The following is a 57,424-nucleotide window of genomic DNA, read 5'->3' on the forward strand; positions in this document are numbered from 1 at the left end:
GGCGTGAACAAGGACGGCAGATTCGCCTGCATACAATTGCACATTTAGACTACTACCTGTCGCTGTTCGTAAATAATGTGCGAGCGTCAGGTGGGCATGTACATTTCGCCTCTGATGCCAAAGAAGCTATAGAAATCACAATGAAAATCGTAAAAGAAAAACATACTCGATCCATTGTCAAATCAAAATCGATGCTTTCTGAAGAAGTGCATATTAATCAAGTGTTTGAACAACATGGAATCGAAGTGGTGGAAACGGACTTGGGAGAATATATTATTCAACTCGCCGGTGAGACTCCCTCCCATATAATCATTCCTGCTATTCACAAAAACAAAGAGCAAGTAGCAGAGCTATTTTCAAACGTGGCTGGAAAGCGCTTACCAGCAGATACTGCTGTTCTGGCAGGCTTTGCCCGATCCAAGCTGCGGGAGAAATTCCTTGAGGCCGAGATTGGGATGACCGGATGCAACTTTGCTATCGCGGAAACAGGCTCCATTGCATTGTTTTCCAATGAAGGAAATGCCCGCATGGTAAGCACGGTTCCTAAAACACAGATCACCTTCATGGGCATGGAAAGAATCATTCCTTCTTTGGAAGACCTTGAAGTAATGGCTACCTTGCTGCCGCGTGCCGCTACAGGGCAAAAGCTGACGGTATACATGTCGTTGATAAATGGGCCTCGCCGCTCAGATGACTCCGACGGACCAGAGGAGTTACACGTAGTAATTATCGACAACGGCCGTTCAAAGCAGCTGGGAGATCCCGAATTTCAGGAGGTTTTAAACTGCATCCGCTGCGGAGCATGTCTAAATGCTTGCCCTGTCTATCGACATGTAGGCGGCCATGCGTATGGTTGGGTGTACAGTGGTCCGATTGGCGCCGTACTGACTCCTCTCCTGCATGAAGACAAGGAATTGGCGAATGCATCCAGCCTATGCGGAGCCTGCTATGAGGCCTGTCCCGTTAAAATACCGCTGCATGATATGCTCGTCTACCAACGCAGACGAAATGTGGAAGAAGCTTTGACAAAGAAAGCGGAACAACTGGGAATGAAAGCCTTTAAATTTATTTCTTCCAACCACAGACTGTTCCGTCGAATTCTGCGAATCAGCCAACTGGGACAAAAGCCTTTTGTCAAAGGTGGAGTGATCACAGCCAAAATCGGACCTTTAAAAGGTTGGAATACCTATCGTTACGCACCAAAACTTGCCCAACACTCCTTCCGGGATACGTGGAAAGCGCTTGACACTGAACTTCAGTTTGAATTGCAGGAAATGGGTCCGGATATGAAAGATCGTCTAGCCGACATCCTGAAAAAACGGGGGAACACACATGAGTCACAGTGAAAAAGAAGCACAATTCTTCAACACGATCGCAAATCGGTTAGGCAGAAGCCGGATGACCTCTCCTCCCCCACAACCCGTTCGCGGTGTTCCGGACTTTTGGAAAATGTACAATCTCAGTTCTAATGAAAGAATAGACCTATTTATTAAAAATTGGGAGATGCTTGGTGGTGTCGCTAAACGCTTTTCTTCTCCAGAAGCTCTTTGCTCATATATCGCTGAAGTAGTCCAAACCTTTGAAGCAAAACGAATCATTCACGAAGACCACGCCCTTTTTCAAAGCATGTACCAGGACAGCTCGTTTAATGGTGTAGAGATGACGATATGGCGGAAACAGGAAGAATCTGATTTGCTGAGTAAAGCAGCGCATGCTGATATTGGGATTTCTATTGCAGATTTTGCTATTGCCCATACTGGCACAGTCGTGATGACTTCGGCAGCGTCAAAAGGTCGATCTCTCAGCCTGCTGCCCACCATTTTTATGGCTGTCATTCGAACTGAAAATATCAAAACACGTATGGGCGAAGCTCTACAGGATATCAACAAATGGAATAACGGCAAAATGCCTGCGGGCGTTCACTTTATTTCCGGTCCCAGCCGTTCAGCCGATATTGAGAACGACTTAACCATTGGCGTTCATGGTCCAGGAATTGTTCACGCACTTATCCTTGAAGAAGAGACCAAAGGATAAATGGAATCACAGATGAATGTCCGATAGAAGGGTACTTGTAACTACCAGAACGGGTATTACCAACATACCGGATCGAATGATCAGTAAAGCAGTGGTACGTCTAGGACTTTATTTTCTCGTCCAAGACTACCGCTGTTTTGATTTTACTGTTCAGTCTACATCGTTCTACCCCATTGAGACGAATAATTTATCTTCATTTTACTATCCTTTCATGCTTCGATTGTTTGAAGAAGATGTTTAAAGTGTTTGACCATTATCGATTGTAAAAACTTGGCCTGTAACAGATTCTTGAGTCAGTTGAAAAAGAATAGCCTCTGCAATATCATTAGGTGTTGAAATTCTCTTAAGTGGTAAATTGCCTGTAAGTTGATACATCTTTTCTTCATGACCAGACCACCACCTTGTATCAACTGCACCAGGAGATATACAATTCACTCTGATATAAGGCGCTAATGCAATAGCTAACGACCTTGTCATTGTGTGAATTGCTGATTTTGTTGCTGCATATGGGATAGATGAGCCTATTCCGGTCGTTCCTGCAACGCTTCCTATATTAACAATTACACCCGATTGTTGCTTTTTCATATAAGGGACAACAGCTTTTATGCAATGAAACATCCCTTTTACATTTACATTGAGAAGGGAATCCCACACTTCATCTGTTACGGTGTCTAAGTCATCCATGGCTATTTGAGCTGTAATACTCGCATTGTTTACTAAACCATCGACCTTCCCAAATGTTGAAACAGTTTGGGATACCATATTGATCACTTCGTTTTCAATCGCTACATTCGCTCTATAAGCAAATGCTGCTCCTCCTTTCTGTGTAATTTCATTGACGACTTCGGTAGCTTCTTTTCCCGATCGGCTATAATTAATAACAACTTTTGCACCAGCAGCTGCTAATTTCAAAGCTGTTGCTCTACCAATACCAGTACCACCGCCAGTTATAATAACTACTTTATCTTTTAATTCCATTCTAAATCATCCTTACTTTGTTTAATTGATATGTACTATTATGCTTTTATTAATATGAGGAGTATAATACTGAATAATGAAGAAGGTATCATTTTAAATGATACCTGTGAGAGGAATGTTATTCTTGGAAAGTCATGACTTGTGGATTTTTAAACATGTTGCAGAACTGCAATCAGTATCTAGAGCTGCAGAAAAATTGGGCTATGTACAACCTAATGTCAGTCAGCGAATTAAGAGTTTAGAAGATGAACTAGGTGCTAGATTATTTATGCGTAATAATAGAGGCGTAACATTGACCGAGGAAGGAAAAGTTTTATTCGATTATACAAATCAAATTATAAAATTAATGGATGAAGCCAAGTCATTAATTAACCCGAAAAAATGGAGGGAACCTTTAACAATTGGTGCATCCCAAACGATTTCCGCAGTTAGAATTCCTCAGCTATTTTCTTCTTTTTTAAGGGAACATAAAAATATTGATGTAAAAGTAAAAACGCATGATAAGAAAAAGTTACAGGAAATGCTTTCCTATGGAGAACTTGACGGTATTTTTATAAATGGTGCAAATAATTACCCACAGTTCGAAACCGTTTATAGTTATTTTGAGAAACTCGTACTCGTTTTCCCTCAACATAGTCAATTTGAAAAGAAGCATGAACAAACGTTAATTGTTAATAGTGATCCAAATTGCATATATAGAAACAAAACGTTGGAATTTTCCAAGGAGAATAACTTTTATGATCCGGCTATCATGGAGTTTGATTCACTTGAATCTATTCTGCAAGCAGTTCAAGATGGACTTGGTATCAGTATAATACCGGCAGACGTTGCAAAAAATCGAACAGAAGTACAATTAATTCAATGTAAAGAACTGTCTGAAACAATCAAGATTGATTTTCTAATCAAACATAGAAAACAGCAACCACAAGGTCTGAAAAAATTTATACAGTTTTTAAAGTTAAAGGACGCGATTATTGAAGATTAAGCAGATTCAATCGACTTTAGACACAGGTACGCTCCCCGTTAAAACCCCATTTACTAATATGATTAGTACGTTCCCATGTTTTTATTGATAAACTTGTGAACCAGCTGCTGTTTAGCCACCGCTCTACATTCTGCTGATTGATTCTAAGGAGCTGCAACATATACTTTTAGTATTAATCTCCCTCTCCCTTCGTGAAGCTTCTGTTTTAAATTCCATACACTCCTTTTCTAAAATTTCACAACAGTTTTCTTTCCGGCATACCGACTATTTAAATTTTGGAGAGGTGAACCCCTCTTTTTCCTCCATAAGCCCTTGACTTTCACATTAGCGTGAACGTTTAGACTACATTCAGAAAGCGATCTCATTCACTCAAGGAGGAACAAAATGAACAACTATACAGGGAAAAAAGCTGTCGTAACTGGAGGTACACATGGTATGGGCTTGGCTGTGGCAAAAGCATTGCTGGCGGGCGGTGCCGAGGTCATTGTCTCTGGTCGCAATCCGAAAAATGCCGAGGAAGCAAAACGTGAGCTGGGAGAACGGGCACATGTTGTAGTGTCTGATGTATCGAGCATGAAGGATGTGCAAGCATTCGGAGACTATGTTGAGAAGCATTTAGGCAAGATCGATTTGCTCCATGTGAATGCAGGCACTTCCATTCTGGAACCGTTTCTGGAAGTCACTGAAGAGACCTACGATCGGGTTTTTGGGGTAAATACGAAAGGGGCATTTTTCACCGTCCAGCGCTTGGCTCCACTTATTCATGAGGGAGGTTCGATTGTTTTTACATCTTCCGTAGCAGATGAAGGCGGCTACCCCGGCATGAGCGTATACAGCGCATCCAAAGCGGCATTGCGTTCCTTGGCCTCCGGGTTTGCGGTGGAGCTGCTAGACAAGGGTGTTCGCGTCAATGTCGTTAGTCCCGGTTTCATAGATACGCCATCTATGGGAGTTCCCGGTTTCACGGATGCAGAACGCGTTACCTTCCAGGAGGTTGGCGACAAGGTTACACCAATGAAACGTCATGGATCATCAGAAGAAGTGGCCAAAGCTGTTCTATTCCTCGCCTTTGACGCTACCTTTACGACTGGTGCGAGGCTAACTGTGGATGGTGGCATCGGTCAAAACCTGCATTCCTTGTAAAAAGACGGCCCCGGAGCAGCTGATTGCTTCGGGGCCGTGACTATGAACTAGCTCGTAGCCTTTTTTCCACGTGTAATGGATATTTGCCTCTCCAACGTTTTCTTCCACTCTTGGAGTGCCCCAATCTGTTCATTGACTTTGCTGAGTTTTTGTTCATAAATCGCCAGCATTTCCTCGCAATATTCGTAATCGTCGGGAGATTCCACTTCCCCTCTGAACACCGTTCTGATTTCATCTGCTGTTAAGCCCAGCTTCAAATACAGTTGAATCATCTTGACACGGTTGACTGCCGACTCATTGAAATAACGGTAATCATTTTCCAGTCGTTCTGCCTGTAGCAAGCCCTTTTCTTCATAATGGCGGATTGACCGGGTACTGACATTGGTTAATTGGGATAATTCGCTTATTTTCACGCAGAAAGGTCCTCCTCGTATGAGATTGCTATCCCAATTATATGCCAAAATGTCAGGGTATCCATATCGATTTGATTACGAATCGATCCTTGTATTTTCGCTGATTTTTGACCTGCTTTTGACGAAAAGCAATGTTGCTCCCATCAGCATCACAAATAATGCTACTACGGCAAAAGGCAGATACTTATTCAGTTGGTAAAGACTTGTGCTGAGAATCGGTGCGATGACAGCGGATATTCCTTGGACCGATGCCACAAGCCCCGCAACGCCTCCTTGCTGTTCACGATCAACAGCAAGGGAAGCCCCTGCCATAAAACCTGGCATCATGAGCCCAGCTCCTACACCAAACAAGAAAAAGGCCGCGTAATAGATGATCACATTGATGAAGAAAAGAAAGAGAGACAAGCTGATAATTAAGAGCACCGCCCCGAAAAGAATGAGCGATCTCGGTTGCCATTTTGGATTTTTCATTTGCAGTCCTTGTGTGACAATCATCGCTACACCAGAAATCATAAGACCTACTGATAACATTCTGGCGGTTTCCTTCGTTGTCAAAGACAACTGATCCTGAAAATAAAACCCTCCAACGACTTGTAAGGTGATAATGCTGAGCATCGTTGCCAAACCGGCAAACAAATATAAGGGGAGACCCTTTTGAAAAGGATTCACCTTGGGAGGTTTTTCGTGAATAATGGGTTTTTGAGCCGGAATCAAGAAGCATACGATGCCTAATGCGACAAGCGGCAACAGTGCACCAATGTATAACGGCCAAATCAGACCGATCAGCGCAAAGGCTGCAGCAATCGCTGGTCCCAGAACAAGACCCATCCCATTGGCTGCACCGATTAAGGCCATTCCTGCCGCTCTGCCATTTTCGCTCGTGATATCCGCTATATACGCCTGCGCGGCAGATGGAACCGCCGGGATAAACATACCGATCAATCCCCGTGCCACAATGAGCAATACAACGAGAAGCCCGCCACTTAGTACCTGCGATAATCCTGCATACATGGTCGCTGTGAACAAAACATAGCTCACAAACATTCCGAGGAAACCAATGACAATGACCGCTTTCCTTCCCTTTAGATCACTTAACCGCCCCCAGACAGGCGCCATCACAGCCATTGCAATTGAACCGAGTGAAATAATGATGCCAGAGTGAATTTCACTGAGGCCTAATTCACGGATAAGCGGCGGCATTACAGGGGCAATAATCATCAAGCCCACCATCGCGACAAATACACTCAAAAATATACTAAAACGGATTCGAAACATCGCACATCCTTCTCCTTCCATAGCGCACGCTTTTTATCAAAATCGTAAGAGAAATGCGTGATCGCTACTACCTAAGAACGGAGAGTTTATGCCCCGAAACGGATTTTGTTTGTCACTGTGCTTGATTAAATCTTTTCCGCATGCTATTACAGCGTATCCAAGTCCGTGAAAAGTTGCCGTCCGTGTTTCGTCTTTACCGCGTTTACGCGAAACCGATGACTTCCATATGAAAAAAAGAGACACCCAGTATCCCTGTAGTGTCTCATCCATGTTCTTTTTCGAACTACCATTTTTTCTTAGGTGGACATATCGGTGGCGGAAATGTCGGTTTTGGAGGTGGTGTCGGTGGAGGTGTCGTTGGAATAGGAACTTGTTGATCCTGCAAAACTTTTAGACCAAGACGCAGAACGATTTTTTCACGGACGGTCGAGAAAGTTTTGGTTGTGTCTTTGCACCGCTTACTTTCCAAACCGATGTCTAATTCGGTGAATTCCGTGAATACCAGCTCACAATACGGTCTCTCGTTGTAAAATTTTCGGTTGCCGAACAAACCTACGTTAATCTTTGCCGCATGACCTGATTTATTCAAATATTCTCCGTGTGACTCGAAATCTGGTGCCAGTTGCAAAGTCGGTCCCGTAGCCGGAAAGGTCAAATCCGTACAGAAATCAAATGGTATCAGCGCCGTTGTATGTCGTACATCACCGCATACAGCAGTTCCTGTGACTTGATCGACTGTGGTGTACTCGATATTTTTGCGAATAAAACCACTGACGAACAACTTTGCAGACAACGGGTTGAATGTGGGAACCAGCTCACATTGCTCCAGAATGACACTCTTCAATACCCGAATGATCTCAAGTGCAGGCCTCTCCAAATGAACATTAGCCTCCACACATACGACAACAGCCGTTTCTGCCAACGTTACAGGTACTTTAATCGTTTTAGGAAAAGTGGTTTCGGTTGAAGCCATTCCAAACACACGGGCGTTTTCCACCGTGCAGCTATTTTGCGTAACTTGAGTTTGGCCACAATTACAGCCTTCGCCATGTATACCCATCTTTACTCTCTCCTTTATCACCAACCTACTCTCTTTATATTATATGGACTAGACTCAATATGGATTTGGCTGATGCCAAGCGTTATTTGCCCTTTTTTCTAGAAAAGACTGTTTACCTTTTTCGCTATGTATGGAGGCGGAACGGGAACCAGCTGCTTCCGATACCACCATACACGACCGCTAATGGTTGCCAACCCACTGAACTCTTTCCATTCCGATTGGGAATGGGTGAGCGGATCTGCCATGATGTTGATTTGCCATTCTCCCGTCTCTACCCATCTATTCGTCGGACAAGCTGGTGCTGTGAGGGCAAGTGCACTTGTTCCTACATTTATCTGCGGTAAGGATGGTCGTAATACTGTCGAGGTAAATGGAATGCGAATCGTCTCATGCTCTAATTTTTCCGAATGAACAGTGACCCCCAAACCCTTGATTTCCAACTCACCTGACAGCCAGACGATCTTTTTGCTATCATCGTGCCGAACGTGCTGGACATCAATCTTACTTTGGCATTCCACCTCTTTCCACTCAAGCTTCCAGGGCACACGTAAGGAATGGACCCACTCTACGTCCCAAATTTCTTCTAGGAAAGCAACCTGCATGAACGATTGACTCGCCCGTTCCACGTAGACTACTTTTGCTTGAATGGGTTCATGCTGGGCACTGTTGTTATCTTGCGTATGTTCCTTGGCATCCATAGGGGTGGGGGTGGTAGTGGGATGCGGGGAGACTTGTTCGGTAGCTGTCTGATTGACCGGAGGTGGAGGTACGTCGTTTCGCTTGGCCTTAGGTTTCTTGGAGCGATACATTTTCTGCTTATCCATGGCACCTGTCTGAGGCTGCATCTGTTCCTTCGGTGCGACAAAGAGGAGCGGGAGAGATGCACTTGACTTTTTCAAGGAGCCTCGCTGGTTAAGGATTGGTCTTCTAGTCTTAGGATTTTTCTTGTCGTTTGGCATGTCCTCACTCCCTTCCATCAAAATACACCTCTCTTTATCCATACGTGATCGCCCGTCTGGTTGTATAGACACTTGCCCTTTCGGTAAACAATTCGTCTTCCGCAGTTGCCCCGCCTTGCCAAAATTATGCATTACAAAAAGACATCCGCCTATGTAACGGATGTCTCGCTCACTACGTTTCTTCATTGCTCAGCTTTTCTTTTATCAGGTAACGGCATTTCACTTGTCCTTCCGTCATACACGATGTACGCTCTACATGCGCGTCTACTAGCGACTCAAACAAGGAGAGCTCGCATTGACATGCTTGGCGAAAGCGAATGGCTACTTGTAGGAGAGGACAATTTGCTTCTTCAAGCGTATACAAACCATCCCTGATTTTTTCCAAATGAGGCATGTATCCTTCTTCATTTTGTATGCTCGCCAACGTTTTCACTCGCTGGTCAAAACCTTGTCCTCTCATTACCTCCCGATAGTTTTGTAACGACCGTGCCATCCGCTTCTCAAATAGTTGATCGACAAAAGCTTCCCCATACAACTCCTGAATGCTCGCCACCATCTCTGTAGCCAAATCGCTGTAGTGACGTGGAAATAAAAATTCCGCAGTATTCGTCAAATGATACACATAGGCTGGTCTGCCTGTTCGCTTACGAACGATTCGAGACTCGATATACCGCTCTTTATGCAAAACATCTAAATGCTTACGCACCGCGACTTTTGTTATGCCGAGATGCTTTGACAGCTCCTGAACATCGACCGAACGGCGCTTCTTAAGCAACATCAAAATTTCACGCCGTTTTTCCTGTTCCTGAAAATAGACCGCATGTCTGTTCATTGTTGGACCTGCCTCAACGGATTGCTTCGTTATACAAACGATTGACTTCCTCCCAATTGACCACATTCCACCACGACGAGACAAAATCAGGGCGTTTATTTTGGTACTGCAAGTAATATGCATGCTCCCACACATCTACGACCAATATGGGCGTTTTCTTTTCCATAAAAGGAGTATCCTGATTGGGCGTGCTCATCACTTCCAACTTGTCTCCGTTGACTACGAGCCATCCCCATCCTGATCCGAAACGACTGACAGCCGCTTTTGTCAATTCATCCTTCATTTGCTCAAAACTTCCGAAATACTTCTCGATCCCTTTCGCAATATCCCCTGTTGGTTTCCCGCCGCCAGTCGGACTCATGATCGACCAATACAAGCTGTGTCCATAATGCCCGCCTCCATGATTTCGAACAGCCATGCGGATGTCTTCCGGGATATCCTCCAAGTTATTGATTAGTTCTTCGACTGAAGCATTCCTGAACTGCGAGTAGTTTTCTAAAGCCTTGTTTAAGTTGGCTATATACGTAGCATGATGCTTTCCGTGATGAATTTCCATCGTTCTCGCATCCAGATAAGGTTCCAGCTCATCATAGCGATATGGCAGTTCCGGTAACGTAAAGGCTTCCATTTCCAATCTCCTCCAATCTTGATTGTCGGTTACAAGCCTAGTTTACAAGATGAAAAATATTTTGTACATATACAAATTTGTTTCCTTAATGCAAAATATAGTTATGTAGGAAACTTGCATTGCAAACCATACCGCTCTGTTGTAAAATATCGACAACTTATCTTTCCTAAAGGAAACAATTTTTCTTTAAGTCAAATCTTTGGTGTAGGAAGGAATATGATTCCATGAACGTCGTATTGCAAAAGGAACCTCCATATCCTGTTTTTCAGCCCCTGGTGCATTTGACGACAGGACAATTTTTCGGGTATGAAGCACTTCTTCGCTCAGCTGCACACCGTACACCAGAAGCCCTTTTTCGAAAGGCTCGTGCAGAAGGATACTTATATGAATTGGATACACTGTCGATGAAAAAAGCAATGGAATCATACTTTACGAGGGTGACTTTTTACGATCAAGCCCCGCTTTTGTTCATCAATGTGTTTCCTTCGACGTTGTTGAACCCTGCCTTCCTATCGTTTATTACGGAGGGCTTGTTTGGATCGTGGAACCGACGAATTGTCTTGGAAATTAACGAGGCCAATGAAGAAGACAAGATGTGGGAGATAAGATTGTTGGGGCAAAAAATACGTGAGCTGCGTCAGCATGGATTCCTGATTGCATTAGATGATGTCGGCTCTGGTGCCGCTTCTTTAAAAAAGATCGTGGAGTATGAACCAGATATCGTTAAGCTCGACAGGTACTTCGGCAAGCAATTGTCCTCCATACCGAATAAACAAAAGCTCGTCTCGCTTTTCGTCCAATACTGCCAAGATCATACGCAGCTTGTACTGGAAGGAATCGAAGAGCCAGAGGACTTAGCTGTCGCTTTGGCGCTTGGGGTACCTGTTGGTCAGGGATTTTTGCTGGGGCACCCGGAACCACTTCAAGCAACACAAAAAAGACGATGAAAACTTTCTCATCGTCTCTCGTGCATGAGCCACATATTGTTCCGAAATCCTCACAAGGAGGGATTACAGACGAAACATTTGCTGTTCAGCGTATTGTACCAAACGCTTCGTCATCTCTCCGCCGACAGAGCCATTTTGACGTGCCGACGTATCTGCGCCCAACTCGACTCCAAATTCAGCAGCGATCTCGTACTTTAATTGGTCTAATGCTGCACGAGCTTGTCCATACACCAAGGAATTCGAACGTGCCATTGCTGTTCACCTCTGGTTGTCATTGATTGAGTGATGGTAGTATGTGCAGATTATGGGAGTGTATTCAAACATGCTCCGACCGTAGTCTTTGTTCTTTGGAAACGACACCACTCACCACGTAAACTGGCGCGCCTTCCTCCGAATACACTTTTCTCGCAATGTTCGTTTGCTCCCATTTTTCTAATAACATTGCTGCCTCATCCATGGTGATCCTGGCATTGTAAGCCAACTCGTAAACAGCTAAAGCACCGCCCTTCTTCGTAGCTACTTGCAGTGCAATTCGCTCGATTCTCTCTAGCTCCGGTTTTTGTGAGAAGGCAAAATAACCGTAGATCCCCCCTATGATGGTACAAGCGAGAATGAAGATAAGGCTGTTCCAATGTACTAGGGCATAGCCGCCTACATAGCTGAAGACAAATGCTAAACAGCTAAACAGCAGAAATTTCGACCTTTTATCGATCCATGCAGGGATCGGATCATACTCTTCGTCATATTCGCACACTTCCGACTCATCCGTATAATTCGGAAAGAGATAGATGATTCCCCCGTCTTCTTGATGCGTAATCGAGCAGTAATTTCTTTTGTGCCATTTATCGATCATGGGCTCCATCGATTGATAGCTTTCATGCGTATAATAAGGAATCTCTTTCGGATTGAGTTCCCCTTCATTATCCATGACATACGTCAAAACATCGTGTTCCGAATGGCGTTGATCCGCCTTTCGATGGGAGGACAATAGGTAACGTCCGATAAAAACGAGAAAGATGAGTGCAGTAATTGCAGCATAGAGATACTCACTCTGGTTTAGTAAGATCTGTTCTTCGGAGATCATAATCAATGTGCCAATAACTGTAAGTAATACACCACGAACGATTCTTTTTTTGCGTATGCGCTGCGTTCGTTCGAGCTCTTGTGTTTCCTCATCATCAGCCTCCTCGTTGTCGTCACTTTCATAAGGCATTTGTCCGTATACGTGATCATCCAAATGATAGACGGCCATCTTGCCAGGTAAGGAGGACGTCCTCAGAACCTTTCGTTGTTCCATCTCTTTCAGAATTTGCTCACACTGCGTTAGCGGCAACTGTGACTCCAGAGCAAACGATGCAACAGTGACGACTCCAAGATTACGATTGGCGACCGTCATTGCAACGGCTTGCTGTGTTCGTTGCATTTGCCTTTTTGCCAGCCTTTTTCCTTCCATGTAAAAGAGCGCGTAGCCAATGGAAATGAGACTCATGAAAATTGCTAAGAAGATTGTGTTGTCTAAGATTTGATAAATGCCATCAATGATAAAATAACCGATAAACAAGCCAAGTATGAGAAAAACGCCAATAACAAAAAGAATCACCAAGCTACCTAAAAATTTATTCATTCGCCCCTCATTCCTCACCTTCAGTAAAGCCCGCGAAATAATAGAGAATGTCACCCTTCTCGGTTACACTTAGGTCAGCAAAACCGTCTTTTTGAAGCTTAATTAGAATATTTTGGGCTTTTTGTATCGTAAGAGCAGATTGGGACGCGATATCCGCTGCCGTCACATAGCCCTGCTGATCACGTGCAAGGGAAAGAATAAACAGGATGTTCTCGGACTCGAGGCTTTCAAAAAACTTGAGCTTTTTAAGCCCTTTTGATTTTGCTCTTTTGTATTTGATTTCAAGTGGCAGTCCAAGGATGAAACCAAGTGTCATGGCATTCACCACATAATGTAAGGCTGTCATTTCATAAGGAATGTACGCTTCATATCTCTCCCCATAAAAAAAGAGCAGAAAACCCTCCACATAAGGTTGTAGGATCGGCTGCAGCCAGAGAGATAACAACCAAATGCAAATTATCATCCCAAAAACAATCATGAAATCCCTTCTTTTCACTCTATTTTTCAGAAATATCATCCGACTAAATTTTACCTGAATAAATAAAAAAAGACACCAACAAATTACTAGTGTCTATGGACCCATTTTTCCATGTTTCTCGAACCCAACCCTGGAAGGGAGATTCTTTACATCCTCATTATGATAGGCATGAATGATATCCGGTACATACGCTTCCGTCAATCGAATGCCTTCAAGAATCATTTCCTTTTCTTCTTCTGACAAGCTGAAAAACAGGTCACCGCATTTTTCGCAAGCCATCACCCACCGATCCTCTAGCTTTTGCAGGCGTTTCATATCCCATTGCACGTCTTGCTCACATGTTAGGCAGGCAATGATTTTCATCGTCTTTCCCTCCTGTACACACAGCTTCCTTTTCTTGCATTTTACCTAGAATGCACAAAAAAAGACACTAACTCCGTGTTAGTGCCTTCTCATGTAATTGATGCAATGGGTAGATTCCTAAGGTGACGAGAATCCCCCCATATATGTAAAGCTTATCTCCCGAACCTGCACCTGTTGCCTGCCAACCGGACTTTCCAGCACAACAGAATCGTGTGGAGCCGCTAGCAGTAGCTGCCTGCCTATGGGCGATAAGAATGAAATTCTGTTGTTATCCGGGTCAATGTCTGTGGGATAAACCACCGTAAATGACTCCTCAAATTGATCTTCTTCAAATAGTACTTTTACACTGCTGCCTAATAACGTAATTGCTTTAAGCGATTGAAAGAGTGCACTGTCTTCTTTTGCCAGAAGGCTTTCAAGTGTTTGCTTGTAACGCTCGACAATCTCATCGATGGCTTGCTTTTCTTTCCCATAATTGCGTACATATTGATCGTAAAAGAGAGAATACTGCTCGTCAAAAAAGACTAGCTGGTTGATCAGATGATTTCTGGTGCCATTCAAAATACTAGGGTTCATAGTAGATTTCACCCCCCAGTTGCTTTTCATAAACATGTTTGATGAACGTAATGTTCTTCATCGGAAAAACCCTCCTTAAAAAAATAGCCCCCGAAGGGACTCTCATCATTGTATCAATAATTTCAAAATGATTCCATCTGCTGTTTAGAAATGGTTTTCAATTGCCTTTTCCTTTACCAGAGCTGCTACCACTTGCTGTTGTACCTCCGCTTCCACTTCTTTGAACGTCACTTTATAGCAGACATCTTCTTTTAACCAAAAATACGTATGGTTGAATTTCTCTTTTGGGCTACTCATTGTATCATCGATTTTATAGGGCGCTGTGCGGAATACTTCTTGGCCACTAATATTCAAAGAAGTGACAGGAACTTCAAATTTTACCCCGTCTATTCTCTCAAAAGGGACCTTTTTTGTTTTTCTCATGTTTTCCACAATGGATTTGTCCTTGATTTGGGCAAACAGCACAATCGTTTTTGGTTTTTCAGGATTTTCAAACGTGATATGAATGGTGCGCTTGTGTTTATCCTCTTCGTTTTCAGGGTAACTAAAATTGAGCTTTTTACTGACATAAGCATCTGTCACTTTATAACCGGATGGCAAATCCAAAGGAAAAACGGGAGCAAAGCCGATTATTTCTGAGAAATACTCCAGATCCTCTAAATCAAGGATATCGCTATTCATAAAGTTGTAATTGACGTACCTTTTTCTCAGTTCTTCATTTGGCGATTGAAACGATCCGATGATTTTTACGATCTCCTCATTTTCTAAGTGGCCATCTACTTCGATAGAATAATAGAGACCTTCATCACTCCAGAAATATAATACTTCTTGATCGATAGAACCTTCACCAGAAGTTGTCTTTCTTATGATAACTTTTACGGTTTTTCCATTCGCGGATAGGTCTTCTTCTGCTGAGAGTGTGGAGATGGTACTACCGTCTTCCGATCTTACTTGTAAAGATTCCTGGGTCCTTTCGACTGTGCTCGTTTCTATTTTGAGCCTGGTGTCGGGACTTTGAAAAAAATGGAGCACGCTGTTATCCGAAGGTCCAGATTCCTCCGAGCGATAGATAATGCTGTTTTGATAGGTAACTTCTGGTGGCAAATAAGACGGAACTTTGAAAGTAAAACCAGCAAGTTTTTCAGCTTTTTCCAGCCGATTCGTCCCCTTGACGGGTGTTTCCCCAAACAAGGGGCGCATTTTATCCTCTTGTTTTACAGGCATCTGAAGTGTTGACGGCTCTGCTGCGTTTGTAAGTGTGACTGCACTAATAACTAGCCCGCATGCAATGGCTACTGCTGATAACTTTGCGGAGCCTTTTTTGAACGTGGAAATCATTTGAATTCTCCTTTTCATTTGATTAGAATGATGGGAATGGTGAAAATAGAGTGGATACGGCATGGGTCTTTTCTCTGAAATTTGTCTCGCAAATGAAAGCAGTGTCATGCCATAGGGAATCGATTCTTTTTCCCCCAGAATTTCCAAAACATATTCATCACACGCAAGCTCCATATCTGCCTTCATTTTTCGAATCCATACCCATACTAGCGGATTCATCCAATGGATCGCGAGTGCTAGGGAACCGAGGAAGCTCCACAACAAATCTTTGCGCTTGTGGTGAGCGAGCTCATGAGCGAAGACGTGATACAACTCGCCATCTGACAACGATTGGTATACATCCCGCGGACAATAAACCCATGGTGAAAAGATCCCCGAGATTAGCGGTCCCTTCGCTAGTGCTCCTGTGTAGACGGGCATTTCCCTTTTTACACCAAACTTCTCTCTGCACGCATTCATGATGGTCGTTACTCTTTCATCTGTCACCCGTATCAAAAAGCGTTCTTTGGTGTGCATGTTATACAAGTAAATGAATAGTCTCGCCAACAAAATGACTACGCCGATAAGCCACACTCCCGCCAAAATGTGAATATAGGCAGCATGAGTGGATGCAGCACCCATTTTATTACCCTCGACAGCTCCGACTTGCATGACCCCGCCATTGTCACCTTGTAAAGCCAAGCCAGTGTTAGCTGGAATACCACGAGGTTCCGTTTGTGTCACTTCTGGTGCGATAGAGGCGGAGAGCGGCTGGGTGACCGATATCCCGTTACTTGCCAACCCGTTACTCGCCCAGGAAATCCAAGTGAAGAGGCTAAAGGAACTCTCCGGTAGCACGGGAATCATTAGGCGTGCCAAAACGATGAACCATAACAAATGATGCATGCGCCAGCTGATCGCTTGGCGAACTCCTTTTTTTATGGCTACCAGCAAAATAGCTACCAGGCTCGCCCCCAGCGAAGCGTAGCACATCCACAAAAAAACATTCCCTAGAATATCCATGTACTGCTCCCTCATCACGGCTTCTTCTTTTGTTTTTCCGTCAGTATTTTTTGCAGCTTGTCGATTTCTTCGTTGGATAGCTGCACATCTTCGAGAAAATTGGTCATCATCGTGCCTGCTGCGCCGTTAAATACTCGTTTCAAAAAGGATTCGCTTTCCGCACGTTTGCATTCATCTTCTTGGACGAGTGGGAAATATCGGTAGCTGCGGCCAGATTTTTCATAGCTGATTGCCTTCTTTTTGAGCAGCCTGTTCAAAAACGTGCGTACCGTTTGCTCTGTCCATTCGATATCGGCTGGTAAGCGCTCTATGATTTGCTCCGCTGTCGCTGGATGGTCTCGCCAAATCACCTTCATGATTTCCCACTCCGCCTCCGATATTTTCGGCATGTTGCTCATCACGTTGTCACCTCTTATATTTACAGTTGTAAATTCAACTTCTGATAAAATATTACAATTGTAAATTTAAACTGTCAACCATCTTTTTCCATCCATTCAAAAAACGGCAAAAAAGAAGCACAGTGGAAATGATTGCTCCACTGTGCCGTCTCTTCCCGTCTTTTATTGTCTGACCATACCTGGTTGAAGCTCAGCTTTTCCGTATGGATTCTCGCCAATCAATACGATCTTATCATCTTCGGTGACCAGCACATGATAATGCGAGCCTGGTCCTTCAATCGCATAGTTATACGAGGAGGAAATCAATTTAACGGGAGCCGCCACTTTTTGCTTTTGAAGTGGTTCCCATTCGTGTTCGAAGATTTGCCCATCCTTGGTAATCCGTAAACGTCCGCTTATCATGGCAATGCCTTCTTCCGTTTTAGGTTCCAGCTTCGCTTTGATGGCTCCAGCGTCATTTCCTTCGTTCTCAGGGTAAACCTGAATTTCCTGAACCTTGCCTGCATCATTGATTGCCCAAACGGATGCGATATCCTTTGTATGGCGGACAAAATATTCAGGCGCAAGCTCACGAATTCCTTCCAAACCAGCTATTGGCGCAAATGAAGTGAACGGTTCATCATTCTTCTGTTCTGCGTACAATACCTGACCATTTTTCGTCACAGCAAAAAACGTATAAAGATTGGCGTAAAGCTTGGTTACGTCAGCAGCCATTTTTGGATCGATCTTGAGGGTTTCCACTTTTTTGGGGCGCAAGTTCTTGATGACATATCCCCCTCCGCGTTCTGCGGAATCATAACGGAATTCCACAGTCAGGAATTGGTCATCTTCCGTACGCAACAAGAGATGCTTCTCTCCACCAACAAAATCCTTGATGCGAGAAGGCAACGCCAATGTTTCACAGCTGCTAAAATCACTTGTCCACAACTGGATTTGTCCGTTCTCATTCAAGGTAACCGGAGAATCCAGGATGCTATCCATTGTTTTTACTTTCGTAGGTCCTTTCACTTCATATGGCACACGATCCGCGCCAAAACCCCATACAGAACCATCCTTACGAACGAAGTACGGTCGATCCAGCTCAGTTACTACCTGTTTTACATCCCGTAATTCGCCCAATTCAGTCCATTTGTCAAAGGTAACAGGGATTCGCCCCAGTTGTCCTGTCATATTGCTGCCGAATGAATAGACGTTCCCTTTTTTATCGAGAGCAATCACATGGTCGGTACCCGCTTTTACGTCTGTAACATCAGCAAGACCTGCTATTTTGACAGGCTTCTCGATCTCATTTTCCAGATTCGCACCGAGCATTCCAAGTGTATTATGTCCCCAGCCCCAAACAGTTCCGTCCGCTTTTACGATAAAGTACAATCCTTCTCCGCCAACTGCCATATGCGTGGCACCATCAGCATCAGCAGCACGCACTACTTTTTCATTTTCTTTTGCATCGTAGCTGTACACTTCGCCCTTTTCTGTTTGGATCAAGGCGCGATCCGTGTAATCCACGGCTACCTGTTTGACTTTTCCGGGGATATCCATGACCTGCAGATTTTCAGTGTTCAGCTCTCCGGATTTGCCATCGAGATAAAGAAGCTTCCCTTGGTCATCTACCAGAAACAAGGAAAAGGCTGAGCTATGCATGTCATGGATTTTCGAGAGCTTCGTCACCTTTTCGGCTGCTTTCGTTCCTTTTTCCCATTTCAGTACAGTACCGTCTTCTTTCAGTAAAAAGAGTACGCCTTCATGAAGGTCGAGCTGTTGAATGTTCTTGATTTTATCCAGACCGGCCAGTTTTTCTGGTGCTTTCTTCTCATCGATCTGCCATACTTCACCGGCGCTCGTGAGGACATAATCCGTCATGACTTGCTTGGCATCTTTGATCCCGGCTAGCTTGTGCGGTTCATACTTCTTGTCAGATTGAAAGCCCCATTTCCACACTTGCCCATCCTCGGTGAAGGCATAAGAAATGCCTGGCCTCCATCCATAGCCCGCTTCATCAAAAATGACGCCTGTTGCAATCGAAGCAATCCCTTCCAGTACCGGCTTGTTTTCCAATGCCTTCCAGGACTTTGTCGTAATGTTCGAAAGATCCGCTTTCGCATTATTTTGACTGCAAGCCTGTAGCTTCACCTCGGTATTGCCCGTCACGCCAACCGATGCTTCTGCTTTTTGGGAAGCTACTTTTGCAGGGGATGCAGCAACGACCCCACCCGTCGTCAATAGGGAGAGTACCGCGGTATAGCTCAATAATGCTACCCATTTCTGTGTTCGTACCATCATGAATCTCCTCGCCATCGTCTAATGTAAACAATTGTAAGACGCTGGCAACTCGAATTGCGTCACTGTTTTTTTCGATTACTTTAGCACGCTTCTCACTGTTTCAGTCCAGATATCCCTTTGATCGAGCTCAATCCCCATCAGCATGTAATTACTGATGTTATCGACGACGAGTGCTAGAATATGAGCTTTTGCTACGACACGATCAGGCTTGACGACACCTAACTCTATCCCTCGCTCCAGTAAGGAGGTAAAGCCCTGCAAAAAATCTTCTTGCATCAGACGCAGCTTGTCACGGTACTTCTCTTTTTGACTGACAGACAGCAGAAATTGATTGAAGACACGTAAAACAGCATAATCCTCTTCCTCGCTCGGCAATAGCTTCAACCCATTTTCGATAAGGAGTTTCGCGAAATTATCAGCTGTAAAATCCGTTATCGTGAAAAAATGGGCAAATGTATAGTTCCCAAACAGTTGATCAAACAAATAATCGAGAAGCGCTTCCTTTGATGCAAAGTGGTAGTAGATCGCCGGCTTCGTGATCCCTACTTCTGTAGCAATCATCGTCAGACTCGTCTTTTCAATCCCATGCTCCGCAAACAATTGAAAGGCTGCATCTACAATATGTTGATGTGTTTTATTATCCTTTGACATGAATGACGTCTCCTTTGGTAAATCGATCCGATACGTTTTAGCCTACTGATTGTTAAGTAAAATTGCAACCAGATACAAAAAAGAGCTTTACCATAAATTCGGCAAAGCTCCGCTGTTCATTCAGTCCTGTTGTTCACTGGGTCATCAGTAAGGCTTGGACGGTCGAGACTTCTGTTCGGCTTCCTTGACAGCCGCTCCGGGATTCGTTGCGCCCATCGGTCCGCCCATCTCTTTGCCGTTTCCGCCATTGCCCTGTGCGATTCCAGCTTTCAAACGCTGACCGTACTCTTCGTCACATTGCGAAAAGTAGCCAAGCATTTTCTCTTGAATGCGAGGATCACAGGAGAGGAGTGCATCCGTCAGATTGGCAATGAGGTCTTCTCTTTCCCAGTCTTCCATGAGGCGATAACGTTCTCCCGCTTGTTTGAAATCGTTGGTGCGATCAATCTTTTGACGAACGACCTTCCCTTCCACTTCTGGCTGATGATCAGGAGCTGCTTGCTTGGCTTCCTGCAATCCGCCAATCGTTGATGGCTCGTAGTTAATATGCCGCTGGGTCCGATCGACTCGATACAGCATTTGACCGCCTTCCTGATTGGTAGCTACATGCTTTTTGGGAGCGTTGACCGGAAGCTGCAAATAGTTGGCGCCAACCCGATAACGTTGCGTATCGGAGTAGGAAAAGGTCCTTCCTTGCAGTAGCTTGTCATCAGAAAAATCAAGTCCATCCACTAAAACACCTGTCCCAAAAGCAGCTTGCTCGACCTCAGCAAAATAGTTATCCGGGTTTCTGTTCAAAACCATTTTGCCTACCGGAAGAAAAGGGAACTGATCTTCAGGCCATATTTTCGTAGGATCAAGTGGATCAAAATCGAGCTCAGGATGATCGTCATCACTCATGATCTGGACGCACATTTCCCACTCCGGATATTCTCCTCGTTCGATTGCTTCATACAAGTCCTGCGTGGCATGATTGAAGTTTTTCCCTTGTATCTCTTCCGCCTGTTTTTGTGTTAAATTCTTAATCCCTTGCGCTAACGGCTGCCAATGGTATTTGACCAGGACCGCTTTTCCTTCATGGTTTACCCACTTGTACGTGTTTACGCCAGAGCCTTGCATTTGCCGATAGTTCGCTGGAATTCCCCACGGGGAGAACAAAAACGTGATCATATGCATGGCCTCAGGCGTATTCGAGATGAAGTCAAAGATCCGTTCCACGTCTTGGATGTTTGTGACAGGGTCAGGCTTGAACGCATGTACAAGATCAGGAAACTTCATCGCATCCCGAATGAAAAAAACTTTGAGGTTATTGCCAACCAGATCCCAGTTCCCGTCCTCTGTATAAAACTTCACCGCGAACCCGCGTGGATCGCGCAATGTTTCGGGCGAATGTGTACCATGATTAACCGTAGAAAACCGCACAAACACAGGTGTTTTTTTCCCTCGCTCCGAAAACAGCTTTGCCCTCGTGTACGTAGAAATCGGCTCATTACCTACGGTTCCATACGCTTCGAAATAGCCATGTGCTCCTGCACCTCGACTATGCACGACACGCTCAGGTGTTTTCTCACGATCAAAATGCGTGATTTTTTCAAGGTAGTCGTAATTCTCCAGAACGGTTGGCCCGCGATTTCCAACGGTCCGCAAGTTCTGGTTGTCTGTGATCGGATGGCCTTGGCGATTCGTCAGGATATTTTCTTCTGACTGGTTAATGGACTTGCTGTTGTCATCCATATGAATCCTCCCTGTCCAGTTTTTCTCATGTGTGGTTCATAACCATGGTTACCGAATGAGGGATTCTTTATGCGAAAAGACTAAATCGCTTCGTAAGCAAAATCATTGTTAAGCACTGGAACCGTGCAGCTCTGATTCCATTGTGCTGCAAGTGCGACATCTTCGGGGTACCCCATGCTGATCAGTTCTTGGCCGGAAGCACATTTCTGCAAGTAAGCGGGAAGATGACCTTGAGCAGTTCGAAAGGCAGCCACCGCCATTTCAGCCTCTGGTGACAATCGATACCCCTCCAATTCGTGAAGCAGCGCACCTGCCGCAATCATATCTTCAATAGCAGGTCGCAATGCTCCATTCCCCCACCGCTCGCCACAAGCAATGACCGTTATTGTTCCTTTCTGCTGCTGTATGTATCTGGCGACGGATGGCGCGTTTCGCAAGCACGCGGCGATTACCTTTGCCCCTGTTTTCTTTGCCAATACGGTACAGGTCGACCCGTTTGGCGAGGGTAACACCATTCTACTTCCCCTGGGTATTGTTTTTAAACAAGCGGGTGAAAGAGAGATTGGTTCCCCGCGTTTTCCAGCGAGCAACGCTGCTTTTTGTTTGGCGAATGCAATGGCTGACTCATCCTTTACCTGATAAGGATAGACGATACCTCCACGTCCCGTTACAATATCGACACACGTACTGAAAGAGAGCACATCGATAATGACGATCATATCCGATGCTGCCCCGACCTGTTCCACCCCTTCGTACCCCCAATCAAATCGAGCCGTATAGTCTAGTTGTTTGCATACAGGCATTTCTCCCAAGCCCTCCACCGTCCTCTATCAAAAATAGTTACTCGTCCCCTTACGTTCGCCGTTACAAATCAAGACAAGAAACAATATCGTATTATTGTCCCACTAGATTACACAAGAATGGAGTGAACATGGATGTCTGAAATCGAACACGACGACGATCAAGGTAATACTGAAAGAAGAAGTCACAGACGCCCAAAAAGAAATACTGTGAGAACAACTGGTATTTTGCAAAACAACCTTGGAGTCGCTATCACAGCTCACCTCGACCTAGTAAATCTGAATACAGAAGATGTTGAAGTACGTGTGCAAGTATTGAACTGGGGTAACGCAGTTACGCAAACGAATCCAGTTAGCACCTTGCTTGACATCACGCAATTTATCCCAGCGAATACTCGCACTGCTTTCAATGCGCTGGTCCCCGCTTCTTTCCACTATGAAGTTCGCCTTACCGTAGCAGATAACAACGAAAATGTCCTTCTCACCACTTATGGCCGTACTTCCATCGGTGGCGGTCAAGTGGTCGGCCTTTCCGTTCTTGACAGTCAATTCCAAACTGTCGAAATCGATACTTGTATTTAACTATTTTGCAGGAAGAAAATGAGGAATTATGGCGGGACGCCATAGTTCCTTTTTTAATGATTGCATGCTGGAAAAGGCGCTGGGAACGATCCCAACGCCTTTTTACTTCAACGTCCTACGACAAAAAAGAAACTGCCCGTAAAAGGACAGTTTCTTTTAAAAGGAGACTTACAGTTTTACTACGTTCTCAGCTTGTGGGCCACGGTTGCCTTGAACGATGTTGAATTGAACTTTTTGACCTTCGTCCAAAGTTTTGAAACCGTCACCTTGAATTGCGCTGAAGTGTACGAATACATCGTCTCCGCCTTCTACTTGAATGAAACCGAAACCTTTTTCTGCGTTAAACCATTTTACTGTTCCGTTCGTTTGCATTTAAAAAAACCTCCAAAAATTCAATTTGAATATGCTAGTCATATTTACCGAAGCAAATAAAGCTCACATATCATGAAGAAATACCAGATCATGTGCTATGATACGCCTTCATGATATGTGAATTTTACCTACTCGGCAAATATGTGAATGTCATAGGACGGAACTGCAAAATAAAAAACTAAACCTTTTGAAAACCTAAAACAATGAAAGCCCTTCCTCTCTTCCATCCTTGCGGCTCCGATGACCGCGCCAGTGTGAATCGGGGATTCAAAAATGTTATCCATCAGCATACACCTCGATGAATGATAGGTATCAATTTTTCAAGTAGCAACCTCATTCTACCATGGTTGTCCAATAAAAGCAACCGTTCATCCTTATTCTGGACGAGGCGGTACTCTGTTACAATAGGATTGGGAGGGATTACATTGCAAAATTATACGTTAACAACCATTCAATTATCCGAGATGCTTGAAAAAAGAGTGCCTGTACTGTTATTGGACGTGCGTGACGCCGAAAAATTTCTTTCCGGCAGCCTTGTTCACGAAAACGTATCGGCACGAAACGTCCCTTATCTTCTAATGAAAGAACAGGACAAACCACTCGATGAAGAAACCGAAAAGCTCGCGCAAAATGTACAGATCGTTACCTTATGTACAACAGGTAACAAAGCTCAAAAAGCTGCCGCTCTGCTTCGTGAGCATGGTTTTCATGCAAATGCATTAGAAGGCGGCTTAACCGCCTGGAAGGAACAATCAAGCGAAACGAAATGAGCCTAATTTATCAACGATTCTAGCTGTTTGCCATATATTACTCCTTTATTTCGATTGGGATTGTCTGATATCGTTGTTCATGCCAAACGAAATAAGCCGAGACTTCCTGGTGAAAAGGAAGTGCGGGGGACTTTTTTGTGGATGAGCTATTCCACATTGGGGTGAATCGCCGACTGGCGTAGGGTTGTTTCCTCAATCCGAATCCGACAACTAACCTCGTAGGCAAAAAAAAGGAGAGATTTGTTTAATGAAACGTTTTGGTTCTGTTTCAATCGCGATGACTCTTGGTCTGGGCTTGGCTTTGACAGGGTTTGCTTCTTCTGCTTCGGCTGCTTCTAATTGCCCTGTTCCTAGCGGACAATTCCAATATTATATGCCACAATTCCAAAAAGCTCCAAATTCCCAACCATTTTGGAACTTCTATCAACAAAAACAAGGCTTTGCCCCTGGACAACCAATGCCAGTACAACAGCCAATGACACCGGTACAACCAACTCCGGTTCAACCAGCACCAGTTCAAGCTGCACCAGCGCAACCTAGCAATAACGTCACTCAGCCTGTTGCTCCAGTAAATCAAGCGGATCAAGCAAAAGCTGGTGATTTTGCGCAACAAGTCGCGGATTTGGTGAACCAAGAACGTGCAAAAGCAGGTCTCAAGCCTGTTCAAATGGATGCAGCACTGTCCAAAGTAGCGTTGGCAAAAGCACAAGACATGTCTGCTAACAACTATTTTGACCACAACAGCCCTACGTACGGTTCCCCATTTGACATGATGAAGCAGTATGGCATTCAGTACTCGACCGCAGGTGAGAATATCGCCATGGGTCAACAGAGTCCACAAGAAGTCATGCAACAATGGATGAACAGTGAAGGCCACCGCCAAAACATTATGAACCCTTCGTTCACAAAAATTGGTGTAGGCTTCACAAATGGCTACTGGGTACAAGAATTTATCGGGTAGAACATACCGCCTGATAAACGAAAAGCCGGTGTCTCGTAATTGAGACCCGGCTTTTTTCGTGTAGACGTTACTTCCGCTGCTCTTCTGCCGCCTGTTTTTTGGGGGTACAGCAGCTTTCCTGCTCATCCAGCAAAGCAACGCCCTTTTGATCCATTTCTTGCTTGGTTGGGTAAGCGGATACTTGCTGCAGCTCGGCATTGACATCAGACGATTGTTTCATCCGTATGGCCCCCTCGCCGTTTTTGGTGGTACATAACTAGTATGCACGCGGTTCTAAACGACTCATTCCTAAGGAACACTGGAAGCACATGCAAATGAACCTATCTGCTCATAATATGTTCAAGGTCTTTTAAGGCAGCCGCTGCTGCCGCGACAGGATCTGATTTTCCTCCAACGACTAATAAATCCCCCATGACATCTGTTTCTACTCGTATGGCTTTTGTCGTACCTGATACAGATGCAAACGGATGGGTAAAATCCACCGCACACAGCTCAACTGCTACAGTAAGCGTGCCATTCGCATCCTTTTGGATCGTTCCGATCAGCTTAGGAATCTTCGTATGCTTTTTCCATGTCTCGATTTGTAACGAGGTTATTTCGCGAATACTTGCACGTGCGACATCCTTTAGATTTACTTGCCCGCCAAAAGCAGCGTTTGCCAAGATCGTGAGCTTCGAAGCTGTATCCCACCCATCGATATCGTAAGAAGGGTCGGGTTCGGCAATCCCCATCTTCTGAGTGAGCTCGACTGCTTCTGCACAGGTGAGCCCCTCTTCCATCATTTTTGTGAGCACGAAGTTCGTCGTTCCCGTAAAAATACCTTCGACTCGCTTTACTTCACAGCCTGCCAAGTTATACTGCAAAAGATCAATCGTCGGCAGGGCTGCTGCTGTTGCTCCACTCACTTTCAACGCGACGCCATGTTTTTTGGCTAGAGCGGCTAAGCCAGCATAATCGACAACAAGCGCGCCTTTTGAAATTGCGATCGCATGCATAGCATTTTCCAATGCATAACGAATATAAGTCAGACCGGGTCCTCCCTCTTTTTCAGATGGACCTGCCTCGATGAGCACGTCTGCTTGAGCTGACTTGATAAATTCCAGCGCGTTCCAAGATGGATTCCCTGCTTGTTTTGTATGAGCATAGTCTTCCCATTTTCCTGAATCGATTCCATTCTCATCATAGAGGCCAGAAGCTGAACGAACGACTCCCACGAGTCTGACATCCGCTTGATATAGCTCGCGATACCGCTCCCGTCGCTGCTCCAGCAGTCTGGCTACCTGTTGCCCAACTGTTCCAAAGCCTGTTAACATAATATTCCAACGCTTCATGAGTCAATCTCCTTGTTGTTTATGCTCCGGTTATTCCCACCATTTTTTCCCACTCTTAGCTTGTAAGCGGTGCAAATCCTTACGATTCAGTTTCTTTCCTGTTTTTGCTGAGTAGAGCTCTTCCGTATGATCAATAAACAAAATTCCTTCCAAATGGTCCATCTCGTGCTGAATACACCGAGCAAGGAAATCTTCGGCTTCAATTGTCTTCGTTTCTCCTTGGCGGTTCAACGTCTGAACTTTGACATAACTCGCCCGACGAACGATTCCAAAAACACCTGGTATCGAAAGACAAGCTTCTTGCCCTACCTGCTCACCTGATTTTTCCATCAGCACCGGATTGATCAGTTCAATCAAGCCGCTGCCGCAATCCATCACGACTAAACGCTTGGGGATGCCAATCTGGATCGCAGACAAGCCTGCCCGACCTTTCGCAGCGTAAATCGTTTGGGTCATATCATTCAATATCTTTTCAACCTGCGGAGTAATGGATGGTACTCTTTTTGAAGTTTCACGCAAGATAGGGTCCCCCAGGCGAACGATCATGCGTTCAGCCATCTATTTCTCCCTCCCGCATTACTCAGTTTTCGATATCAAGGTAGCAAATACGATCCTCTCTGTCAAAAGGAACCTCGCAAAATCTGAAATATCCCCTGGGCAAGGGTGACAAATGCATGTAGATACGCTATCTTTATTGGTAAAGATAGATGTTTGTATATGAAAAGGGAGGCTACCATGCATTCATTGGCATCAACGCTGAACGAAACCATCCAACGAGAAAACCCACACGTATATGAAATGCTGTCCAATATCGCCAAGCTGATTTATTTCCCGAAAGAGGGGATTCTCAGCCAGTCGGCAGAAGCGAAAGCAAAAGCGAAAAAGTACAATGCAACCATAGGGATTGCACTGGAAAACGGTCAACCGATGCACCTTAAGGTCATCCAGGATAACCTGTCTGCTTACCAGCCAAAAGACATTTACGAATATGCTCCCCCAGCAGGAAAACCTGAGCTGCGTGCAGCATGGCGTAAAAAAATGATCGAGGAACAGCCTGCACTGGCTACTCATACGTTTAGTAACCCAATCGTTACAAACGCATTGACCCATGGTCTGAGCATCGTGTCGGACTTGTTCGCTGACAGTGGCGATAGTGTTATCATCCCGGATAAAAACTGGGAAAACTACGAGCTTACGTTTTCGATCCGCCGTGGTGCGGAGATGGTCTACTACCCATTGTATAACGACGAGATGAAATTTAATGCTGCTGCTTTGCGTGATGCCATTCTCGCTCAAAAAGACAAAGGCAAAGCCATCGTCGTACTCAACTTCCCGAATAACCCAACGGGCTATACACCAGGTCCAGAGGAAGGAAAACAAATCGTCGCTGCACTCAAAGAAGGCGCAGAGGCTGGAATCAACATTGTTGCGGTGACAGATGACGCATACTTCGGCTTGTTCTTCGAAGATTCGATGCACGAATCTCTCTTCGCTAGCCTGTGCGACGTTCACCCTCGCATTCTGCCTGTAAAAGTAGATGGGGCTACCAAAGAGGATTACGTATGGGGCTTCCGTGTTGGCTTCATTACGTATGCATCCCCATCCAGCGACTTGCTCAGCGCTTTGGAGCAGAAGACTATGGGAATCATCCGCGCGACACTTTCCAGCGGATCGCATCCTTCCCAAACATTCGTCCTGCAGGCAATCACTGCACCGGAGTACAAAGCACAGAAACAGGAGAAATTCGATATCATGAAAGGTCGCGCCAACCGCACCAAGGAAGTGCTCGACAGCGGTAAATACGATGACGTGTGGACCTACTATCCTTTCAACTCCGGCTACTTCATGTGCCTCAAGCTAAAGACTGTCGAAGCGGAAACATTGCGCCAGCACTTGCTGGAACAGTATGGCGTCGGTACGATCGCTCTCGGTCAAACCGATTTGCGCATTGCCTTCTCCTGCATTGAAGAAGAAAACATTGCGGACTTGTTCGACTTGGTCTACAGCGGTGTCAAAGATTTGGAAAATGCAGCGACCAAATAAATGTAACTTGCTCTATTACAAAAGCGTCTTGACCTCGTGTCAGGGCGCTTTTCGTTTTCTTTCAAAAAAAGCCCCGGTTACCCAAGACGTATAAAACGAGGGTTTCCGAGACCTTTCCATCATGCTATTTCTATTCGCTTTCAATCGACGAACGCATAAGCCGAGGCTGCTGTGTACCAATAAAAATGGAGGCGAGCACCAGAATCATTCCCACTCCGTGCATCCAAGTAAATGTTTCATTCAAGAAAAGGACAGCCACGAGAGCAGCACTTATCGGCATCATTCCGGTGAACAAGCCCGCTTTGGAAGCCTCCACCTTCTCCACTCCTTTGTACCAGAGAAAGAAGGATAAGACGCTGGCCGTAAACGCATAGTACACAAGAAGCCACCATACATTTGCTGGTACGGTACCCCAATCAAACCGCAAGCTTTCCCAGATCGCAAACGGAAGAAACAAGACAAAGCTGATGACATTAATCGCAGCCGTCATTTGAAAAGGGGTAATTTTCCCCGACAGTCTTTTGGCGAAAATCGTGAAAAGGGCTTCACTGACGACTGCAAAAAATACAAGCAAATTGCCAAGCATGCTTACCCAGTTTTGCTCCCCTCCGCTTCCTGTGAACGTAATGAATCCGATACCGCCCACTGAAAGACCAATTGCCACTAAGCTGTTAGCCTGTAATTTTTCCTTGAGAATCCAGAAAGAAAACAAAGCAATACAGGCAGGTACCGTACTCGTAATGATACCGGCTGCCGTAGCGGTCGTCGACTGAACGCCGTACAGCATGCAAATACTAAACAGAAACACGCCGAAAAACGACTGCCAGAATAACACCTTGCCTTCCTCACGGCTCCAAGATGTTTTCCATTCCCCACGCATAGCAAGCAGCGGCAATAGGATGACGATCACGAGTAAAAAGCGCAGCTCCGAAAACAAAAACACAGGAACATGGGAAACGATTTCTTTCCCGATGGAGATGTTGCTTCCGACCAAGGCCATAGCCAAGGCTAACTGAATGTAAGCTAACAGCATGACGGCTCGCTTCTCCCTTCAACCTCCTGCAAATTCTCTACATCTGGCCAAACTGCTTGCGATTAACCTGCGTTTTGCCATTCCTTTTGAGAGGACGGGATCTTTTTTGTCTTTTTCTCTGCTGCTCCCACCAACAAGGAACCAAACGGCAGTTTTCCCAGCCCATAGGATATGGCAAAAGAAAGAATGGAGCACAAGACGAATGCTACCATACTTCCCCACACGCCCGTGTGAAAAAGCTGAAGCTCGCGCAAAAGCTTCATCAAGTACGTCAAGATCAGCGCATGAATCAAATACGCTCCGTACGAATATTTCCCAAGGAGCCCTAGCCAATGTGTCCATTTGGACTGCTTTTTGCTCATCCATAGGCAGAGCGCGTACACAGCCAGTAAGCAAGCCATCGTATACAGGAACATGGACGGTTTCAAGGATGTCGCTACGTTTAAATTGATCTGGCCTTGCCCTGAATCACGGAAAAGTTCATAGCCAATAACTGCGTACAGGACAGCAACCGAAGCAATGATCCATTGCCAGTATTTTTTCAGGATGGCACGAAATGCAGGCAAACTGAAGGCAACTAAGCCACCGAACAAAAAGTAATAGAAATAATAGAACGCATTTCGATCGCGGTATTTGATGAAATACGTATCAAGCCAATTCATATCGAATCGGAAGCCGTGGGCCGGGATGTACCGCGCTGAAAACCACATGAGACCTCCATAAATCAATCCGGTGACACCAAGGGCGACAATGAGACGAAAACGGCTTGTCACGAATCTGCGGAAAAGTTCAAATACTTTTTGCCAAAATGGATACAAAAGATAGAACTGAAAAATCATCACGACAAACCACAGATGATACGAGGATGTCCCTGTCAGAAAATTTTTGCTTACATTCCAGACGAACGCTGCTCCCTCACCCAAAGGCTTATTCATCAAGTAAAGATAGACCACCGACCATATTCCATACGGAACCAAAATCTCGGTTATTCGTTTACGCGTGAAGGAAATGTAGTTCACTTTTTCAGAGTAGTTGTAAAACAAAACAAGACCCGTGATGAAAATGAATGCTGGTACCGCGAATTTTAGCAAATGAAACAGCATTCCGTAGATGATCGACACCTGCTCTGTCAGTCCCGGCTCCCGAATATACACACCAATGACATGCTGATAAACCACAGCCAAGAATGCAAAGGCCCGGATCAGATCCAACTCACCAATTCGTTCTTTTCGAGCCATAACCAAATACCATATCCTTCCTGTTTTTACGAAAAAAAGTGCTACCTTCCATCTTACCGACCAAAAGTCAGTCTGGCAAGTCTCAAATCAAAAAGACTGATACCCTATGGAGCGGTATCAGTCGCTACTATCCATCTTGATCCGCAGATAGATCCGCTAGACTTCGAATCGGCCAAATCAGACTTTGTACCCCACGTGAATACAGTGCTAGATGCGGAGAATCCGTGAGTGGGATCGAAAGGTTTTCGGTCATCGAGTTTTCACGAATATGAAAGGCTGTCTCCTGTAGCTGCCACGGCTCGTGTACCACATCCGCAAACATCATTTGCTTCGTTCTGTTACAGCTGCAAAAGAGCGTGTATCGCTCCGTCAGCCAGTGCACCAGCGTTCCCTCTTTGGCTAAAAATTTGTCAGCGAGAGGCTGGTAGCTGCCTTCGAACGAGGGAGACTGAGGTAGACCAGACAGACGTCGAGAGGTAAAATCGATCTGATCCACTTGGCGATGAAAAGTCATTTGGGCCCGATAATACGGCAGTCGGTACCAAAATTTCGCAATCTTAATCACTAAAGGATTCGACGTATCTAGCGAAAGAAAATACACGCCCGTCTTCCCTTTCGCTTTCACATACGTTCTAACATTGATTTCAGGAAAAGTCGTCGTGAATGGTACGGATGGCATCCGACGCAGACGCACGCCACTCAGCAAAAACGGGATCATACTGATCCAGGCCTTGCCATCGTAGGTATCGAGCTCAAGCCCTGCTGGAATCAGCGCTTCGATAGACGCCGGGGAAATCGCCCAATGTAAAAAAAGAAGATGCTCCCACGTCTGCGTCATGGTCCATCCGTTGTAGTGTGCAGGCGACTTGATTTGGATGATCCTCTGTTCGATACGAATCCCTCCCATTCGTACGTCGATCAAGCGATTTTAACTGGAAGAGGATGAATGATAGGCAAGGGGTACTTTCGTCACTTTGCTCGTCATCTCATCGAGTGAGACGAGATCCGCTGCGGTCACTTCACGAAGAGACGTTTTCCCCAGTGCGAGGATGGCAATTTCCATCTCATCCACAAACGAAAGAAAAAAGTTAGTCAAGTATTTCGCGGCTGAATCGGGGTCGAATTTGTTTTTCAAGCTCCCTGGATAGGTGATCAGCTCTGTCGGCGGTTCCCATGGTATTGCTTTTGTCACCTGATCATGAGTCATCGCCCACAAAACAGCCGTCCCCATAAAGATGCCGTCTGCTCCCAAAGCAAGAGCTTTCAAGCACTCACCCGGGGTATTATATCCGCCCCCAGACAATAAGGTAATTCGTTCTTTCACACCTTTTTTCTTCAAATAGCGCACGGCGCGGGTCAGGGCATAAATCGTCGGCAAACCGAAATCATCCTCAAGAATGGGAGGTCCTCCTTTTGTCCCCGCTTGTCCGCCATCAATACTGATAAAATCTACACCTGCTTGGATTACAATCTCCAGGTCTTTTTCAAGAATGGCACTGGCACAGATTTTGACGCCAATCGGAACGCCGTCTGTTATTGTGCGCAACGTGTCTACGAGCTTCTTGAGATCCTCCGGCTTCGATACTTCCGGGTGCCGCGAGGGAATGACGATCATTTCTTCATCCTGAACCCCCATGATTTCAGCAGCTCTTCCCTGGATATATTCAGCGGGGATAAAGCTCGCGGCAGCTGCAGTCGCCCCCTGCCCAAAATGGATTTCGATGGCGTCCGCTTGTCGCAAAATTTCCGGCTCCTTTGCCCACTTTCCCGAGTTGTATTGGAGAATCAGATGTTTGGCATATTTCCTTTCTTCCGGCAGTAACGGACCTTCACCCGTATTCGTCAAACTCCCCACTGCGGCCGTTCCTTTTGCCATCGCGATTTTCACATCGGCACTTACGCCAATACCGTATCCCATTGCCCCTGCCATGAGCGGAATGTCCAAGGTTAACGGCTTTTTTGCCATGGGTCCAATCGTAATTCGCATATCCACTTCTGCATCCTCACTCGAAGGCATCTTGGCTATCTGTGCAGGAGAAAATATCAAGCTATCGAAGTTCAAGAACTTGCGTGGACTTCCGAAAGGACGCTCAATGGCTTGTCCAGTAGCTGCTCGCAAGCTGTTCTCCAGAACGTAGCGTGGACTGACTTTGGTCATTGCGGAGACCATCTCAAAAATATTTTCCGGATAGCGGTCTGACATAAGGCGCTTCATGAACTTAGCGAGCACCCACTGGGTAAGAGGGCGAAAAAGACAGATCAAAAGCAGTCCCACCACGATGAGTGCTGCCATTGATCCTACAAAGGAGCCGATCAAAAACGGAATCCAGTTGCTCGCCATCCTCTCTCTCCTTCCAACTGTCAGAGCGCTGCTGCTTGTTACTAGGCTTGTGAGATAGGAAAATTTTGCCCCAATCATGCCACTTTTATCCGAGGCTCTGCGCTAACGCTGAAGGAACAAAAAGAAACGCCCAAATTAACTGGACGTTTTCGAGCGAAGCCTTTTCCACAAATAAAAATAACAGGACGTCAGCACAAGCACGACAGCCATTGTCATGAGCGTGTCAAATCGCATGAGAACCTCCTTTTCGTCTCATTGGTACGAGTTTGCCGTATGTTAAACAGCGCCAAAGCCATTCTGCCGGACCAAACTGATAATTGGCGAGCCACCAGCGACTAACGAAGATTTGGGCAGTAAAGATCACTAAGCTAAACACCAAACCGAGAGCCAGCTCAGGCGTTCCGTACAACTGTCCAACACGCACAACCAATACAGTGATGATCGTTTGGCTCAAGTAGTTGCTTAAGGCCATTCTGCCGACCGGTTCCAAATGCTTCAGCATGCGCTTGCCGCTCTCTTTCCGATAAAGAAGCAACAGTGACGTGATGTAAAAAGCGCACAGACTAATACCGCTCCAGGTAACAAATGTCTGAACGGCGATCGAGATCGAGGCAGGAAATTTTACGATGCCAAATTGAACAAGCGGAATCATCGGTACAAGCACAACACTCAAGCCCAGCGCCAACCACCATACGCGGCGAATGGCTGGAATAAATGCTTCCGTTCTCTCAAATACGCCCCGCTTGGCTGCCAAGAATCCGAATAAAAAGAAAGGAAATACCGATAGGATGACATAAAACTCAAAGGAAAGAACTACCGGAATTTCGTAACCAACCCGAAATTGCAACCTTTCAATAATCGACCCATTCGTATAGGCATCGATAGCCTTTTGAATGAGCGGTGATTGATCTGGCATAGAAACGAGGTCCTCAGGAACAGTCAGCATCAGAGCAGACAGGGCCTGCATACCAATCAAGAGCGTCCACGCCCATCTTTTGATCGTCTTTTCTTGCCTGTGGTAAAACAGCAACAGAAGAAAACCAGCTAGGGCGTACGTATGAAGAATGTCTCCATACCAGAGGAAAACGAGATGGGTCATTCCGAAAATCAGCAGAACTACTAGTCTGCGAGTAAAAAGGCTTTGATAAGGCAACTGTTTGCTCTCGGCGCGATGCATAAACAGAAAGAAGCCTACCCCAAACAAAAACGAAAAGATAGTGTAAAACTTCGTCTGTACAAACATGTTAAACAAAAGCCGTATCCAACCATCCATTTCCGAATGAGTATTGACCATCCCTGCATCTGGTAAGAACATGATGGGATACAAAAATGAGGGCATATTCACTAGCAAGATCCCCAAAAGGGCAAAGCCTCTAATCCCATCTAGCTGCCGAATTCGCTCACCTTCCGAAACAGGTGCTACTTTCACGTCAATGAACCTCCTCAACTGCTCCTTAGGCTTTAACACTTTTAATACGAATGAACCTCGAAAAAAGTAACAAAATGCTTCCTTCACAAGAAAAGAGCTTCGCGAAAACGAAGCCCTCTCTTTCGTGCTACCTTATTTGGATGGGGAAGTCTTTGTTTCTGTTCCTGTGCGGTCTGTCCTTTTCCGAAAGTCGAACAGAACACCGACAAAACCAGCAAATATTGCTGGCATGATCCAACCGGCGCCTTCCTTATAAAACGGAAGGACACCCAAGATATCGTTCCAGCTCTGATTAAAAAACGTAAGATTCATCAAATCCACGACACCAAAAACCGTAACAACTGCGACAGTCGCCATATACACAGACGAATGGGCAAGTATCCAACGCTCTAGCAACGCCAACAAAATGAGCACGATAGCTATCGGGTAAATAGCACCCAGAATTGGGACAGATACACTTAAAATCTCCGATAGACCCAAGTTTGCGACGCCCATGCTCAGGACACAGAGAATAATCGCCCATCCTCTGTAGGACAACCCTTTAAATCGTCCATGAAAGTATTGGCTGCAAGAAGTTACGAGGCCAATTGATACACATAGGCAGGCAACGGTAAAGATGACACCAAGAATCAGTGTACCGCTTGTCCCAAATAACTGCCTCATGATTGCTGTAAGGAGTAGCCCGCCATTCTCCGGCCTTCCTAAAGAGGCACCGGATGAACCCAGCAATCCCAAAATGACGTAGATGAATGTCAGCAACATACCTGCGCCAATGCCTGCTTTGATCATATTCGCAGACAGCTGCTTTTTGTCCTCAATTCCCTTGCTCCGCAACGTATTGGCGATCACGATACCAAATACGAGTGCAGCCAAAGCATCCATCGTTAAATACCCGTCTAGAAAACCCTGCACGACCGGATTGGTAGCATATTTTCCTGCTGGTACTCCCGTTGGACCAAGTGGTGTGAATAAGCTCTTGACGTAGATTAAAGCAATCATCGTCAACAGGGTAGGAGTCAGTATTTTTCCAAAGCGATCAATCAATTTGGAAGGGGTCAGACTGAACCAAAAGACAATGCCAAAAAATACGATCGTATAGAGGAAAAGACTCCAGGTGGAATCAGCGGCTTTTGCCGGCAAAAACGGCGCCATTCCCATCTCGTACGCGAGACTGCCTGCACGTGGGATGGCAAGTGCGGGTCCAATCGACACATAAATCAAAATAGGAAAAATAAGAGCAAAGCTTGGATGAACACGACTTGCCAATTGGTAAAAGCTCCCTGCTTTTGCGATGGCAATCACACCAAGAATGGGCAGACCAACCGCAGATAATACAAAGCCTGTAATCGACAGCCAAACAAGGGAACCAGCCTCTTGACCCAGATAGGGTGGAAAAATAAGGTTTCCTGCACCAAAAAACATCGAAAACAGCATAAAACTGACCAGCAGCATTTCTTTCTTAGACAAATTTATCATCGACGTGTATATTACCTCCCATCTTATTGAGAGGCATTCTATCAACTTTTGCGTTCCTTCGCTAGTAGCTGCGCCATAGTTGTAATTGAAAGATTTTTCCCACTTTTATTAGGAGTAAAAAACAGAGGAAACCACCTGCCCATAGCTTACCGTTTGAGCAACATCGACAAGTGGTTATCCTCTTATCGTTTTCGCATGGAAACAATTCGTTTGTAAAAGGTCTTATCCTCCAGCTTTTGAAAAAGAGAAAGAGAAGGTCTGAAGTTGGCCTCAATAATCCACGGTTTGCCGTCCACATCGATTCCTAAGTCCAAACCAATCTCCCGGAGTGTCGGATAGGCTCTTCCCAATCGCTTAGCTACCGCCGCGGCAATCATGCGGATATCACTTAAGAGATGCGGGCCTGCCTCTATATTCGACAGCTTGATTGCCGTCTGGATGGGCAAAACTTTTCCACGGCTGCGAGCCACATTTGTCACGACATAGCCCGGACCTGCAAGCTTTGCACACCACCCTGTTATCACCCAAGGCTCCTTGTTGCTCCTGCGCTGGATCATGACACGCACATCAAAAGGCCTGCCGTTGATTCTTCCGAGTGGGATACGTGGCTGGAGCAGGTATGTTTTTGGCCGAAACAACGATTCCACGTATCGGATCGTGGCCGCTTTTCCCTTTACGAGACGCTGACGACTCCCACTATGGACCAAATACTTCTCTTCTCCTCGCGCCGTTACTTGAATAATCCCTGCCCCACCGCCGCCTCCCGAAGGCTTCAGCATCACGTGTGTAAACGCTTCTGCATACTGCCACAGCTCTTCTGGAGAGTACACGCGGGTTTTGGGCAAATACTCCTGCAAAAGTTCGTCTTTGACCATGTGCTTATGCTTGCCCCATTTTCCTACGTTTGGCGGTTTTATGGCAGTGTCTCTCCATTCTTTATCAGATGATGCTCCTCTATTTTCGTGATACGATTCTGTTCGTCTACAAACACGACCTTGGGAACGAGCTGTTCGATCTCGGTTTCATCGTACATGCCCATACTCAAAATGATGACGAGATCTCCCGGCGAGAATAAGTGGGCAGGTGGACCGTTCAGACAGATGACTCCGCTACCCGATGCTCCGGGTAGCGCGTATGTTTTCCAGCGCGTGGCATTACGCAAACTGGTTATTTGCACGATTTCATAAGGCTTGATATCTGCCGCATCCATGAGAGCAACATCAATTGTGATACTCCCCACGTAATCCAGTTCCGCCTGCGTAACTGTCGCCCTGTGAATTTTGCCTTTGCACATGTGTCGTTGCATAGGCGGTTCACTCCTTTCCAAACCGATGACATTAGTCTATGTGCGATGGATTGTCCATGAAACCTCCTGCGAAAGGAAATCTGGTTAGGGGATATGATACGCAGCCTCCAAATCGATTCCATAGGTGAGGCATAGTTGGCTGAGTTCTTTTGTCAAATTCGGTTCGAATGGAATACCGTTTTCCATACGTTCTTGCTTTTTTCGACTCTCGATCTCCCCAGGTATAAAAATTTCCGATACATCTTCTTTCGTAGGAACGCTTTTCACCTCACGAATGTATGCATCCATATTGGCGCAAAAATCGGGGAGTGGCATAAATCGTTCAATATCGACTGTCAAGAATAGATGTCCGACGTTTTGTGGCTCTTGCCAATTGTCATATAAGCTTTTTACATGTGGTCCCGTTGCTGCTCCTGTTAGCAGCCCACACAAGATATCGATGAACATCGCCAATCCATAACCCTTTGCTCCCCCGATCGGCAATAGAGAGCCTAGCAAGGCTTGTGTGGGATCAGTCGTTTCCTTCCCATTAGGGTCGATGGCCCAATTGGCAGGAATGGATTCTCCTTTTTTAGCGGCTAAGGCAATTTTTCCTCTGGCAGCGACACTTGTAGCCATATCTAGCAAAAAAGATGGTTCTTCCCCTGCCGGTATTCCCACTGCAATCGGATTCGTTCCGAAAAAAGGGCGAATCCCTCCTGTTGGCGCCATAGCTTCGGGGGCATTGGAAAGCACCAGTAGAATCCTTCCTTCTGCAATCGCTCGTTCTGCATAGTACGAACAGGAGCCAAAGTGGTTGGAATGACGAACACCAACTACCCCGATTCCCATCTGCCCTGACAACTTAATCGCTTCCTCCAATGCCGCAACCCCGACCACCGCACCCAGTTGGTTTTTGCCGTCTACCAGTGCTGTTGCTCCCTCTTGTTTCCATACCACTGGTTCATCGTTCAATTCGATCAAGCCTGCTTCGATTCGTTGGATATAGATCGGCAGCCTCGCCAAACCATGGGATTCGGTGCCGCGCAAATCAGCATGGACGAGGGATTCTGCGACAAGCCTTGCATGCTCATGTCTGGCACCTGCCTGTACAAGCACTTCTGTTACGACTTGCTCCAAACGCTTCCAATGAAAGAGTGCAGGGTGCATCTTCTCTTTTTCCCCTCCTTCACCGCTGTTCTATACTTCGCCTGCTTCCTAATCTGAATATAGATATGTCGCCCGCTGATTGACCGCTACAGGCATTGACCCAGTTCAAGAGACGATACCAATAGAAAAGGAGCTCCCGGTTTTGGGGCTCCTTTTTTGCGTGATTCCTATTCATAACTGGCCAGTATCTCAACAATCTGATCCTGCATCTTGGTAAACAGCTCTTCATCCTCGACATACCCATTGAACATAATCGAAACAACGAGCTTCTCTTTGCCTTTGGTCGTGATATAGCCCGACAGCGTGTTTACACCTGTCATCGAACCTGTTTTCGCATGAAGATTATTCGCGGCAGTTGTGTCCTTTAGGCGGTTTTTCAGTGTCCCGTCTATTCCCGCTATGGGTAAAGATTCATCATAAGCGGCAAATGTTGATTCTTTGGTCATCCCCTCAAGTACGGAGGCGATCTGCCGAGCAGAAATAAGATTGTAGCGGGTCAATCCTGAGCCATCCATCATGTCGAAGGTGGTATTCCCGCCGAGCGAAGCTACGGTTTCCTGAACGATCTCTGCACCAATGGCTGCGCTCCCTTTCCCTTTCTTTACGGCTCCGAGCGTCTTGAGGAGCATTTCTGCGTAGTAATTGTCACTTCGCTTGTTGAGGTACTGAACGATTTCCTTGAGTGGCATTGACTCAAATTGTGTCCATTTCACTGCTGCTGGAGGAACTGGCTGAATCATCACTTCGCTTTTCGGAGCAAACGCAATTCCATGCTGCTCCAACGTTTCCTTCAGAACAGACCCCACGTACTTTGCTGGCTCTTCTACAGGTACGCGCTCGTAATCCCCTTCGTGATCAAGTGGGAGGTTCCCTGACAGTCTGATGGTATTTGTCCCACGGTCACGCAGGATAGCAAAGGTATTTTCTTCCCCTTTCTGTACGGTCTTGGCTTCATTGATTACTTGCACATACGCTGTTTGGGGAAGCAAATTGATTTCCACTGGTTCGCCGGCATCGTTGGCCGGCTTGAATTCGATCATGACCGTCCCTCTGTTCATTGCTAGAGCCCCTATGGTCGGGTTGTAATAGTAGCTCTCATCATCCCATGCCCAGCCGAGACCCAGCCGTTGTTGGTCAAAGTAGCTGTCATCCATCACGAGGTTCCCATTGATACGCGTGATTCCTTGTTGCTTGAGCCACCCTGCTATTTTTTCAATTGACACACCTTCCTGCACTTTTAGCGCATTCTCCGTATGCAAGGTAGGGTCGCCGTACCCTTTCACATACAGATTGCCTTGCTGTATGCCGGTAGAGGTGATCGGGGCGTCTCCATACACTTCCGTTTTGAATACGTAGTCCGAACCAAGCTGGTTCAAAGCTGTGGCAGTCGTCAGCAGCTTCAGATTCGAAGCCGGGGTAAGCAGTGTGTCCGCATCACGCTCATATAAAACAGGGTCATCTGTTGAATCCAACGATTTGATCATGATTCCAGCCGTTACCCCTGCTGCTTCCGGCGTATCGAGGATGGGATCAATCAAAGCAGAAAGGGGGTACGTCTTTTTCTCTGGAGGGGTGAATCCCTCCGGTGCTGCGATATCTGGGTAGGTTGTTAACAAAATTCCGATTCGATCCTGTAGCTCCCTTGCATACTTCGATTTATAAATGCCGTTGATCAAAATCGAAAAAGCCAGCTTATGACCATTTTTCGCTGTTACATAACCCGACATGGTACTTACTCCGCTTAACGAACCTGTCTTTGCAACCAAATTCTTTTCGGCGCTGGTTCCTTTCATGCGGTTTTTTAAGGTGCCGTCTACTCCTGCGATTGGGAGTGATTTTTCCAATTCCGTTCGATATTCTTGCTCCTGCAAAAAGATAAGCGTTTCAATCATCTGCTCTGGAGTGATCATATTAAATCTCGATAACCCCGAGCCATCGACCTGACGGAAGCCTGACTCAATGCCAGCGCGCTTCATCACGTCCGCTACCGCCTCACTGCCTGCTTCAAAGCTGCCCTCACCTTTCTGAGTAACGCCCAGCGTCTTTACAAGCATCTCCGCATAAAAATTGTCACTATCCTTGTTGAGCTCCACCGTGATTTCACCCAATGGTTTGGATAAGTGGGTATAGAGTGGTACTCCGCTTTGCAGCACGGTTTTTTTCACTTCTGTCTTCGGATGTAAGGCAATCCCTTGTTTCAGCAACTGATTCTTCCATAGGTCGCCCACATAAAAAGCCGGATCTTCCATTGTGACATCCTCATCATAAGGAGCTGCTTGCACCCCGATCGTACCGGATACAATGATTTCATTTTTCCCGCGCGGACGCTCGACGAGCACGTTGCTCTCCTTGCCCGCTGTCGTTTTCAACTGGTTTGTGACTGTTATGTATGTGGTAGCCGGATTCATGGTCAAGACGGGAGCATCGTTCACTGTTTTTCCAGGGGTTGCTGTTAGGGTTGTAAAGTTTTTATTTACGGCTAATCCACTTACCTGAGCGCTGTACCCATACGGTTCGTCATCCCACATCCAGCTCGTACCCAATCTGGTCTCATCGAAATAGCTGTCATCGAGAAGCAGGTTTCCATTGATGCGTTTGATCCCCAAATCTTTGATAGCTTTTGCCATTTGCTGCAAATCGTCTGGCTTCAGACTAGGGTCCCCATAGCCTTTTAAAATCAGATCTCCTTGCAAAATGCCTCCGTTATTCACCTTTCCTGAAACAAACACCTCGGTCTTCCACTGATAATCCGGCCCCAGCTTATCCAGACCCGCGATGGTCGTAAACAGCTTCATGTTGGAAGCCGGGATAAAATTACGTTTGGCATTGTGCTTATATACATACTTTTTGTCGGTTAGATCGTAGACCGCGATTCCAGCGTACATCCCCTTGCTATTCTCATCGTTTTTCAAATCGGCGAGGAATTTTTCTATGCTGAGTGCAAGAGGACTAGAAGAAGCGGTCTCTTCCTTGGCTTGCACAGGCGAAGCTGCTACCTGCAACAAGAGAGCCAACACGAAAAACCACGTACCGACATGTCGAAAAGCAAACAAATGATTCATGATAACCTCCTTGTCATAGTCTGGGCGATTTCCACCAACAAATCACAGTACGCCATCATGATAGCATGTATTCTATTTATTCGGAATATTACCATTATACTAAAAATCAACAAGCATGAACGATACCCATTTCGTTCATACTACCTTCAAGACTTCTTTTGTTTGGAGGAAATGGTTTCATGTTCTATCGATTGCTTCTCAGTTTGTCACTTCTCTGCGCCTTTTCATTCCCCGTCCATGCCCAAACCGACATCGGGCGTGTACAAGTAGATCCCTCCCCCTATTCTTCTCTTAAGGAGCTCGTCAAAAAGTGCGACTTGATCGTCATCGGGCGGGTTGACAGTAATCATCGGGCTTATCCAACGGGACGCACCATTCCCCAAGGCAAGATCGTAAACTACACACAAAGCCTCCATGTAAAAACGGCCATAAAAGGCTCGTCATCCAGACGATTAACTGTGATTAGCACTGGCGTAGAACCGCTTCCCGATGCCTCCAGTCCGCTCAACCTGCAATATCCTGGGCCGTTGGCGGAGGGAAATTATTTATTGTTTTTACGAAAAGTAAGCGGATCACAGCTGTACAGTACAGCAGGTCTCTGGCAAGGCGTTTATCCAATCTCCCAAGGAAAAACCATTGCTCTTACCAACCTCGGCTTTTCCGAGCTGAACCAGCTGTCCCAAGAAGAAGTCGTCCGAAAAATAACAGCGATATCCCGCTAACGCCACAGCAAAAAACCGCTCTCGTAAACGAGCGGTTTTTTGACGTTACCATCATGTGCTGTCAGTTGCGCATCACGTAGATAAAAATCACCATAGACACAGCACAAGCGAGTACACTGAGAATAAAACCCCAGATCACCCATTTGCTATTCGTCTTGTTTATGTGTTTGTCGTCCATGGAAACTTCTCCTCATTCAAGCATTCACCTTCTATTATAAGGTTGTTTGACAGGAAAGGGAAACCGTTAATGTGGCGAAAACTGTTAAAGACCTGCTCTCGTTAGCTGACGAATCCCCAGCGCACAGCCGCTAGTCACAAACAGTACACACATGACGACAAAAGTCCACAGTTCTCCTAGCGACAAACTCTCTTGACTGAGCACGCCCATGCCAATCGTCAAAAGTGACAGAGGAAAAAACATCCCGAGCCCAGACACATACAAGCCCAACCCTACAAAAACAGTGCAAACACTAATGCCGACAGGTACAGCAAAGCTCTGTAGCCGGGTAGAAAGCCATAGTTGGAAGGCGATGATGGTGAGCGAAGCCAGCCAGCCTCGCATGATCCATCCGAACACTTCCGGTGGAAACGAAAAATGTGCTGGTAATCCGGCGATGAATCCTGCGCACATGTACAGCACGAAGAAGAAAAGCTGCACAACAAAAAGGAGAACGCCAACCACCACAAGCTTCGCGAAAAAAATCGTTGGAGTCGAAACAGGCGCTGTCAGTATCACATTCCAGTTACGGTTTCCATGCTCCAGTCGGCACACGAACGAACAGCAGATCGCGATCAGAATGGGCAAGAAAAATTCTCCGTAGAACAAACTCACCTGCGTCCACAGGCTATACCAGCCATTTTGCAGGATCGCTTGGTTCATCCAGTAGTTGGCGAAACCGATCAGCGTACTGAAAACAGGAAGCACAAGCAAAACGAGCCATATACGAGAACGACGCAGTTTTTCCCATTCTGCTCCCAAACATCTAATTAGCATACAAGGTCCTCCCTATACGTCTTGCCGGGATACGTGAATGCTCCCAGCAAGGAAAAATGCGATGCCCATGAGTACGACGATGATCGGCAAATGAATGCCGATTTCACGTGTAGTAAACAGCATAGTTTCGTTCACGTACTGATACGTAACTGGCGAAAAGTCTACATAGTACGACCAGATGAAAAGACGTCCGATTTGTGGCGGAAACAAACTCGCTGTCATGCCGATGAAGCCCCCGATCATCCCGAGGCATAGGCTAAATGCCTGATTTTTGATGGCGAGAGAGACCCATTGTTGCAGAGCAATCACCACGAGGTTTGTCAGCATGGTCCCTGCTACAAAGCGGAGTAATAGGCCAATCGGGACTGGCTCTGCTAATCCAAAGCCAATGCCAAATGCCATGATCGCGAAAACCTGTAGAATGACGGCACCCCCCATCAAAGCAGCCGCAGAGACGAATTTTGCCGCATAAACAGCTTTCCTACTGACAGAGGCAGCCATCAGCAGCTTCCATGTACGCCCTCTGTGCTCCATATCACAAATCCGTGAAACAATGACAGCCGAACCGATCGGCAAAAACAATCCGTTCATGGCTGTAATCGTGACTAGTATGGCGCTCCACGTCTGCGCATCCGGATTTTTTGTCATGGAGATACTGACAGCCATAAACCCCCATGCCAGTTCGATACTCAAAAGAACGGCGAGCATGAGAAACAAACGCTTATGTCGAATTTTATAAAACTCCAGCCAAAGCGTCCTCATTACAAACTCCCCTCCTTGCCTGTAAGGGAAAGGAAAATACTCTCCAAGCTTTGTTTGTGCACTTCAATGCGATAAACATCAATGCCCGCCATAATCAGCGTCCGGTTTGTCTGCGCTACCTCTCTGTCTCCCATGCCTTCCATAACAAGAAAGCCATCTTGGAGAATTGGAGAAGTCTCTACATCTTGAAGAATCCTTCTTGCTTTTTCATTATCCTGTGTTTTCAACCAAACCTGAGGCTGATTCTTTTGTTGCAACTGCTCCATACTCCCTTGAAACAAGAGTTTCCCCCCGTGGATAATGCCGATAGATGTGGCCACTTGCTCGATTTCCGAGAGTAGATGGCTGGAGAGCAAGACGGTCATTCCATACTGGTATGGCAATGATTGAATCAATTCCCGAATTTCACCGATTCCCGCAGGGTCCAGGCCGTTTGTCGGTTCATCGAGGATGACGAGCTTTGGAAAATGCAGCAAAGCCATGGCAATTCCTAATCGCTGCTTCATCCCGAGTGAATACTGATCTACCTTTTTGTTCTGTTGTTTTTCCAAACGGACGATTTGCAAGACCTTCTCTACTTGTTTGTCCGGGACATCTCGCAACCGCTGCATGACCCGCATATTTTCCAGTCCGGTAAGATGACCGTAATAGGAAGGAGCCTCGATCAAGGAACCCGTCTGACTCAAAATCTCAAGTCGGTTCCTGCTAAAATCCTTCCCGAATACAGATACACTCCCTTCAGTCGGCTTGACTAATCCTAGCAGCATTTTCAGAGTCGTTGATTTTCCTGCACCATTTGGACCGAGGAAGCCGTAGACCTCCCCTTCTCCTACCGCAAGATTCACCCGCTGGACACAATAGGCTCCTCCATAACGTTTTGAAAGGTTTTCCGTTCGAATCACCGTATTCATCGTTTCTCGCTCCTATCTGTTGGTCTCTTCTACGAAATCATAGAGTCCCAACCCGTCGCTAAGCTGACAGCAACCTTACGACAACCTTAAATTGACTCCGAATGGGTAGAACACACAAATCGAGCGAGTATAATGAATACGGGTGATTCAATATGGAAGAGTGGAAACAGAAAAAAGTGCTCATCGTGGAAGATGAGCTTGAAATCAGAAACATGATCGATGGATTTTTGCGTAAAGAAGGATTCTCTCGCATTTTTCATGCGGGTAGTTGTAAAGAGGCGTTAGGGATATGTGTTTCGGACAAGCCAGATGTCGCGATCCTGGATGTCATGCTGCCTGATGGTGATGGATTTGGACTTTTGACTTCGATCCGTCGCTTCTCGCAAATCCCTGTCATTTTTCTGTCAGCGAGAGGGGAAGATGAAGATCGATTGCTCGGACTTGGCCTAGGCGCTGACGACTACATCGTGAAGCCATTTTTGCCGCGCGAGCTCGTTCTCCGTCTCCTGGTCATTTTGCGACGCGTTTACGCTCCTCCCCAAATCGATCGTCTGCCCGTTTTCCAGCTTGGTGACAGTACGATCGATTTGGAGGCGGCAATCGTGACGAGAGATCACCACGAATACGCTTTGACCGCCAAGGAACACGCCCTCTTGCGAAAACTCTATGAAAATCGGGGACGAATCGTCACGAGTGATGCCCTGTGCCAATCCGTATGGGGTGACGATTACTACGGGTATGAAAATACGCTGATGGTTCATATGCGGCGCATTCGTGAAAAGATCGAGCCATGTCCGTCCACTCCTGAATATTTGCTGACGGTAAGAGGACTCGGGTACAAATTACTCGTAAAGGAAGAGTTGTAGATGGATGGAGCCGCACGAATTTTACGTCGGTATACAGCTGCTTCTATCCTGATCGCCGTCTTTTTGCTCATCGTCAATTACATCATTCTCGGTACATTTGTTTTCAAAGGTATAAATGAAGGAGCTCCTCCCGTTCAAGTCACACAAACTGTTGCAGAAGGTCTCTACAAGAACGGTTCCCACTATACGTTGGAACCAGATGCCGAAGAATGGTTGCAAAAAAGCCAAGCTTGGGCCATGCTGATTGCGAACAATGGGAAGGTCATCTGGGACTACGCCATACCAGACCAATTGCCCCGCACGTACTCTCTGGCAGAAGTGGCGCAGTTCTCGCGAAATTACTTACAGGACTATCCCGTTTTTGTTTGGGAGCATGAGATGGGGCTAGTCGTCGTAGGCTACCCGAAGGACAGTCTCGCCAAGTACCAGATTCATTTTCCGATCAGTTGGATTAGCGATTTACCTTATCGATTACTGGCTTTGCTTTTCGGAAATATACTGCTCGCCGCTCTACTCTCGCTGTTCATCGGCTCCCGACTCATTCGGGCCATCCGCCCACTGATTAGCGGGATTCACGCTCTATCAGAAGATCAGCATACACATCTCGAGGCGAAAGGAATGTTCAGCGGGATTGCCCGAAGCATCAATCACGCATCGTCGCTTCTGCAAGAGAAGAACGCTTTGCTAAAAGCCAGAGACGAAGCACGCTCGAACTGGATTGCAGGAATTTCCCACGATATACGAACGCCATTATCGATGGTGCTCGGGTATGCCAGTGAATTGGAAGAGAGCGACGTGGTGCCTTACGAACAGCAGCAAAAAGCAAGCATTATTCGAAAGCAAGGGGAAAAGCTCCGGTCTTTGGTCAGCGACTTGAATCTCGTTTCCATGCTGGAATACGAAATGCAGCCCATTCATACCAAACCGATTCGGCTATCGACACTAGCACGACAAATTGTCACTGACTTTTTGAACAATGATTTGGCAGAGTCGTTTACCATTGAGCTGGATGTCACGACTGAGCAATGCTTCGTGATGGGCGATGAAAAACTTCTTGTCCGCGCCATCACGAATCTGGTCCAAAACAGCATCGTGCATAACCCATCAGGCTGTCACATCCACGTGCAAACGACTCTGTCACCCAACCAGCGCAATGCTCTCCTGATTGTCACAGATAACGGAAAAGGCGTTGAGCAAGCCATGCTGCCTGACTTGGTGGAATTGCCTTATTCGTCAAAAAGAAAATCTCCCTCACACAATGGTCATGGTCTCGGTTTGCCCATGGTTGCACGTATTGCTGCCGCTCATCATGGACACCTGCTGTTAACAAGCGATACAGGAAAAGGGATGACAGCAGAACTTTGTTTCCCTCTCTCCTCCTAAAAGAAAGGCATGATAGAAAAAAAGCACCTCCTCTGTCTCGCCAATGGAGAGTAGACTCTCAAAAGCGTGCAAAGGGGTGCTTTTTGACTGATTCTGGATCAATTACTTCACGAGATCTCGCATGATCTCTTCTGCTTTGACGTCAGTTGTTATCAGCTTCTCTTTTTTCATCCAATCAATCAGTGTTTGCCATGATTCGGCTGTCTGGTATGCAAAAGGCTTTTCTCCCGCATCCATCAATGGAATGAGGGTATCCAAGCTCTTGGTCTCAATGTCTTTTTCCAGCGGGAAATCGGCAGCCTGTTTGGCAAGCAACAGATCGAGGGCCTTTTCCTTATTATTTTTCACATAGTCCTGGCCCTTGCCAATCGCGCGCAGGAAACCTTCTACAGCTTTCTGCTTTTTGCCCAAAGTCTCATCACTTGTCGCCAATACGAGCTCATAATAGTCTGGAACACCAAACTCAAAAGGCTTGAACACATTGACTGGGATACCGTGCTTCTCCAAAATCAGTTGTTCATGGTTGATATAGCCACCCACCACTGCATCGACTTTTTTGGCCGTCAACGCTGGGACGATGTCAAAGCCGATATCCGTGAAGGTCAGTCCGGAATCATCGCCACCATTGTGCTTCACAACTTGACGTACGATCGATTCATCAAGTGGAAGGGATGGATAACCGATATTTTTTCCTGCCAACTTTTGCGGAGTATCGATCCCACTGTCTTGGCGCGTCATGATCACGTTTAACGGATGACGAACGAGTGCACCTACAGATACGACAGGAACTCCTTCTGCACGAGCTTGGATGAGCTGTGGTTGATAGCTGATTGCCAAATCCACTTTGCCCGCAGCCGCCATCTTCAACGGATCATTGCTGTCTGAAGGCATTTGCATCGTCACCTTGAGGTTCTCGTCTTTGAAATAGCCTTGCTCCTCTGCGGCATACAAGAAGGAATGTACAGCATTCGGATACCAATCGAGCGCAATCCTCAGCTCAGTAGGCTCCGTTCCTTTATCAGCAGGAGCTTGCGTCTGAACAGCATCCGAGCTCGCCTGATTGCCGCAAGCAGCAAGACCTGTTGCCAATGTAAGTGCCATGAATGCTTTCGTCCATTTGTTGAAAGGTTTCATTGTTGTTCTCCTTTGGTTTTCATATGCGGGGAAAAATGACGTTCGATTCGTCCAGCCAGCCAAAACAGCAGCATGCCGAGAATCGAGAGCAACAGGACCGAGGCAAACAGCGCGGGAGCCTGAAAATTGCCGGATGCCCGTCTGCCAAAGTACCCGAGTCCCTCGCTCGCTCCCAGCCATTCCCCAATGGTCGCGCCAGCCACACTGTAGGTAGCTGCCACTTTTAGACCACTGAAGAAATGAGGTAAACTCGACGGGAGTTGCAGCTTGGTGAAAATTTGTCCGTTTGTTGCCCCCATCGTTTTTAACAGCTGAAGCATTTCCTTGTCTGTCGAGCGAAGCCCATCATATGCGTTCACGACGATCGGAAAGAAAGTAAACAGAATCGTAACAGCGATTTTTCCAGATAAATCATACCCGAACCATAAAATGAATACGGGTGATAACGCGATAATGGGGATCGTCTGGGAGATGACGATATACGGATAGACCAAGCGCTCCACAATCCGACTGCGAATCATTGCAAATGCAAGGGAGATTCCAAATACAATCGAGATCGATAGCCCCAGTAACACTTCCTTTAACGTCGCCCAAAGATGTACACCTACTAGAGAGGCACGTAAATCCCACAAAGACACAACCACAGCGCTAGGTGGTGGTAAAATGAATGGCGGCACTCCGAGGAAGCGACATCCAGCTTCCCACACCAAAAGAAAAATAACGATGGAGATACCAAACCAAATGCCTCTCCCCATCATGCTTCTCTCCTCAACGGCTTCATTGCTGCTTGACGCTCCTGTCGAAGCAGTTCCCAAATTTGTTCACGCAATGCCAAGAATCCGGCTTGGTTGCGGCTGCTCGCCGTTCGCGGTCTGCTCACCGGAACGGTTAATTCGATCGGCTTGGTGATCGGACTCCCTGAAAGCACGATAATCCGATCTGCAAGTAAAATAGCTTCGTCGATGTCATGTGTAATCATCAGCATCGTACTGCCTGTTTCCTGCCACTTTTCCATCAGCCACTCTTGCATGTCCATTCTCGTTATTCCATCTAACGCACTAAACGGCTCATCCAACAGCATCATCTCTGCACCAGAAAACAATGCGCGCAAAAAGGAAACCCGCTGGCGCATCCCACCAGAAAGCTGGGCAGGATAACTGTCAGCCCAATCTTGAAGCCCGTACCTTGGCAATTCCTGTCTGACACGCTCATGCGCTTCTTTTTTCGTCATACCTTTGATTTCCAGCGGCAAAGCTGCATTTTCGACAATCGTACGCCATGGCATGAGCAGATCGCGTTGGGGCATATAACCGACCTGTCCCAAACGATTTGCCACTGGTACTCCGCCAAGTCTGATTTCGCCTTGTCCCGGCTCTAGAAGACCTGCGATGAGCTGAAACAAGGTACTTTTCCCGATCCCGCTCGGACCGATCAAGCTGACGAATTCCCCTTTTTCCACACGGAGATCAAAATGATCGAGAATCTGCCTGTCGCCATACGAAAAGCTGACGTCGGCGAAAGCTAGTTGTTCTCCCACGGCCACATTTCCTCTCTGTAGGACATGTCCCAGAACATGTACTCCATTTTGGAGGTGTTGACAAAATACTCTTCCAGTTTGGCCAATTCTTGCTCGCTCTTACCTTCCGCCAATTGATTCATGATCTCAATCAGCCAGATCGCCAACTGCCCAAACTCATCGGAGCTATACATACGCACCCATTCGCCGTACAGTTCGTGATCTAGCGCCCCTTCTACTTGTGCCAAGCGCTTGCCGATTTCCCAATAGCTCCACGTGCATGGGAGCAGTGCACTCACCAATTCTGCCAACGACCCTTGATGAGCGACACGCAGCATGTAGCTGGTGTATCCCAACATCACAAACGAAGGCTCGGTTGCTTCCAGCTCCGCGCGTGAGATGCCGAAACGCTCGGCATACTGACGATGCAGCTCCATCTCTGTGTTCAGCGTCGATTCTTGCAAAGCTGCGAATCTGGAGCTTGTTTCCAGATCGTACGCCTTCACACTCGCAATCGCGAACATTTTCGCGTAATCAATCAGATAGATGTAGTCTTGTTTCATGTAATATTTGAACGCACCAACGGGCAGGCTGCCATCTCCAAGTCCGGTGACGAAAGGATGTTGATGAACACGCTCCCAGATCGGGGCTACACTTTTTCTCAAACGATCAGTAAAGGTTGCCATGCTATTCTCACTCCTTCGCTTCCTTTGGGGTATTGCACCAGGTGGCGATGAAACGGGCCATGATCTGGGCAAAATGAACAAGCTGGTCAGGATCAATTGATTCATCTACGGCATGTGCATGCGTGAGCTCACCGGGTCCGAATAGGACAGCCGGAATGCCTGCATGCGCAAACCAGCCTGCATCCGTTACCGTAGGCGACATATTAATGATAGGCGTTTGATGCATATGACTCTCATATGCGGCTTGCAGCATTGCCAACCCCAGATGCTTCGTATCCAACTCCAGTGAAGGGAAGATTTCACCGCGCTCCTCAATCATCGAACGTCCACCCCAGCGGAATGCTGGAGGATTGTCTCTCAACCAAAGATCAGCTGCTGCCGCACGCCCAACGTGATCCTCGATCTCTCGAATAATCTCTTCGTAGGATTCGTTCGGATAAAAATGAACAGTAATCCAGAGAGCGCAACGATCTGCGATGAACGCAGCGTGACGACCTCCCTCGATGACTGCGGGATTGATCGTATTGCTGCCTGGCGGGAAGCCGGGATAGGACTTCATGACAGCCCAGTCACGCTCCAGCTCCTGTAGTGCAGTGATCACCTTCGCCATTTTTTCAATGGCAGAAGCTCCCCGAACGCGTCCGCCTGCATGAATCATCTGTGCGCGCATTCCGTCATGCAGCGTCGTCGGACTCTCAATCGTGATCCAGCCTGTAATGACCCCGCCCTGCCCTTGCATATGGAGATTACTCGTGTCCACTACAACGGCGTAGTCAGCCTGATAGCCACGCTCGATGGCGACCAATGTCCCCGCTTCACCTGCTTCTTCTCCGATGACGGATTGAAAGAGCAGATCACCTTGGAGCTCCACTCCGTGTTCGCGCAGCATTTCGATCGCAAACAAGCTTGCTGCGAGTCCGCCTTTCATATCTGCAACTCCACGGCCGTACAGGCGGCCATCCTTGCCATGCGTCAGAGCAAAAGGTGGATAGGTCCACCCGGTATCATCTCCGACTTCAGCCACATCAATATGTCCGTTGATAATCAAGCTGTTTGCGTGGGTTGAGGCACGCCCTGATAACCGACCGACGATATTGTCGTCTCCCGGATATACCGTCCAGCGATCCACTTCGAATCCCATCGCTTGCAGTCTGTTGGCGATTACTCCTTGTGCGGCATCGCTGTTTCGCGCGGGAGGACTCACAGTCGGATGAGAAACGAGCTCTGCCAATAGAGCGAACAGCTCTTCTTTGCGGCTGGCAATCGAATCTACCGCTTCTGTCAGTCGATCCACGCTACTCAATCATCCCTTCGGTCGGGCTGCTCGCGGATGCGTAACGCTTTTTCGCGATACGGCCTGCCAGGAAGCCTTTGCGCCCTGCTTCCACCCCGAGCTTCATCGCTTCTGCCATCAGGACAGGATTGTCAGCGAGTGCGACTGCTGTATTCAACAGGACACCATCAGCACCCAGCTCCATTGCTTTTGCGCAGTCTGCTGGCGAACCAATTCCTGCATCTACGATAATCGGTACTTTCGCATCCTCGATGATAAAGCGGAGGTTGTTTTCGTTGGCAATCCCTTGCCCGGAACCAATTGGTGACGCACCTGGCATAACCGCATGTACGCCAACCTCTTGCAGACGTCTAGCAAGAATGGGGTCGTCATTGGTGTAGGTCAGCACGATAAAGCCTTCTTCCACCAAGATTTTCGAAGCCTCGAGCGTGCCAATCGGGTCAGGGAGAAGTGTTTTTGGATCTCCAATAACCTCGACCTTGATCATGTCACACAGTCCAGATGCTTTAGCCAAACGTGCAATACGCACTGCTTCTTCCGCTGTATAGGCACCTGCTGTATTTGGTAGCAGGGTAAATTTTTTCAAATCGAGTTGTTCCAAAAAGTTCGGTTCTTGCGGATTTTCCAAATTCAAGCGACGAATCGCAAAGGTCAAAATTTCTGCTTCTGACACCTCTACCGCTTTCCCTTGTGTATCCAAATCAGCGAATTTACCTGTCCCCAGCAGCAAGCGGGAGCGAAACTCGTAAGGTCCAATTTTCAATGTATCCATCATGATGATCATCCTCCTCCGACAAAATGAACGATTTCTATGCGATCTCCGTCTGCAATCGGTGTTTGTTCGTACGCAGAGCGATCAATAATGTCACCATTTCGCTCAACGACGACAATCTTCTCTTGCAGGGAATAAGAAGCAAGCAAGGCCCGCACTGTAGTGATCTCTTCCGCCAACTCTACTTTTTTCCCATTCAGCTGAACAATCATTGATTACCTCCTTCTACTGGAAAAAAACGGCTTCTCCCACCTGCCTGAGTCGATTCAGACAAACAGAAGAAGCCGTATACCCATCCCATCTCACCGGACGAATGGCATAAAAAAACCATCCGCCTCGGATGGTTGAGTGTCATCTTATCATGCATGCGCACAAACAAGCATAGTTTTGCTCGGATGCGACATGTGATACTGATTCCAAAATACCTCTTCCTCCGCTGGCATGACCCAGGTCAGGTTCAACGGTCAGTAACACACTCGTTACAATCTCAGCCAACGTTGCTTGGCCCCCGTTTGGTAGTAATGCTATGCAATTGTCGTACATTCGAGTATTACAGTACCACTCTATTTCGTGTTTGTAAAGGCTTCCTTATGCATCTTTTCCAGCTCAACGAGACAGCGCTCTGCCCAAGCTGCCATTTTCGCAAGCTTTTCCATTTCTCTCTCCATCGCCTGACGCACAGATTCCTTGTAGTCTGGAATCGCTCCATTATAGCGAATGACCCCCTGGACAGGTGTCATGAATTTTTCCATATAAGACAGTGCAGGACGCTGGTGAAACAGCGGCACATCTACTTCGTAGGAAGAATGCAAATCGCCTTGCGTCGGGTATTTGGTAACTGCCAACACCTTTACCAGCAACTTCGAATCGTGGATTTCCAATACTTCTGCAATATATTCACCAGTTCGCTGCGAAACGCGAACGATATCTCCCGGATTCCAGTTCATCGCGGTTTCCTCCTTTTATTGAATCGAATGCATTTACATCAGCGAGGCTTCCAACAGTTTGCGTGCATGCAGCAATACTTCTTCCGCATCCACGATTGACTGACCGCCACCCTGTGCCATCGCTGGATTTCCTCCACCTTTTCCATTGATGACTGGCAAGGTTTCTTTCAACACTTGATTGATGGCTACGTTGACTTCTTGTCCACGAGCAAACACGACTTGCACTTTGTCATCGGTAGTAGCAGCCAAGAGGCAAATCGCATCTGGCGCCAGAGCAGTAGCGAGCTGTGCGAACTGCTGAAGCTGTTGAATGGTTTTGTCTGTGAAGGTACACATAATGAGGCGAGAATGACCGAGTTGGCTAGCAGCAGCGAGTTGTTGATTGACTTCCACTTCCAAGAGCTGCTTATCCACTTCTGCCAATTTTGCCTTCAAGGTGTCGCGTTCTGCAAGGAGGCGTTCCGTCTGCGCGATCAGTTCCCCTTCATTGGTAGCGAGCAGCTTCGCCGTATCACGAACGACAGCTTGCTTTTGGTTGTAGTCCCGCAAAGCTCGCCAGCCACAGATGAATTCAAGACGAATGTTCCCGCGATGTCGCTCCCAGCCCAAGATCTTGATCATCCCAACTTCGCCCGTACGCGCTGGATGTGTTCCTCCACATGGGTTGTAATCAAAATCAGGTATCATCACGACGCGAATATTTTCGGTAACGGTCGGCTGTTTTTTCAAGGGCAGCGTTGCCAATTCCTCGTCATCAACGAACCGCGCAATGATAGGGTGGTTTTCCAGAACAATCTGATTCGCTCGCTTTTCTACCTTCTCCCATACATCTGCAGTCAACTCATCCAGTCGTACATCAATAGTGACACGTTCTTTGCCCAAGTGAAAGGCGACGGTCTCCGCTTGCACGACTTCCAGGAAGGACGCGGATAAAATATGTTGACCAGCATGCTGCTGCATGTGATCAAAACGACGGTCCCAATCGATGTGACCCGTTACTTCCCCTATGCTTTCGGACAAGGGTGCTTCCAGTCGATGTCGAATTTCACCATCTACCTCTTCCACATCTACCACACGAATCTCTTCCAATACGCCCAGATCAGAAGGCTGTCCGCCTCCGGGAGGGTAAAAAGCCGTTTGATTCAGTACTGCGTAAGGTGTCCCATCTTGCTCGACACCAGTCTTCGTCACCTGAGCCGAGAACGTTCTTGTATAGGCATCCTGATAATAGAGTCTGTCGTCCATCTTTACTCCTCGCTGCATGGAAACATGGTTCCAGCCTGTTTCTCCCTTATAGGGGTAAAGCGAAAAATGTATGTATAAAGCTTAGCCAAACAAATGATCCATTTGTTTTTCGCGCTCTTGGCGCTCCTCTGGGCTTGCCAGGTCATACTTTTTCAATAAATGAAACAGCTCGTTTAGACGCTCTTGGCTGAGTTCGCCATTCAACTGATTTTTGAATTGACTCACACGCAACTCCGACAGATGTGGAGCTTGTTCTGCCAATTTTTTGAGTACGTCCTCATGGCTGTGATCCAATTTGCATTCTCCCATGATTTCTCCCCTTTTCCTTCCTGTCCTCTTCATCATACCATGATTTTTCATTCGAAAAAAAGGCGTACAATCCGCCATGGAATGTACGCCAGATGACTATGCACGCTTGCGGACGCGAAAGTTCCCCTCGATCAGCAGCCAATTTTGCGGAAATGGCAAACCGAGTTTCCAGTAGCTGACGCCTCTCAAACCGAGCTGTTTAACCAGATTGAACTTGGCTTGGATCGACCGCGCATCCTCAAACCACACCTGATGTTGCCTGCCTTGATCATCGGTGTACGTAAAAAACGGAGCCTGCGCCCGATAGTCATACCGGATGACGGCATTATGCCGGGAAGCCAGTGCAATCGCTGCCTGTGGACTCAATGCACGAGCTGTCGTCCCTCGCTCGTACGGTAAGGTCCAGTCGTATCCGTACAGATTTTGACCCATCAAAATTTTATCAGCAGGCATCTCGGTAATCGCATACTGCAAGACACGTCGTACCGGACCAATCGGGGAAACTGCCATAGGAGGACCGCCACTATAGCCCCATTCATATGTCATGATCACGACAAAATCGGCAATAGCACCGATCGCCTTGTAATCATGGGCGGTATACCATTTGCCTGCCTGCTCGGCACTTGTCTTCGGTGCCAGCGCAACAGACATCATCAGTCCTGCAGCATGGATACGGTCTCTCGCTTTTCGCAAGAAGTTGGCATACGCTTCTGCACCAGTTGTGGGTAATGCTTCCAAGTCAAAATGAATATCTCCCATTCCCAACTCTCGTGCAGTCTGAAGGATATTGTTCAACAAGGTATTCTGAAGCTCCTGATTGTTGAGGATGAGCTCGCCTAATTCCGTGCTGAACTGCTCTCTTTCCAGATTCGTAATGACCATCATGAGCAGGACCTGGTTTTCTTTTGCAATTTGCGGAAAATTGTTCATTGTCGGGCGCACGAGTGTACCATCCCGTCTAATACGAAAGCTGAACGGGGCCAAATACGTCAGATGCGGTGCAGCCGTGCGAACATCTGCTTCCAAAGCTGGTGTAACGGTGCGTCTCGGTTCCACATAAGCATTGAAATCTGCTGCTCGCCGCGGACGGGGCGGGATGTAAAGGCGTTGCCCGACTTCAAGTGGTCTATATTGCGGAATCCTATTGATGCGTGCGAGCTCTGCCGCGCTGATCTGGTTGCGCTGACCGATGGTATACAACGTATCTCCTTGCTTAACCCAATAGTAGCTTCCCACAATCGGAATCACCATCGCCTGTCCAGTTACCAGCTTATTAGGATCAGGCAGTTCATTTGCCTCAGTTATCGCCTCAGGTGTGGTTCCATAAGTCTCGGCGATGCTCGCTAAGGTTTGTCCTTCTTCCACCACGTGGATTTGCATACGCCCCCTCCTTCGCATTTCTTCTCTCTTTGTCATATTCATGGCGAAGGGAATGGGTGTATGTCTAGGCCAAAGGTTTCAATACATCGTATAAAAATCCAACGGACTGGATGGCATAATACCGTTCTAACAATTCGGTTCGTCGAAAAATAAGCAAGGCGGGTACACTGGTCACTTGCCATTGTTCTGCCAATGCAGGGGCCGTATTTATGTTGATCTGATACAGCGGAACAGTAGGCAACGTTTCTTGCATGATGCCGAGCATACGTGCTGCGAGCTTGCATGTCCCACACATCGGTGTATAGACAAAAAGAGCGACCGACTCCTTTTCTTGCAGGTATTGGATCAGTTCTGTTGAGGTTAGTTCTTGCAAGTCGTTCACTCCCTTCTATCTCATCGGACATGATCATTCATGCTAGACCCACTGTTTGTGGATGTCAACAGCGTGATGCACTGGCTTCGTAAAAATGGATAGCCAATTGAATGTAAAATTTTGGTGCAGAATTCATATATTTTTGTATAATATAGCTAAAATTCGTTAAGTTAATCTCAATACTACTTTGAATGGTGGATCGGTATGCGTTTTTTCAGCTATTTGTTTCATGATCGAAAAGATAATGTCAGAGCGTTTCTCTTATTTTCCAGTTTTTTCTTGTTTTATTTATGGATGAATGTGCCTTTTCTCACTTATATGAATCAAAACATCGCTGTTCTTGCCCCAATCAGCCCTTTTTACGGCGTTCCGTTTACGCTTAATCTGTTTAATTTTGACCCGACGCTGTACTATAGCTCGAACAACCCGACGGTGATCCATCCATTTCTAAATTTGATTTCTTTACCTTTGGCTTATTTATCGAAATTTTTCACAGAAAACTTCTTCTTTGCGGTGGTTCAATCGATCATGAACGCGCT

The 57,424-nt window shown here is 46.6% G+C and carries 60 protein-coding genes and 2 riboswitches (1 of these 62 cut by a window edge); of the genes, 13 read left to right on the plus strand and 47 right to left on the minus strand.

Annotated elements, in window-relative coordinates:
• Together C7R91_RS22715 and C7R91_RS22720 are read left to right on the plus strand one after the other, a co-directional pair.
• A partial coding sequence (locus C7R91_RS22715) for a LutB/LldF family L-lactate oxidation iron-sulfur protein (RefSeq protein ID WP_106786230.1) occupies positions 1-1,346 on the plus strand: 1,346 nt, incomplete at its 5' end.
• Positions 1,333-2,034 carry a LutC/YkgG family protein gene (locus C7R91_RS22720; RefSeq protein ID WP_047067245.1) on the plus strand — a complete coding sequence of 234 codons (702 nt, stop codon included), beginning with the start codon at positions 1,333-1,335 and terminating at the stop codon, positions 2,032-2,034. The genes C7R91_RS22715 and C7R91_RS22720, both read left to right, overlap by 14 nt.
• A 237-nt stretch (positions 2,035-2,271) precedes the next feature.
• On the opposite strand, the gene C7R91_RS22725 is transcribed toward C7R91_RS22720, so the two are convergent.
• Complete coding sequence (locus C7R91_RS22725; RefSeq protein WP_047067246.1) at positions 2,272-3,012, minus strand: SDR family NAD(P)-dependent oxidoreductase; 741 nt, start codon at positions 3,010-3,012, stop codon at positions 2,272-2,274.
• 124 nt (positions 3,013-3,136) lie between these two features.
• Between C7R91_RS22725 and C7R91_RS22730 the strand changes: the two genes are divergently transcribed.
• Positions 3,137-3,997 (plus strand): LysR family transcriptional regulator, encoded by an 861-nt coding sequence (locus C7R91_RS22730; protein WP_047068592.1) that lies wholly within the window; start codon positions 3,137-3,139, stop codon positions 3,995-3,997.
• A gap of 384 nt (positions 3,998-4,381) precedes the next feature.
• Positions 4,382-5,140 (plus strand): SDR family oxidoreductase, encoded by a 759-nt coding sequence (locus tag C7R91_RS22735; RefSeq protein ID WP_047067247.1) that lies wholly within the window; start codon positions 4,382-4,384, stop codon positions 5,138-5,140.
• A 47-nt stretch (positions 5,141-5,187) separates the two neighbouring features.
• Here the strand turns inward: C7R91_RS22735 and C7R91_RS22740 are convergent, their stop codons facing one another.
• The 6 genes from C7R91_RS22740 to C7R91_RS22765 form a co-directional block, all read right to left on the minus strand.
• Positions 5,188-5,553 (minus strand): MerR family transcriptional regulator, encoded by a 366-nt coding sequence (locus tag C7R91_RS22740; protein WP_047067248.1) that lies wholly within the window; start codon positions 5,551-5,553, stop codon positions 5,188-5,190.
• A 75-nt stretch (positions 5,554-5,628) separates the two neighbouring features.
• The gene (locus C7R91_RS22745; protein ID WP_047067250.1) at positions 5,629-6,828 is read right to left on the minus strand and encodes an MFS transporter; all 1,200 of its coding nucleotides are present in this window, start codon (positions 6,826-6,828) and stop codon (positions 5,629-5,631) included.
• 283 nt (positions 6,829-7,111) lie between these two features.
• Positions 7,112-7,888 carry a CsxC family protein gene (locus tag C7R91_RS22750; RefSeq protein ID WP_047067251.1) on the minus strand — a complete coding sequence of 259 codons (777 nt, stop codon included), beginning with the start codon at positions 7,886-7,888 and terminating at the stop codon, positions 7,112-7,114.
• A 98-nt stretch (positions 7,889-7,986) separates the two neighbouring features.
• Entirely contained in the window at positions 7,987-8,865 is an 879-nt protein-coding gene (locus C7R91_RS22755; RefSeq protein WP_047068593.1) for a hypothetical protein, read from the minus strand.
• 154 nt (positions 8,866-9,019) lie between these two features.
• The gene (locus tag C7R91_RS22760; RefSeq protein WP_047067252.1) at positions 9,020-9,679 is read right to left on the minus strand and encodes a helix-turn-helix transcriptional regulator; all 660 of its coding nucleotides are present in this window, start codon (positions 9,677-9,679) and stop codon (positions 9,020-9,022) included.
• 13 nt (positions 9,680-9,692) lie between these two features.
• On the minus strand, positions 9,693-10,307 hold the full coding sequence (locus C7R91_RS22765) for a superoxide dismutase (RefSeq protein WP_047067253.1): 615 nt from the start codon (positions 10,305-10,307) through the stop codon (positions 9,693-9,695).
• 224 nt (positions 10,308-10,531) lie between these two features.
• Here C7R91_RS22765 and C7R91_RS22770 point away from each other — a divergent pair, with 224 nt between their 5' ends.
• Positions 10,532-11,254, plus strand: coding sequence for an EAL domain-containing protein (locus C7R91_RS22770; RefSeq protein WP_047067254.1), 723 nt, complete (start codon positions 10,532-10,534; stop codon positions 11,252-11,254).
• 63 nt (positions 11,255-11,317) lie between these two features.
• Here C7R91_RS22770 and C7R91_RS22775 read toward each other — a convergent pair whose 3' ends face one another.
• The 11 genes from C7R91_RS22775 to C7R91_RS22825 all read right to left on the minus strand — a co-directional run bounded on the left by C7R91_RS22775 (position 11,318) and on the right by C7R91_RS22825 (position 22,501).
• Positions 11,318-11,506, minus strand: coding sequence for an alpha/beta-type small acid-soluble spore protein (locus tag C7R91_RS22775; RefSeq protein ID WP_007729278.1), 189 nt, complete (start codon positions 11,504-11,506; stop codon positions 11,318-11,320).
• 64 nt (positions 11,507-11,570) lie between these two features.
• Positions 11,571-12,878 (minus strand): hypothetical protein, encoded by a 1,308-nt coding sequence (locus C7R91_RS22780; protein ID WP_047067256.1) that lies wholly within the window; start codon positions 12,876-12,878, stop codon positions 11,571-11,573.
• Between the two features lie 7 nt (positions 12,879-12,885).
• A complete protein-coding gene (locus C7R91_RS22785) occupies positions 12,886-13,356 on the minus strand; it encodes a hypothetical protein (RefSeq protein ID WP_047067257.1) in 471 nt (156 codons plus the stop codon).
• A 93-nt stretch (positions 13,357-13,449) separates the two neighbouring features.
• A complete protein-coding gene (locus C7R91_RS22790) occupies positions 13,450-13,719 on the minus strand; it encodes a hypothetical protein (RefSeq protein WP_047067259.1) in 270 nt (89 codons plus the stop codon).
• Positions 13,720-13,836: 117 nt separating this feature from the next.
• Positions 13,837-14,295: a GreA/GreB family elongation factor gene (locus C7R91_RS22795; protein ID WP_047068594.1), complete on the minus strand. Its 459-nt coding sequence runs from the start codon at positions 14,293-14,295 to the stop codon at positions 13,837-13,839.
• A gap of 144 nt (positions 14,296-14,439) precedes the next feature.
• Positions 14,440-16,635: a M56 family metallopeptidase gene (locus C7R91_RS22800; RefSeq protein ID WP_047068595.1), complete on the minus strand. Its 2,196-nt coding sequence runs from the start codon at positions 16,633-16,635 to the stop codon at positions 14,440-14,442.
• 14 nt (positions 16,636-16,649) lie between these two features.
• Positions 16,650-17,033 (minus strand): BlaI/MecI/CopY family transcriptional regulator, encoded by a 384-nt coding sequence (locus C7R91_RS22805; protein WP_047067261.1) that lies wholly within the window; start codon positions 17,031-17,033, stop codon positions 16,650-16,652.
• Between the two features lie 162 nt (positions 17,034-17,195).
• Positions 17,196-19,310, minus strand: a complete 2,115-nt coding sequence (locus C7R91_RS22810) for an RCC1 domain-containing protein (RefSeq protein WP_047067263.1) — start codon at positions 19,308-19,310, stop codon at positions 17,196-17,198.
• A 78-nt stretch (positions 19,311-19,388) separates the two neighbouring features.
• Entirely contained in the window at positions 19,389-19,964 is a 576-nt protein-coding gene (locus C7R91_RS22815; protein ID WP_047067265.1) for a TetR/AcrR family transcriptional regulator, read from the minus strand.
• Positions 19,965-20,108: 144 nt separating this feature from the next.
• On the minus strand, positions 20,109-21,698 hold the full coding sequence (locus tag C7R91_RS22820; protein WP_047067267.1) for a catalase: 1,590 nt from the start codon (positions 21,696-21,698) through the stop codon (positions 20,109-20,111).
• Positions 21,699-21,778: 80 nt separating this feature from the next.
• A complete protein-coding gene (locus C7R91_RS22825) occupies positions 21,779-22,501 on the minus strand; it encodes a 2-phosphosulfolactate phosphatase (RefSeq protein ID WP_047067269.1) in 723 nt (240 codons plus the stop codon).
• Between the two features lie 132 nt (positions 22,502-22,633).
• Between C7R91_RS22825 and C7R91_RS22830 the strand changes: the two genes are divergently transcribed.
• Complete coding sequence (locus C7R91_RS22830) at positions 22,634-23,080, plus strand: hypothetical protein (RefSeq protein WP_047067271.1); 447 nt, start codon at positions 22,634-22,636, stop codon at positions 23,078-23,080.
• A gap of 168 nt (positions 23,081-23,248) precedes the next feature.
• Here C7R91_RS22830 and C7R91_RS22835 read toward each other — a convergent pair whose 3' ends face one another.
• The gene (locus C7R91_RS22835; protein WP_007729289.1) at positions 23,249-23,452 is read right to left on the minus strand and encodes a cold-shock protein; all 204 of its coding nucleotides are present in this window, start codon (positions 23,450-23,452) and stop codon (positions 23,249-23,251) included.
• 425 nt (positions 23,453-23,877) lie between these two features.
• Here C7R91_RS22835 and C7R91_RS22840 point away from each other — a divergent pair, with 425 nt between their 5' ends.
• Together C7R91_RS22840 and C7R91_RS22845 are read left to right on the plus strand one after the other, a co-directional pair.
• On the plus strand, positions 23,878-24,222 hold the full coding sequence (locus tag C7R91_RS22840; RefSeq protein WP_236697786.1) for a rhodanese-like domain-containing protein: 345 nt from the start codon (positions 23,878-23,880) through the stop codon (positions 24,220-24,222).
• Between the two features lie 84 nt (positions 24,223-24,306).
• Positions 24,307-24,462: riboswitch (cyclic di-AMP (ydaO/yuaA leader) on the plus strand.
• Between the two features lie 7 nt (positions 24,463-24,469).
• Complete coding sequence (locus C7R91_RS22845; RefSeq protein WP_047067273.1) at positions 24,470-25,183, plus strand: CAP domain-containing protein; 714 nt, start codon at positions 24,470-24,472, stop codon at positions 25,181-25,183.
• A gap of 67 nt (positions 25,184-25,250) precedes the next feature.
• Here C7R91_RS22845 and C7R91_RS29465 read toward each other — a convergent pair whose 3' ends face one another.
• The 3 genes from C7R91_RS29465 to def form a co-directional block, all read right to left on the minus strand.
• A complete protein-coding gene (locus tag C7R91_RS29465; RefSeq protein ID WP_162837735.1) occupies positions 25,251-25,403 on the minus strand; it encodes a hypothetical protein in 153 nt (50 codons plus the stop codon).
• A gap of 100 nt (positions 25,404-25,503) precedes the next feature.
• Positions 25,504-26,514: a homoserine dehydrogenase gene (locus tag C7R91_RS22850; protein ID WP_047067275.1), complete on the minus strand. Its 1,011-nt coding sequence runs from the start codon at positions 26,512-26,514 to the stop codon at positions 25,504-25,506.
• 30 nt (positions 26,515-26,544) lie between these two features.
• Positions 26,545-27,072, minus strand: a complete 528-nt coding sequence (gene def / locus C7R91_RS22855) for a peptide deformylase (protein WP_047067276.1) — start codon at positions 27,070-27,072, stop codon at positions 26,545-26,547.
• A gap of 177 nt (positions 27,073-27,249) precedes the next feature.
• Between def and C7R91_RS22860 the strand changes: the two genes are divergently transcribed.
• Positions 27,250-28,557 (plus strand): aminotransferase class I/II-fold pyridoxal phosphate-dependent enzyme, encoded by a 1,308-nt coding sequence (locus tag C7R91_RS22860; protein WP_047067278.1) that lies wholly within the window; start codon positions 27,250-27,252, stop codon positions 28,555-28,557.
• A 130-nt stretch (positions 28,558-28,687) separates the two neighbouring features.
• Here C7R91_RS22860 and C7R91_RS22865 read toward each other — a convergent pair whose 3' ends face one another.
• From C7R91_RS22865 to dacB, 10 genes are all read right to left on the minus strand, one after another.
• Positions 28,688-29,590 (minus strand): DMT family transporter, encoded by a 903-nt coding sequence (locus tag C7R91_RS22865; RefSeq protein WP_047067280.1) that lies wholly within the window; start codon positions 29,588-29,590, stop codon positions 28,688-28,690.
• Positions 29,591-29,652: 62 nt separating this feature from the next.
• On the minus strand, positions 29,653-30,828 hold the full coding sequence (locus C7R91_RS22870; RefSeq protein WP_047068597.1) for an acyltransferase: 1,176 nt from the start codon (positions 30,826-30,828) through the stop codon (positions 29,653-29,655).
• Positions 30,829-30,955: 127 nt separating this feature from the next.
• A complete protein-coding gene (locus tag C7R91_RS22875; protein WP_047067282.1) occupies positions 30,956-31,750 on the minus strand; it encodes a YqjF family protein in 795 nt (264 codons plus the stop codon).
• A 6-nt stretch (positions 31,751-31,756) separates the two neighbouring features.
• Complete coding sequence (locus C7R91_RS22880) at positions 31,757-33,169, minus strand: FMN-binding glutamate synthase family protein (protein ID WP_047067284.1); 1,413 nt, start codon at positions 33,167-33,169, stop codon at positions 31,757-31,759.
• A gap of 223 nt (positions 33,170-33,392) precedes the next feature.
• Complete coding sequence (locus C7R91_RS22885; RefSeq protein WP_047067285.1) at positions 33,393-34,598, minus strand: DUF418 domain-containing protein; 1,206 nt, start codon at positions 34,596-34,598, stop codon at positions 33,393-33,395.
• A gap of 132 nt (positions 34,599-34,730) precedes the next feature.
• Complete coding sequence (gene brnQ, locus C7R91_RS22890) at positions 34,731-36,074, minus strand: branched-chain amino acid transport system II carrier protein (RefSeq protein ID WP_047067287.1); 1,344 nt, start codon at positions 36,072-36,074, stop codon at positions 34,731-34,733.
• 182 nt (positions 36,075-36,256) lie between these two features.
• Positions 36,257-36,949: a YheC/YheD family protein gene (locus C7R91_RS22895; RefSeq protein ID WP_047067289.1), complete on the minus strand. Its 693-nt coding sequence runs from the start codon at positions 36,947-36,949 to the stop codon at positions 36,257-36,259.
• A gap of 38 nt (positions 36,950-36,987) precedes the next feature.
• Positions 36,988-37,380, minus strand: coding sequence for an aspartate 1-decarboxylase (panD, locus tag C7R91_RS22900; RefSeq protein WP_047067291.1), 393 nt, complete (start codon positions 37,378-37,380; stop codon positions 36,988-36,990).
• 84 nt (positions 37,381-37,464) lie between these two features.
• Positions 37,465-38,529, minus strand: a complete 1,065-nt coding sequence (locus C7R91_RS22905; RefSeq protein WP_047067293.1) for an Ldh family oxidoreductase — start codon at positions 38,527-38,529, stop codon at positions 37,465-37,467.
• A gap of 167 nt (positions 38,530-38,696) precedes the next feature.
• Positions 38,697-41,591, minus strand: coding sequence for a D-alanyl-D-alanine carboxypeptidase/D-alanyl-D-alanine endopeptidase (gene dacB, locus C7R91_RS22910; protein ID WP_047067295.1), 2,895 nt, complete (start codon positions 41,589-41,591; stop codon positions 38,697-38,699).
• A gap of 179 nt (positions 41,592-41,770) precedes the next feature.
• Here dacB and C7R91_RS22915 point away from each other — a divergent pair, with 179 nt between their 5' ends.
• Positions 41,771-42,313: a hypothetical protein gene (locus tag C7R91_RS22915; protein WP_047067297.1), complete on the plus strand. Its 543-nt coding sequence runs from the start codon at positions 41,771-41,773 to the stop codon at positions 42,311-42,313.
• 262 nt (positions 42,314-42,575) lie between these two features.
• On the opposite strand, the gene C7R91_RS22920 is transcribed toward C7R91_RS22915, so the two are convergent.
• The 3 genes from C7R91_RS22920 to C7R91_RS22930 are packed head-to-tail and all read right to left on the minus strand — an operon-like array spanning position 42,576 to position 44,980.
• On the minus strand, positions 42,576-43,307 hold the full coding sequence (locus C7R91_RS22920) for an ABC transporter permease (protein WP_047067300.1): 732 nt from the start codon (positions 43,305-43,307) through the stop codon (positions 42,576-42,578).
• 12 nt (positions 43,308-43,319) lie between these two features.
• A complete protein-coding gene (locus C7R91_RS22925; protein ID WP_047067301.1) occupies positions 43,320-44,069 on the minus strand; it encodes an ABC transporter permease in 750 nt (249 codons plus the stop codon).
• Positions 44,069-44,980: an ABC transporter ATP-binding protein gene (locus C7R91_RS22930; RefSeq protein ID WP_047067303.1), complete on the minus strand. Its 912-nt coding sequence runs from the start codon at positions 44,978-44,980 to the stop codon at positions 44,069-44,071. Before C7R91_RS22930 ends, C7R91_RS22925 begins: the two co-directional genes overlap by 1 nt.
• A 152-nt stretch (positions 44,981-45,132) precedes the next feature.
• Between C7R91_RS22930 and C7R91_RS22935 the strand changes: the two genes are divergently transcribed.
• Positions 45,133-45,846: a response regulator transcription factor gene (locus C7R91_RS22935; RefSeq protein ID WP_047067306.1), complete on the plus strand. Its 714-nt coding sequence runs from the start codon at positions 45,133-45,135 to the stop codon at positions 45,844-45,846.
• The gene (locus C7R91_RS22940) at positions 45,847-47,229 is read left to right on the plus strand and encodes a sensor histidine kinase (RefSeq protein WP_047067308.1); all 1,383 of its coding nucleotides are present in this window, start codon (positions 45,847-45,849) and stop codon (positions 47,227-47,229) included.
• A gap of 102 nt (positions 47,230-47,331) precedes the next feature.
• Here C7R91_RS22940 and C7R91_RS22945 read toward each other — a convergent pair whose 3' ends face one another.
• The 12 genes from C7R91_RS22945 to C7R91_RS23000 all read right to left on the minus strand — a co-directional run bounded on the left by C7R91_RS22945 (position 47,332) and on the right by C7R91_RS23000 (position 56,885).
• Positions 47,332-48,363: an ABC transporter substrate-binding protein gene (locus C7R91_RS22945; protein ID WP_047067309.1), complete on the minus strand. Its 1,032-nt coding sequence runs from the start codon at positions 48,361-48,363 to the stop codon at positions 47,332-47,334.
• A complete protein-coding gene (locus C7R91_RS22950) occupies positions 48,360-49,118 on the minus strand; it encodes an ABC transporter permease (RefSeq protein WP_047067310.1) in 759 nt (252 codons plus the stop codon). Before C7R91_RS22950 ends, C7R91_RS22945 begins: the two co-directional genes overlap by 4 nt.
• A complete protein-coding gene (locus C7R91_RS22955; RefSeq protein ID WP_047067312.1) occupies positions 49,118-49,900 on the minus strand; it encodes an ABC transporter ATP-binding protein in 783 nt (260 codons plus the stop codon). Before C7R91_RS22955 ends, C7R91_RS22950 begins: the two co-directional genes overlap by 1 nt.
• Positions 49,885-50,565 carry a thiaminase II gene (gene tenA / locus C7R91_RS22960; RefSeq protein WP_047067314.1) on the minus strand — a complete coding sequence of 227 codons (681 nt, stop codon included), beginning with the start codon at positions 50,563-50,565 and terminating at the stop codon, positions 49,885-49,887. Before tenA ends, C7R91_RS22955 begins: the two co-directional genes overlap by 16 nt.
• Before the next feature lie 7 nt (positions 50,566-50,572).
• Positions 50,573-51,868 (minus strand): acetylornithine deacetylase, encoded by a 1,296-nt coding sequence (locus tag C7R91_RS22965; protein ID WP_047067315.1) that lies wholly within the window; start codon positions 51,866-51,868, stop codon positions 50,573-50,575.
• Positions 51,861-52,634: a thiazole synthase gene (locus C7R91_RS22970; RefSeq protein WP_047067316.1), complete on the minus strand. Its 774-nt coding sequence runs from the start codon at positions 52,632-52,634 to the stop codon at positions 51,861-51,863. The genes C7R91_RS22965 and C7R91_RS22970 overlap by 8 nt, the downstream gene beginning before the upstream one ends.
• Before the next feature lie 5 nt (positions 52,635-52,639).
• On the minus strand, positions 52,640-52,843 hold the full coding sequence (gene thiS, locus C7R91_RS22975) for a sulfur carrier protein ThiS (RefSeq protein ID WP_016743632.1): 204 nt from the start codon (positions 52,841-52,843) through the stop codon (positions 52,640-52,642).
• 199 nt (positions 52,844-53,042) lie between these two features.
• Positions 53,043-53,153: riboswitch (TPP riboswitch) on the minus strand.
• A gap of 41 nt (positions 53,154-53,194) precedes the next feature.
• Positions 53,195-53,578, minus strand: a complete 384-nt coding sequence (gene kapB, locus C7R91_RS22980; RefSeq protein ID WP_047067317.1) for a kinase-associated lipoprotein KapB — start codon at positions 53,576-53,578, stop codon at positions 53,195-53,197.
• A gap of 33 nt (positions 53,579-53,611) precedes the next feature.
• Complete coding sequence (locus C7R91_RS22985) at positions 53,612-54,823, minus strand: serine-tRNA(Ala) deacylase AlaX (RefSeq protein ID WP_047067318.1); 1,212 nt, start codon at positions 54,821-54,823, stop codon at positions 53,612-53,614.
• An 81-nt stretch (positions 54,824-54,904) separates the two neighbouring features.
• Positions 54,905-55,132 (minus strand): hypothetical protein, encoded by a 228-nt coding sequence (locus tag C7R91_RS22990; RefSeq protein ID WP_041749457.1) that lies wholly within the window; start codon positions 55,130-55,132, stop codon positions 54,905-54,907.
• Between the two features lie 96 nt (positions 55,133-55,228).
• Positions 55,229-56,512: a glycoside hydrolase family 18 protein gene (locus C7R91_RS22995; protein WP_047067319.1), complete on the minus strand. Its 1,284-nt coding sequence runs from the start codon at positions 56,510-56,512 to the stop codon at positions 55,229-55,231.
• A gap of 64 nt (positions 56,513-56,576) precedes the next feature.
• Entirely contained in the window at positions 56,577-56,885 is a 309-nt protein-coding gene (locus C7R91_RS23000; protein ID WP_047068598.1) for a thioredoxin family protein, read from the minus strand.
• A gap of 204 nt (positions 56,886-57,089) precedes the next feature.
• Between C7R91_RS23000 and C7R91_RS23005 the strand changes: the two genes are divergently transcribed.
• Positions 57,090-57,424 carry the start of a DUF6080 domain-containing protein gene (locus C7R91_RS23005; protein ID WP_047067320.1) on the plus strand. It continues 964 nt past the right edge of the window, so the window shows 335 of its 1,299 coding nt (coding positions 1-335); the start codon lies at positions 57,090-57,092; its stop codon lies off the right edge, out of view.

The sequence above is a fragment of the Brevibacillus formosus genome, assembly GCF_003013405.1.
Lineage (GTDB): Bacteria > Bacillota > Bacilli > Brevibacillales > Brevibacillaceae > Brevibacillus > Brevibacillus formosus.

Excerpts from the sequence above, each read along its gene's own strand:
- C7R91_RS22735 (WP_047067247.1), top strand. The coding sequence starts at position 4,382 with ATGAACAACTATACAGGGAAAAAAGCTGTCGTAACTGGAGGTACACAT.
- C7R91_RS22935 (WP_047067306.1), top strand. The coding sequence starts at position 45,133 with ATGGAAGAGTGGAAACAGAAAAAAGTGCTCATCGTGGAAGATGAGCTT.
- C7R91_RS22725 (WP_047067246.1), bottom strand. The coding sequence starts at position 3,012 with ATGGAATTAAAAGATAAAGTAGTTATTATAACTGGCGGTGGTACTGGT.
- C7R91_RS22750 (WP_047067251.1), bottom strand. The coding sequence starts at position 7,888 with ATGGGTATACATGGCGAAGGCTGTAATTGTGGCCAAACTCAAGTTACG.
- C7R91_RS29465 (WP_162837735.1), bottom strand. The coding sequence starts at position 25,403 with ATGAAACAATCGTCTGATGTCAATGCCGAGCTGCAGCAAGTATCCGCT.
- tenA (WP_047067314.1), bottom strand. The coding sequence starts at position 50,565 with ATGGCAACCTTTACTGATCGTTTGAGAAAAAGTGTAGCCCCGATCTGG.
- C7R91_RS22920 (WP_047067300.1), bottom strand. The coding sequence starts at position 43,307 with ATGCTAATTAGATGTTTGGGAGCAGAATGGGAAAAACTGCGTCGTTCT.
- C7R91_RS22780 (WP_047067256.1), bottom strand. The coding sequence starts at position 12,878 with ATGAATAAATTTTTAGGTAGCTTGGTGATTCTTTTTGTTATTGGCGTT.
- C7R91_RS22795 (WP_047068594.1), bottom strand. The coding sequence starts at position 14,295 with ATGAACCCTAGTATTTTGAATGGCACCAGAAATCATCTGATCAACCAG.
- C7R91_RS22800 (WP_047068595.1), bottom strand. The coding sequence starts at position 16,635 with ATGGATATTCTAGGGAATGTTTTTTTGTGGATGTGCTACGCTTCGCTG.
- C7R91_RS22950 (WP_047067310.1), bottom strand. The coding sequence starts at position 49,118 with ATGGGGAGAGGCATTTGGTTTGGTATCTCCATCGTTATTTTTCTTTTG.
- C7R91_RS22870 (WP_047068597.1), bottom strand. The coding sequence starts at position 30,828 with ATGGCTCGAAAAGAACGAATTGGTGAGTTGGATCTGATCCGGGCCTTT.
- C7R91_RS22850 (WP_047067275.1), bottom strand. The coding sequence starts at position 26,514 with ATGAAGCGTTGGAATATTATGTTAACAGGCTTTGGAACAGTTGGGCAA.
- C7R91_RS22930 (WP_047067303.1), bottom strand. The coding sequence starts at position 44,980 with ATGAATACGGTGATTCGAACGGAAAACCTTTCAAAACGTTATGGAGGA.
- thiS (WP_016743632.1), bottom strand. The coding sequence starts at position 52,843 with ATGATTGTTCAGCTGAATGGGAAAAAAGTAGAGTTGGCGGAAGAGATC.
- panD (WP_047067291.1), bottom strand. The coding sequence starts at position 37,380 with ATGCAACGACACATGTGCAAAGGCAAAATTCACAGGGCGACAGTTACG.
- C7R91_RS22810 (WP_047067263.1), bottom strand. The coding sequence starts at position 19,310 with ATGGTACGAACACAGAAATGGGTAGCATTATTGAGCTATACCGCGGTA.
- C7R91_RS22835 (WP_007729289.1), bottom strand. The coding sequence starts at position 23,452 with ATGCAAACGAACGGAACAGTAAAATGGTTTAACGCAGAAAAAGGTTTC.
- C7R91_RS22755 (WP_047068593.1), bottom strand. The coding sequence starts at position 8,865 with ATGGAAGGGAGTGAGGACATGCCAAACGACAAGAAAAATCCTAAGACT.
- C7R91_RS22915 (WP_047067297.1), top strand. The coding sequence starts at position 41,771 with ATGTTCTATCGATTGCTTCTCAGTTTGTCACTTCTCTGCGCCTTTTCA.
- C7R91_RS22860 (WP_047067278.1), top strand. The coding sequence starts at position 27,250 with ATGCATTCATTGGCATCAACGCTGAACGAAACCATCCAACGAGAAAAC.
- C7R91_RS22805 (WP_047067261.1), bottom strand. The coding sequence starts at position 17,033 with ATGAGCAACATGCCGAAAATATCGGAGGCGGAGTGGGAAATCATGAAG.
- def (WP_047067276.1), bottom strand. The coding sequence starts at position 27,072 with ATGGCTGAACGCATGATCGTTCGCCTGGGGGACCCTATCTTGCGTGAA.
- C7R91_RS22905 (WP_047067293.1), bottom strand. The coding sequence starts at position 38,529 with ATGCACCCTGCACTCTTTCATTGGAAGCGTTTGGAGCAAGTCGTAACA.
- C7R91_RS22895 (WP_047067289.1), bottom strand. The coding sequence starts at position 36,949 with ATGGTCAAAGACGAACTTTTGCAGGAGTATTTGCCCAAAACCCGCGTG.
- kapB (WP_047067317.1), bottom strand. The coding sequence starts at position 53,578 with ATGAACTGGAATCCGGGAGATATCGTTCGCGTTTCGCAGCGAACTGGT.
- C7R91_RS22990 (WP_041749457.1), bottom strand. The coding sequence starts at position 55,132 with ATGGGAGAATGCAAATTGGATCACAGCCATGAGGACGTACTCAAAAAA.
- brnQ (WP_047067287.1), bottom strand. The coding sequence starts at position 36,074 with ATGATAAATTTGTCTAAGAAAGAAATGCTGCTGGTCAGTTTTATGCTG.
- C7R91_RS22760 (WP_047067252.1), bottom strand. The coding sequence starts at position 9,679 with ATGAACAGACATGCGGTCTATTTTCAGGAACAGGAAAAACGGCGTGAA.
- C7R91_RS22865 (WP_047067280.1), bottom strand. The coding sequence starts at position 29,590 with ATGCTGTTAGCTTACATTCAGTTAGCCTTGGCTATGGCCTTGGTCGGA.
- C7R91_RS22765 (WP_047067253.1), bottom strand. The coding sequence starts at position 10,307 with ATGGAAGCCTTTACGTTACCGGAACTGCCATATCGCTATGATGAGCTG.
- C7R91_RS22775 (WP_007729278.1), bottom strand. The coding sequence starts at position 11,506 with ATGGCACGTTCGAATTCCTTGGTGTATGGACAAGCTCGTGCAGCATTA.
- C7R91_RS22880 (WP_047067284.1), bottom strand. The coding sequence starts at position 33,169 with ATGGCGAGCAACTGGATTCCGTTTTTGATCGGCTCCTTTGTAGGATCA.
- C7R91_RS22985 (WP_047067318.1), bottom strand. The coding sequence starts at position 54,823 with ATGGACGACAGACTCTATTATCAGGATGCCTATACAAGAACGTTCTCG.
- C7R91_RS22945 (WP_047067309.1), bottom strand. The coding sequence starts at position 48,363 with ATGAAACCTTTCAACAAATGGACGAAAGCATTCATGGCACTTACATTG.
- C7R91_RS22785 (WP_047067257.1), bottom strand. The coding sequence starts at position 13,356 with ATGATTGTTTTTGGGATGATAATTTGCATTTGGTTGTTATCTCTCTGG.
- C7R91_RS22815 (WP_047067265.1), bottom strand. The coding sequence starts at position 19,964 with ATGTCAAAGGATAATAAAACACATCAACATATTGTAGATGCAGCCTTT.
- C7R91_RS22770 (WP_047067254.1), top strand. The coding sequence starts at position 10,532 with ATGAACGTCGTATTGCAAAAGGAACCTCCATATCCTGTTTTTCAGCCC.
- C7R91_RS22720 (WP_047067245.1), top strand. The coding sequence starts at position 1,333 with ATGAGTCACAGTGAAAAAGAAGCACAATTCTTCAACACGATCGCAAAT.
- C7R91_RS22995 (WP_047067319.1), bottom strand. The coding sequence starts at position 56,512 with ATGCAAATCCACGTGGTGGAAGAAGGACAAACCTTAGCGAGCATCGCC.
- C7R91_RS22820 (WP_047067267.1), bottom strand. The coding sequence starts at position 21,698 with ATGGATGACAACAGCAAGTCCATTAACCAGTCAGAAGAAAATATCCTG.
- C7R91_RS22825 (WP_047067269.1), bottom strand. The coding sequence starts at position 22,501 with ATGCCTGTATGCAAACAACTAGACTATACGGCTCGATTTGATTGGGGG.
- C7R91_RS22925 (WP_047067301.1), bottom strand. The coding sequence starts at position 44,069 with ATGAGGACGCTTTGGCTGGAGTTTTATAAAATTCGACATAAGCGTTTG.
- C7R91_RS22940 (WP_047067308.1), top strand. The coding sequence starts at position 45,847 with ATGGATGGAGCCGCACGAATTTTACGTCGGTATACAGCTGCTTCTATC.
- dacB (WP_047067295.1), bottom strand. The coding sequence starts at position 41,591 with ATGAATCATTTGTTTGCTTTTCGACATGTCGGTACGTGGTTTTTCGTG.
- C7R91_RS22830 (WP_047067271.1), top strand. The coding sequence starts at position 22,634 with ATGTCTGAAATCGAACACGACGACGATCAAGGTAATACTGAAAGAAGA.
- C7R91_RS22845 (WP_047067273.1), top strand. The coding sequence starts at position 24,470 with ATGAAACGTTTTGGTTCTGTTTCAATCGCGATGACTCTTGGTCTGGGC.
- C7R91_RS22970 (WP_047067316.1), bottom strand. The coding sequence starts at position 52,634 with ATGATGGATACATTGAAAATTGGACCTTACGAGTTTCGCTCCCGCTTG.
- C7R91_RS22790 (WP_047067259.1), bottom strand. The coding sequence starts at position 13,719 with ATGAAAATCATTGCCTGCCTAACATGTGAGCAAGACGTGCAATGGGAT.
- C7R91_RS22745 (WP_047067250.1), bottom strand. The coding sequence starts at position 6,828 with ATGTTTCGAATCCGTTTTAGTATATTTTTGAGTGTATTTGTCGCGATG.